56 protein-coding genes, 1 tRNA gene and 1 riboswitch (1 of these 58 running past the window's edge) are annotated in these 57,671 nt (G+C 58.5%); of the genes, 37 read left to right on the top strand and 20 right to left on the bottom strand.

The window, feature by feature from the left end; genetic code table 11:
- Positions 1–853 (top strand): transketolase C-terminal domain-containing protein (locus Q1K07_RS17680; RefSeq protein WP_300314040.1); only part of this gene is annotated, 853 nt, incomplete at its 5' end.
- 147 nt (positions 854–1,000) lie between these two features.
- Positions 1,001–1,185: riboswitch (FMN riboswitch) on the top strand.
- Positions 1,186–1,269: 84 nt separating this feature from the next.
- Positions 1,270–1,749, top strand: coding sequence for a 6,7-dimethyl-8-ribityllumazine synthase (locus tag Q1K07_RS17685; protein WP_300314043.1), 480 nt, complete (start codon positions 1,270–1,272; stop codon positions 1,747–1,749).
- An 82-nt stretch (positions 1,750–1,831) separates the two neighbouring features.
- Here the strand turns inward: Q1K07_RS17685 and Q1K07_RS17690 are convergent, their stop codons facing one another.
- From Q1K07_RS17690 to Q1K07_RS17700, 3 genes are all read right to left on the bottom strand, one after another.
- Positions 1,832–3,391: a glycerol-3-phosphate dehydrogenase gene (locus Q1K07_RS17690; RefSeq protein WP_300314045.1), complete on the bottom strand. Its 1,560-nt coding sequence runs from the start codon at positions 3,389–3,391 to the stop codon at positions 1,832–1,834.
- Between the two features lie 32 nt (positions 3,392–3,423).
- The gene (locus tag Q1K07_RS17695; protein ID WP_300314048.1) at positions 3,424–5,010 is read right to left on the bottom strand and encodes an FGGY-family carbohydrate kinase; all 1,587 of its coding nucleotides are present in this window, start codon (positions 5,008–5,010) and stop codon (positions 3,424–3,426) included.
- 192 nt (positions 5,011–5,202) lie between these two features.
- Positions 5,203–6,189 carry a sugar-binding transcriptional regulator gene (locus Q1K07_RS17700; RefSeq protein WP_300314050.1) on the bottom strand — a complete coding sequence of 329 codons (987 nt, stop codon included), beginning with the start codon at positions 6,187–6,189 and terminating at the stop codon, positions 5,203–5,205.
- Positions 6,190–6,319: 130 nt separating this feature from the next.
- On the opposite strand from Q1K07_RS17700, the gene Q1K07_RS17705 reads away from it, so the two are divergent.
- The 6 genes from Q1K07_RS17705 (at position 6,320) to Q1K07_RS17730 (ending at position 12,529) form a co-directional block, all read left to right on the top strand.
- The gene (locus Q1K07_RS17705; RefSeq protein WP_300314053.1) at positions 6,320–7,117 is read left to right on the top strand and encodes a TIM barrel protein; all 798 of its coding nucleotides are present in this window, start codon (positions 6,320–6,322) and stop codon (positions 7,115–7,117) included.
- 16 nt (positions 7,118–7,133) lie between these two features.
- Complete coding sequence (locus tag Q1K07_RS17710) at positions 7,134–7,943, top strand: triose-phosphate isomerase (RefSeq protein WP_300314055.1); 810 nt, start codon at positions 7,134–7,136, stop codon at positions 7,941–7,943.
- Between the two features lie 114 nt (positions 7,944–8,057).
- A complete protein-coding gene (locus Q1K07_RS17715; RefSeq protein ID WP_300314058.1) occupies positions 8,058–8,708 on the top strand; it encodes a DUF2291 family protein in 651 nt (216 codons plus the stop codon).
- An 11-nt stretch (positions 8,709–8,719) separates the two neighbouring features.
- Positions 8,720–10,306, top strand: a complete 1,587-nt coding sequence (locus Q1K07_RS17720; protein WP_300314061.1) for a sugar ABC transporter ATP-binding protein — start codon at positions 8,720–8,722, stop codon at positions 10,304–10,306.
- A gap of 25 nt (positions 10,307–10,331) precedes the next feature.
- The gene (locus tag Q1K07_RS17725) at positions 10,332–11,501 is read left to right on the top strand and encodes an ABC transporter permease (RefSeq protein ID WP_300314063.1); all 1,170 of its coding nucleotides are present in this window, start codon (positions 10,332–10,334) and stop codon (positions 11,499–11,501) included.
- Positions 11,502–11,572: 71 nt separating this feature from the next.
- Positions 11,573–12,529, top strand: coding sequence for a D-ribose ABC transporter substrate-binding protein (locus Q1K07_RS17730; RefSeq protein ID WP_300314066.1), 957 nt, complete (start codon positions 11,573–11,575; stop codon positions 12,527–12,529).
- A gap of 102 nt (positions 12,530–12,631) precedes the next feature.
- Here Q1K07_RS17730 and hutH read toward each other — a convergent pair whose 3' ends face one another.
- The 5 genes from hutH to fabV form a co-directional block, all read right to left on the bottom strand.
- A complete protein-coding gene (gene hutH, locus Q1K07_RS17735; RefSeq protein ID WP_300314068.1) occupies positions 12,632–14,230 on the bottom strand; it encodes a histidine ammonia-lyase in 1,599 nt (532 codons plus the stop codon).
- The gene (locus tag Q1K07_RS17740; RefSeq protein WP_300314071.1) at positions 14,223–15,839 is read right to left on the bottom strand and encodes a BCCT family transporter; all 1,617 of its coding nucleotides are present in this window, start codon (positions 15,837–15,839) and stop codon (positions 14,223–14,225) included. The genes hutH and Q1K07_RS17740 overlap by 8 nt, the downstream gene beginning before the upstream one ends.
- A 365-nt stretch (positions 15,840–16,204) precedes the next feature.
- The gene (locus tag Q1K07_RS17745) at positions 16,205–16,666 is read right to left on the bottom strand and encodes an acetyltransferase (protein WP_300314073.1); all 462 of its coding nucleotides are present in this window, start codon (positions 16,664–16,666) and stop codon (positions 16,205–16,207) included.
- Between the two features lie 74 nt (positions 16,667–16,740).
- On the bottom strand, positions 16,741–17,718 hold the full coding sequence (locus Q1K07_RS17750) for a GlxA family transcriptional regulator (RefSeq protein WP_300314076.1): 978 nt from the start codon (positions 17,716–17,718) through the stop codon (positions 16,741–16,743).
- 188 nt (positions 17,719–17,906) lie between these two features.
- Entirely contained in the window at positions 17,907–19,106 is a 1,200-nt protein-coding gene (gene fabV, locus Q1K07_RS17755) for an enoyl-ACP reductase FabV (protein ID WP_300314079.1), read from the bottom strand.
- 208 nt (positions 19,107–19,314) lie between these two features.
- On the opposite strand from fabV, the gene Q1K07_RS17760 reads away from it, so the two are divergent.
- Positions 19,315–19,701, top strand: a complete 387-nt coding sequence (locus Q1K07_RS17760) for a hypothetical protein (RefSeq protein ID WP_300314081.1) — start codon at positions 19,315–19,317, stop codon at positions 19,699–19,701.
- On the opposite strand, the gene Q1K07_RS17765 is transcribed toward Q1K07_RS17760, so the two are convergent.
- Together Q1K07_RS17765 and Q1K07_RS17770 are read right to left on the bottom strand one after the other, a co-directional pair.
- Entirely contained in the window at positions 19,698–20,189 is a 492-nt protein-coding gene (locus Q1K07_RS17765; RefSeq protein WP_300314084.1) for a glutathione peroxidase, read from the bottom strand. The two genes, Q1K07_RS17760 and Q1K07_RS17765, sit on opposite strands and share 4 nt — an antisense overlap.
- A gap of 5 nt (positions 20,190–20,194) precedes the next feature.
- A complete protein-coding gene (locus Q1K07_RS17770; protein ID WP_300314086.1) occupies positions 20,195–20,743 on the bottom strand; it encodes an NUDIX domain-containing protein in 549 nt (182 codons plus the stop codon).
- A 251-nt stretch (positions 20,744–20,994) separates the two neighbouring features.
- Here Q1K07_RS17770 and Q1K07_RS17775 point away from each other — a divergent pair, with 251 nt between their 5' ends.
- On the top strand, positions 20,995–22,698 hold the full coding sequence (locus Q1K07_RS17775; RefSeq protein WP_300314089.1) for an acyl-CoA dehydrogenase family protein: 1,704 nt from the start codon (positions 20,995–20,997) through the stop codon (positions 22,696–22,698).
- A gap of 5 nt (positions 22,699–22,703) precedes the next feature.
- Here Q1K07_RS17775 and Q1K07_RS17780 read toward each other — a convergent pair whose 3' ends face one another.
- Both Q1K07_RS17780 and Q1K07_RS17785 read right to left on the bottom strand, forming a co-directional pair.
- A complete protein-coding gene (locus Q1K07_RS17780; protein ID WP_300314092.1) occupies positions 22,704–23,312 on the bottom strand; it encodes a LysE family translocator in 609 nt (202 codons plus the stop codon).
- 103 nt (positions 23,313–23,415) lie between these two features.
- Positions 23,416–24,120 carry a GntR family transcriptional regulator gene (locus tag Q1K07_RS17785; RefSeq protein ID WP_300314095.1) on the bottom strand — a complete coding sequence of 235 codons (705 nt, stop codon included), beginning with the start codon at positions 24,118–24,120 and terminating at the stop codon, positions 23,416–23,418.
- Positions 24,121–24,399: 279 nt separating this feature from the next.
- On the opposite strand from Q1K07_RS17785, the gene Q1K07_RS17790 reads away from it, so the two are divergent.
- From Q1K07_RS17790 to Q1K07_RS17805, 4 genes are all read left to right on the top strand, one after another.
- Positions 24,400–25,803: a flagellar biosynthesis protein FlgA gene (locus Q1K07_RS17790; protein ID WP_300314098.1), complete on the top strand. Its 1,404-nt coding sequence runs from the start codon at positions 24,400–24,402 to the stop codon at positions 25,801–25,803.
- Between the two features lie 76 nt (positions 25,804–25,879).
- The gene (locus Q1K07_RS17795) at positions 25,880–26,839 is read left to right on the top strand and encodes a tripartite tricarboxylate transporter substrate binding protein (RefSeq protein WP_300314101.1); all 960 of its coding nucleotides are present in this window, start codon (positions 25,880–25,882) and stop codon (positions 26,837–26,839) included.
- 105 nt (positions 26,840–26,944) lie between these two features.
- The gene (locus tag Q1K07_RS17800) at positions 26,945–27,412 is read left to right on the top strand and encodes a tripartite tricarboxylate transporter TctB family protein (RefSeq protein ID WP_300314103.1); all 468 of its coding nucleotides are present in this window, start codon (positions 26,945–26,947) and stop codon (positions 27,410–27,412) included.
- A gap of 69 nt (positions 27,413–27,481) precedes the next feature.
- Complete coding sequence (locus Q1K07_RS17805; RefSeq protein WP_300314106.1) at positions 27,482–28,978, top strand: tripartite tricarboxylate transporter permease; 1,497 nt, start codon at positions 27,482–27,484, stop codon at positions 28,976–28,978.
- Positions 28,979–29,099: 121 nt separating this feature from the next.
- On the opposite strand, the gene rnk is transcribed toward Q1K07_RS17805, so the two are convergent.
- From rnk to Q1K07_RS17835, 6 genes are all read right to left on the bottom strand, one after another.
- Entirely contained in the window at positions 29,100–29,507 is a 408-nt protein-coding gene (rnk, locus tag Q1K07_RS17810; RefSeq protein ID WP_300314108.1) for a nucleoside diphosphate kinase regulator, read from the bottom strand.
- A 208-nt stretch (positions 29,508–29,715) separates the two neighbouring features.
- Positions 29,716–30,786, bottom strand: a complete 1,071-nt coding sequence (arsB, locus tag Q1K07_RS17815; protein ID WP_300314111.1) for an ACR3 family arsenite efflux transporter — start codon at positions 30,784–30,786, stop codon at positions 29,716–29,718.
- A 9-nt stretch (positions 30,787–30,795) separates the two neighbouring features.
- Positions 30,796–31,542 (bottom strand): arsenical resistance protein ArsH, encoded by a 747-nt coding sequence (arsH, locus tag Q1K07_RS17820; protein WP_300314113.1) that lies wholly within the window; start codon positions 31,540–31,542, stop codon positions 30,796–30,798.
- On the bottom strand, positions 31,539–31,952 hold the full coding sequence (arsC, locus tag Q1K07_RS17825; protein WP_300314116.1) for an arsenate reductase (glutaredoxin): 414 nt from the start codon (positions 31,950–31,952) through the stop codon (positions 31,539–31,541). Before arsC ends, arsH begins: the two co-directional genes overlap by 4 nt.
- A 7-nt stretch (positions 31,953–31,959) precedes the next feature.
- The gene (locus Q1K07_RS17830; RefSeq protein ID WP_300314119.1) at positions 31,960–32,310 is read right to left on the bottom strand and encodes a metalloregulator ArsR/SmtB family transcription factor; all 351 of its coding nucleotides are present in this window, start codon (positions 32,308–32,310) and stop codon (positions 31,960–31,962) included.
- A 191-nt stretch (positions 32,311–32,501) separates the two neighbouring features.
- Positions 32,502–32,588 (bottom strand) — tRNA-Leu (locus Q1K07_RS17835).
- A gap of 193 nt (positions 32,589–32,781) precedes the next feature.
- Here Q1K07_RS17835 and Q1K07_RS21280 point away from each other — a divergent pair.
- The 8 genes from Q1K07_RS21280 to Q1K07_RS17870 all read left to right on the top strand — a co-directional run bounded on the left by Q1K07_RS21280 (position 32,782) and on the right by Q1K07_RS17870 (position 41,249).
- The gene (locus Q1K07_RS21280; protein ID WP_366945090.1) at positions 32,782–32,913 is read left to right on the top strand and encodes a hypothetical protein; all 132 of its coding nucleotides are present in this window, start codon (positions 32,782–32,784) and stop codon (positions 32,911–32,913) included.
- 12 nt (positions 32,914–32,925) lie between these two features.
- Positions 32,926–34,245, top strand: a complete 1,320-nt coding sequence (locus tag Q1K07_RS17840) for a DASS family sodium-coupled anion symporter (RefSeq protein ID WP_366945091.1) — start codon at positions 32,926–32,928, stop codon at positions 34,243–34,245.
- A 163-nt stretch (positions 34,246–34,408) separates the two neighbouring features.
- Entirely contained in the window at positions 34,409–35,446 is a 1,038-nt protein-coding gene (gene queA, locus Q1K07_RS17845) for a tRNA preQ1(34) S-adenosylmethionine ribosyltransferase-isomerase QueA (protein ID WP_300314122.1), read from the top strand.
- A 71-nt stretch (positions 35,447–35,517) separates the two neighbouring features.
- Positions 35,518–36,654 carry a tRNA guanosine(34) transglycosylase Tgt gene (gene tgt / locus Q1K07_RS17850; protein ID WP_300314125.1) on the top strand — a complete coding sequence of 379 codons (1,137 nt, stop codon included), beginning with the start codon at positions 35,518–35,520 and terminating at the stop codon, positions 36,652–36,654.
- Positions 36,655–36,720: 66 nt separating this feature from the next.
- Positions 36,721–37,056, top strand: a complete 336-nt coding sequence (yajC, locus tag Q1K07_RS17855; protein WP_149286305.1) for a preprotein translocase subunit YajC — start codon at positions 36,721–36,723, stop codon at positions 37,054–37,056.
- 115 nt (positions 37,057–37,171) lie between these two features.
- A complete protein-coding gene (secD, locus tag Q1K07_RS17860) occupies positions 37,172–39,022 on the top strand; it encodes a protein translocase subunit SecD (protein WP_300314129.1) in 1,851 nt (616 codons plus the stop codon).
- Positions 39,023–39,057: 35 nt separating this feature from the next.
- Complete coding sequence (gene secF / locus Q1K07_RS17865; protein ID WP_300314132.1) at positions 39,058–39,981, top strand: protein translocase subunit SecF; 924 nt, start codon at positions 39,058–39,060, stop codon at positions 39,979–39,981.
- A 227-nt stretch (positions 39,982–40,208) separates the two neighbouring features.
- Complete coding sequence (locus Q1K07_RS17870; protein ID WP_300314134.1) at positions 40,209–41,249, top strand: CNNM domain-containing protein; 1,041 nt, start codon at positions 40,209–40,211, stop codon at positions 41,247–41,249.
- A gap of 117 nt (positions 41,250–41,366) precedes the next feature.
- On the opposite strand, the gene Q1K07_RS17875 is transcribed toward Q1K07_RS17870, so the two are convergent.
- Positions 41,367–42,191, bottom strand: a complete 825-nt coding sequence (locus Q1K07_RS17875; protein ID WP_300314137.1) for an inositol monophosphatase family protein — start codon at positions 42,189–42,191, stop codon at positions 41,367–41,369.
- Positions 42,192–42,395: 204 nt separating this feature from the next.
- On the opposite strand from Q1K07_RS17875, the gene trmJ reads away from it, so the two are divergent.
- From trmJ to Q1K07_RS17950, 15 genes are all read left to right on the top strand, one after another.
- A complete protein-coding gene (trmJ, locus tag Q1K07_RS17880; RefSeq protein WP_300314161.1) occupies positions 42,396–43,202 on the top strand; it encodes a tRNA (cytosine(32)/uridine(32)-2'-O)-methyltransferase TrmJ in 807 nt (268 codons plus the stop codon).
- Between the two features lie 96 nt (positions 43,203–43,298).
- Complete coding sequence (cysE, locus tag Q1K07_RS17885) at positions 43,299–44,309, top strand: serine O-acetyltransferase (RefSeq protein ID WP_300314163.1); 1,011 nt, start codon at positions 43,299–43,301, stop codon at positions 44,307–44,309.
- A gap of 82 nt (positions 44,310–44,391) precedes the next feature.
- A complete protein-coding gene (locus tag Q1K07_RS17890) occupies positions 44,392–44,862 on the top strand; it encodes an Rrf2 family transcriptional regulator (RefSeq protein ID WP_300314166.1) in 471 nt (156 codons plus the stop codon).
- Positions 44,863–44,913: 51 nt separating this feature from the next.
- Positions 44,914–46,074: an aminotransferase class V-fold PLP-dependent enzyme gene (locus tag Q1K07_RS17895; RefSeq protein WP_300314169.1), complete on the top strand. Its 1,161-nt coding sequence runs from the start codon at positions 44,914–44,916 to the stop codon at positions 46,072–46,074.
- A 7-nt stretch (positions 46,075–46,081) separates the two neighbouring features.
- Positions 46,082–46,408 (top strand): iron-sulfur cluster assembly accessory protein, encoded by a 327-nt coding sequence (locus Q1K07_RS17900; protein ID WP_149286314.1) that lies wholly within the window; start codon positions 46,082–46,084, stop codon positions 46,406–46,408.
- Between the two features lie 305 nt (positions 46,409–46,713).
- Entirely contained in the window at positions 46,714–47,139 is a 426-nt protein-coding gene (gene ndk, locus Q1K07_RS17905; protein WP_149286315.1) for a nucleoside-diphosphate kinase, read from the top strand.
- A gap of 78 nt (positions 47,140–47,217) precedes the next feature.
- Complete coding sequence (rlmN, locus tag Q1K07_RS17910) at positions 47,218–48,342, top strand: 23S rRNA (adenine(2503)-C(2))-methyltransferase RlmN (RefSeq protein ID WP_300314173.1); 1,125 nt, start codon at positions 47,218–47,220, stop codon at positions 48,340–48,342.
- Between the two features lie 135 nt (positions 48,343–48,477).
- Complete coding sequence (gene pilW / locus Q1K07_RS17915; protein ID WP_300314176.1) at positions 48,478–49,179, top strand: type IV pilus biogenesis/stability protein PilW; 702 nt, start codon at positions 48,478–48,480, stop codon at positions 49,177–49,179.
- A 59-nt stretch (positions 49,180–49,238) separates the two neighbouring features.
- A complete protein-coding gene (locus tag Q1K07_RS17920; RefSeq protein WP_300314178.1) occupies positions 49,239–50,213 on the top strand; it encodes a RodZ domain-containing protein in 975 nt (324 codons plus the stop codon).
- A gap of 10 nt (positions 50,214–50,223) precedes the next feature.
- Positions 50,224–51,339: a flavodoxin-dependent (E)-4-hydroxy-3-methylbut-2-enyl-diphosphate synthase gene (gene ispG, locus Q1K07_RS17925; protein WP_149286319.1), complete on the top strand. Its 1,116-nt coding sequence runs from the start codon at positions 50,224–50,226 to the stop codon at positions 51,337–51,339.
- Between the two features lie 122 nt (positions 51,340–51,461).
- On the top strand, positions 51,462–52,754 hold the full coding sequence (gene hisS / locus Q1K07_RS17930) for a histidine--tRNA ligase (RefSeq protein ID WP_300314181.1): 1,293 nt from the start codon (positions 51,462–51,464) through the stop codon (positions 52,752–52,754).
- Between the two features lie 24 nt (positions 52,755–52,778).
- Positions 52,779–53,438, top strand: coding sequence for a tetratricopeptide repeat protein (locus tag Q1K07_RS17935; protein WP_300314183.1), 660 nt, complete (start codon positions 52,779–52,781; stop codon positions 53,436–53,438).
- Positions 53,435–54,586 (top strand): outer membrane protein assembly factor BamB, encoded by a 1,152-nt coding sequence (bamB, locus tag Q1K07_RS17940; protein WP_300314186.1) that lies wholly within the window; start codon positions 53,435–53,437, stop codon positions 54,584–54,586. The genes Q1K07_RS17935 and bamB overlap by 4 nt, the downstream gene beginning before the upstream one ends.
- The gene (der, locus tag Q1K07_RS17945; protein ID WP_149286323.1) at positions 54,583–55,986 is read left to right on the top strand and encodes a ribosome biogenesis GTPase Der; all 1,404 of its coding nucleotides are present in this window, start codon (positions 54,583–54,585) and stop codon (positions 55,984–55,986) included. The genes bamB and der overlap by 4 nt, the downstream gene beginning before the upstream one ends.
- A 236-nt stretch (positions 55,987–56,222) precedes the next feature.
- Positions 56,223–56,846, top strand: a complete 624-nt coding sequence (locus Q1K07_RS17950) for a hypothetical protein (protein WP_300314190.1) — start codon at positions 56,223–56,225, stop codon at positions 56,844–56,846.
- Positions 56,847–57,117: 271 nt separating this feature from the next.
- Here the strand turns inward: Q1K07_RS17950 and Q1K07_RS17955 are convergent, their stop codons facing one another.
- Positions 57,118–57,671, bottom strand: partial view of an ATP-binding protein gene (locus Q1K07_RS17955; RefSeq protein WP_300314193.1) — the 3' portion only. It continues 322 nt past the right edge of the window; 554 of the gene's 876 nt are visible here — the last part of the coding sequence; the start codon falls outside the window, past its right edge; it ends in the stop codon at positions 57,118–57,120.

Raw genomic sequence — 57,671 nt, forward strand, 5'->3', positions numbered from 1 at the left:
CCTGACGTTCTGGAACGGCGCCAAGGCCATCACCGGCGACGATGCCAACGGCAACTACCTGCACTATGGGGTGCGCGAGTTCGGCATGGGCGCGATCATGAACGGCATCGCCCTGCATGGTGGCTTCATCCCTTATGGCGCGACCTTCCTGATCTTCATGGAATACATGCGCAATGCCGTGCGTATGGCCGCGTTGATGGGTAAGCAGGCCATCTATGTGTTCACCCATGACTCCATCGGTCTTGGCGAAGACGGCCCGACCCACCAGCCTATCGAGCAGTTGACCAGCCTGCGCTCTACTCCGAACCTGCTGACCTGGCGTCCCTGCGATGCCACCGAGACCGCAGCAGCCTGGGGTGCCGCCATCAAGCGTCAATCCGGCCCCACCGCCCTGATCCTGTCGCGCCAGAACCTGCCGCATCAGCCGCGCACCAAGCAGCAGCTGGCGGATATCCAGCGCGGTGGCTATGTGCTCAAGCACGAGGCCGATACACACCAGGGCCAGCCGGAGCTGATCCTGATCGCCACCGGCTCCGAAGTGGCGCTGGCCATGGAGGCGGCGGCCGAACTGGAAAAGCAAGGTCGTGCAGTGCGTGTGGTGTCGATGCCTTGCTGCGATGTCTTTGACCAACAGGATGCCGACTACCGTGAATCTGTGCTGCCTAACGCGGTACGTGCGCGCCTGGCCGTAGAGGCCAGCCACCGCGATTACTGGAGCAAATACGTCGGCCTCGATGGCGATGTCGTGGGCATGACCACCTTCGGTGAATCCGCCCCTGCGGGCGAGCTGTTCAAGCACTTCGGCTTCAGCGTCGAGAATGTGGTGAAAAAGGCGCTAGCCCTAGTGAACTGAGCCTCCTTGCCGCAGACTGACGGCAAGGGACTCGACGCGAACTGGCACACTCTTTAGAATGTGGTGCGTCGCAATATCTGCGGCGAATGCGTCGATAAGCTCGTTGGCGTGACTCGTAAATAGAGTTTATGCATGCAGCTTGGCGACATAAGTTCTCAGGGCGGGGTGAAAGTCCCCACCGGCGGTGATCTCTCGAACGGCACCACGTCAAGCATGCCAGAGAGTCAGCCCGCGAGCGCCCTTCCGCTACCATGGTGAACTGGCGGAAGGGGTCAGCAGATTCGGTGAGAATCCGAAGCCGACGGTGATAGTCCGGATGGAAGAGAACGGTAGCAAACGCTTGGCATTGCCTGGACGGGCAGTGTCGGTGTTGGCGTCCGCTTGCCCTGATTCTGGTGATTGTTAGAGGAAAAACCATGAATCAGCCTAATGCTAGTCAAACTCCCCGCATCGCCTTCATCCAGGCCAGTTGGCATGACGACATCGTCGGCCGTGCACGGGAATCCTTCATTGCCACTCTGGCCGAAAAGCATGCCATCGATGCTTCCCAGGTCGATGTGTTCAGCGTTGCGGGTGCTTACGAGATTCCACTTCAGGCCAAGCTGCTGGCCAAGAGCGGCCGCTACTCTGCCATCGTTGGCGCCGGCTTCGTCGTGGATGGTGGTATCTATCGCCATGATTTCGTCGCCCAGGCAGTCATCGACGGCATGATGAAGGTTCAGCTCGACACCGAGGTCCCGGTGCTCTCCGTGGTGCTGACTCCGCACCATTTCCATGAGCATGCCGTGCACACCGAGTTCTTCCACGAGCACTTTGTGGTCAAGGGCCGCGAAGCCGCCGACGCCTGTGCCCTGACGCTGGAAAACCAGCGCAAGCTCCAGCAGTTGTTCGTTTGATGCAAGCTCGGGTTACTTTTCGGTACACCTGAAAGAACGGCGCCGCAGGGTCACCCCTGCGGCGCAAAAGAAGGCGTAAAGGTTATTCACTGACCACACGCCCTTTCTCCTCCATCGCTACCCTATCAACCTCACTTTTCTGCGCTTTCACCCAAGCCCTGACCCGGGCGACCTCTTCATTGCTCATTACCAGGTAAAGCTTGGTGCGCCGCTCGAGAATATCTTCTGCCGTACAGGCCCACTCCTGCTCCATCAGATAGCGTGCTTCGGCGGCGTAGAGGTCTGCCCCAAGGTGCTCCCCAAGATCCTCATAGCCCTTGGCTTCTCCCAGAATCTGCCGGGTGATGGTGCCGTACAGACGTGCATAGCGCTTGAGCGTGGCATGTTCCAGCCAAGGGTAGTCGTGTTCCAGACCAGCAAGAAAGGCGTCGAAATCCGCCCCGGGCATGTCGCCACCGGGCAGAGGAGCAGCGTCATTCCAGGCCTTGCCCATCTGCGGGAAATAAGAGCGCAGCTTTTCCAGGCCATGCTCCGCCAACTTGCGATAAGTGGTGATCTTGCCGCCGAACACTGACAACAGTGGCGCTTTACCGTCTTCATCGGTGATATCGAAGACATAATCCCGAGTCACCGCCGAGGGATTCTCCCGCGAATCATCGAACAAGGGGCGAATCCCGGAGAAGCTGTCGAGGATATCCTCGCGGCGGTATGGCTCGGCAAAGTAACGGTTGACTACCCCCAGCAGATAGTCGATTTCATTGTCGTCGATCGCCACCTGATCCGGATCACCTTCATAGACGATATCCGTGGTGCCCACCAGAAGCTTGTCGCCCTCGTAGGGGTTGACGAAAATCACCCTCTTGTCATCGTTCTGCAGCAGGTAGGAGTTCGCCGTGGCATAGCGCTTGGGCAGAATGATGTGGCTGCCCTTGACCAGCTTGACGCGGTCCTTGCCCTGTTCACCGAAGGCGCCTTTGAGCACCTTGTCGACCCAAGGGCCAGCAGCATTGATCAGTGCTCGTGCCCTGAGCGTGGTAATTTCACCGCTGTCGGTATCGGTCATTTCGACCTGCCAGTGATCCTGGTGACGAACCGCACGAGTACAAGCATGACGAGTATGAATGACCGCGCCCAGGCGCTGGGCATCCAGGGCGTTGAGTATCACCAGGCGAGCATCATCGACCCAGCAGTCCGCATATTCAAACCCCTTGGGAAAGTCATCCTTGATCGCCTGTCCCTCAGGACAGCTCAGCATGTTCAGACGGCGACTACCGGGCAACAGGTCATCCTTGCCTCCCAGGTGATCGTAGAGGAACAGGCCTGCACGAATCAGCCAGGCGGGGCGCTGTTCGGGGCTATGGGGTAACACGAAACGCATCGGCCAGATGATGTGTGGCGCTTTCTTCAACAACACACTGCGCTCTCGCAAGGCTTCCCGCACCAGTCGAAACTCGTAGTATTCCAGGTAACGCAGTCCACCATGCACCAGCTTCCCGCTACGCGACGAGGTGCCCTGGGCCAGATCATCCTTTTCACACAACACCACGGAGAGTCCTCGTCCTGCCGCATCCTGGGCAAAGCCCGCGCCGTTGATGCCTCCGCCGATCACCAGCAGGTCATAGAGAGGATCTTGTTCGCTCATCCACATGTCTCCTTCCGGACGCACATCCGGTTCTAAAACTCGGCGGTAACGCGCTCGAAATGGCGCCAGAAACCATCGGCATTGGCATAGGAACGGCGATAGACGCCGAACATGCGCTCATAAAGATTCTGTAGATCGGGATCAGGCATGACCCTTTCTTCTGCCAGGAACGGTGTTACCCAGGTCTGACAGGCATCCGCCAGAGTGCGGTGATGGCCCAGGCTCAGGCTGGCCACCATGGCGGCTCCCGCCGCTCCCGTTTCGTCCCGGGTCAATGTCCGCACCGGTACCCCCATGACGGCAGCAAGAATGCTGCATAGCGTCCGGGAACGTGCCGCGCCTCCCGTCAGGCGCAGTTCCTCTGGGTGTGCTTCCAGTGCGTGATAGCAATCACGGGCAGCAAAGGCGACGCCTTCATAGATGGCACGCACCATATGCAGCTGATGCGTGCCACTGTCGAGCCCCAGGAATTGGGCCCGGGCGCGAGGGTTGAAGAACGGTCCCCGCTCGCCATTGGTACTGATGAAGGGGTGGTAGATGACACGTCCCGGCTCCGTGCGGGCCAGCGCATCATCCAGACGCGGCAGCAGGCCCTCCGCATTGAGTGGCGTTTCCCCCAGAGCTTGCAGCATCTCGTTCAAGCCCTTGAGGAACCATTCAAGATTGAGCGTTGCCGCCATGTTCGAACACAGCTGAACCCAGGTTTGCGGCGCCACACAGGGCATGGTGTAGCAGGATTGGTTACTGAGCACGACATCACGCACGTCCTCGCGCACGGTGAGATGCGCCCCGGTGCTGCCGATGATGCTGCAGGCCACGCGCTTGCCAGGTTCATAGACACCAGCCCCCAATGCCGTGGCCAGCATGTCCACCGGCGCCAGCACCACAGGAAGCCCAGCACGCACGCCTATGGCTCGGGCCACGTCACCCTTCAACGCAGCATGCTCCTGGCTGCCATCGACAATGGGGGGCAACAGCTCGCGGTAGCGTGACAGGCCGAAGCCTTCCAGCACCTCTTCGCTATAGTCGCCACTACGGTAATCGCCATAAGTCCACAGCGCTTCGGCCGGATCGGTGGCACGCTCTCCCGTGAGGCAGAAGTACAACCAGTCCTTGCAGTGAAAGACCGTGGCGGCCTTGGCCAGTTGCTCAGGATGATGTGTCTCTAGCCACGCCAGTTGGCCGCTCTGCAGTGACTGGTTGAGCCCTGTGCCCGTGCGCCGATAAGCCTCGGGCCCCGTGCGTGTGGCGCGCCAGTGGGCAACGATGTCGCTGGAGCGCTTGTCGAGCCACAGCAAGGCATTTCCCACAGGATGACCTTCGGCGTCGATCATCCAGGTACCATCGCCCTGGCCGGTTACTGCAATGGCCGCCAGGCGAGGCACCAGTTGTGGATGTTCTCCGAGCAATGTAGTGAGCGTGGTCAAGGCGGCATCCCAGGTGCCGGAAAGGCTCTGCTCCACCCCTCCCGAGGCGGAATGATGAAGCTGGTTACTGCACTGGGACTTGGCCAATTCCTGGCCCCGGCCATCGAAAGCCACGGCCTTGATCACCGAGGTACCGGCATCCAGGCCAATGATGACATCGGTTTCCAGCGAAGCTGGTACTGAGCTTGGCATGCGTGTGTCTCCCGCTTGTTTTTATCGCTGTCATTCTTTGCCGTCGTTCTAGTCGTCCGTCGTTCTTGTCTTTATCGTTTTCGTTTAACGGCTATCGTTCTGCTGACTGTCACGCTGATGACGATTGTTGCCTGCCTGACATGGTGACCTGCTGACATGGTTGCCGCACTCTCCCGGCCTTCCTCCCGGCCTTCATGGGAAGCCTGATGAGGCATCTGTCGATGCGAGAATCCGGCGAGCAACGGCTTCGTCGGTGATCAACCCTTTGAGCAGACCGCTGGCCAGCACTGCGCGGATCGCCTCGACTTTCTCTTCTCCTCCGGCTACCGCAACGATGTGGTGACGACGGAGCTGCTCCATGGATAGCCCCAGGGCGCGCTCATTGATATCGCACTCGACACGCTGTCCATGCGCATCCAGGAACTGGCCCAGGATCTCGGCCGCGGCCCCCGCTTCGCGCAGACTCTCCGCCGCGGCCTCGTCGATTTCCCCAAGTTCCATCAACAACGAATGCCCCATGTCCGGTACGGCACCGAGCCCGACCATGGTCAGATCAGCCTGCACCGCCACCCCCATCACATCCTGGACACTGCGCTGAGCCATCAGTACTTCGCGATGATGGGCGGTATCGGCGAACAGTGGCACGGGCAGCAGATAGCCTTCACCACCGGTCTTGTCGACCAGCCGGTGGATGACGTCATAAGGGTTGAGGGACATCTTGCGCACTACGCTGCCAAGTACCGGCACCATGCGTACAGCGGAGCAGTCCATTACCGGCAGGCAATTGACCATCTCTGCCAGACTGCGCCCCCAACCCAGTCCCAGCACCTCCACATCCCCGGACTCCAAGCGAGACTTCAGGTAATGCGCGGCAGCACGTCCCAGGTTGGCCTGGGCATTTTCCGCCTCGGCAGGCAATTCCGGCACCACGATGCAGGTGTCGAGATCCATTCTCTCCTTGAGCTGATCCTCAAGCAGGATCAAGGCTTCCGGCGACCCTTCGATAAAGACCTGCACGGCGCCCATGTCATGGGCCATGGCCACCAGGCGATGGACCTTCATCCGCGATACCCCAAGTCGATCCGCAATATCGGCCTGGGTATAGCCCCCCACATAGGACAGCCACGCAGCACGCAGTGCCAGGTCGGCTTCGCTATGGCTTTCAGGTCTCGGTTTCACGTTCTTTAGTCTCGTTTTTTTCTGCTGCTTTGAAATTTTGTTCATTGGCTGTTAAAAATCACGTTAGTGAATCTTTGATAGCGAGTCAACGCCATCCATACCTGCACGGGGACCCTAGACGGAGACCACCATGCTCAAGTTCGCCACCAATCTCACCTTCATGTTCACCGAGGTGCCCTTCCTGGAACGCTTCGCCATGGCGCGCGAAGCCGGTTTCCGCTATGTGGAGTTCCATAACCCTTATCCATTCTGTACAGACACCGACACCATCCGTTTGGCGGCAGAACATGCGGGCGTCCAGATTGTCCACTTCAACCTGCCCGGGGGGGACTGGGAAGCAGGAGAACGTGGCATCGCCGTCCTGCCCCAGCGCAGCGAGGAGTTTCGCCAGGGCGTTTCCAGCACCATCGCGATAGCTCAGCGCCTGGGGTGCTTCCAGCTCAACTGTCCGCTGGGCTATCCCGATGAGCAGACATCCGCACAGGAACAGCGGCACACCTTGATCAACAACCTGCGTCACGCCGCTCAAGCCACACAGGACGCCGGTATCACACTGCTGATCGAGCCACTCAACCCGATTACCCATCCAGGCTATCCCCTGGTCAATACGCCTCAGGCCATTGCCCTGCTCGAAGAAGTCGATCACCCCAACCTGATGATCCAGCACGACTTCTATCAGATGCAGCGATCCGAGGGGGAGCTGACTGCCACTCTGAACCATCACCTCGATCGCATCGGCTTCATTCAACTGGCCGACAACCCGGGGCGCCATGAACCCGGCAGTGGAGAAATCAATTACCGCCACCTGTTTGCTGAGCTTGAGCGGCTCAAGTTCGACAGGTTGATTTCTCTGGAATACAGCCCGCGCACCAGCACTCTCGAGTCCCTGGGCTGGATCAAGGAATACGGCCTGTCACTCGCCCACTGATTACTGGAGATTGCCCATGACAACACCAAATACAGCATTCTGGATCGGCACCAGTTGGAAGATGAACAAGAACCTGGGCGAAGCCGCCCACTATGCCTCACAGATAGCCCAGGCTGGGATTTTCCAGGACCCACGCCTGCAAGGATTCGTGATCCCTCCTTTCACCGCACTGGCCCAGGTGTGCCGAGACCTTGCCGATAGCCCGGTCAAGGTTGGCGCCCAGAACATGCACTGGGCAGAGAGCGGCGCCTTCACCGGTGAAATCTCACCGGGCATGGTCGCTGACTGCGGCGCTACGATCGTCGAGCTGGGTCACAGTGAACGACGCGAATACTTCGCGGAAAACGATATCGACCTGAACCGCAAGGTCCACGCCGCGTTGAACAAGGGGCTGACCCCCTTGCTGTGCGTCGGTGAAACCAGCGAAGAAAAGGCCCTGGGCGCCGCCGTCGAAACGGTGGTACGCCAATGCCGCATGGCGCTGGCCGGTGTTGACCGCCATGGCCTGGACCGGGTGCTGATTGCCTATGAACCCGTATGGGCCATCGGCGAGAACGGTGTCCCGGCCAGTGCCGAATATGCTGCCCGGATGCATCGCCAGATTCGCCAGGCGCTGCCGACCAACTCGCGAGGCGAGCTATTGACCGTGCTCTACGGAGGCAGTGTCAACGCCGACAACTGCGAGGATCTGGCCGCACTGGAAGACATCGGTGGCTTGTTCATCGGCCGCAGCGCCTGGCAGGCAAAAGGCCTGATGGATATCGCCACCCGGGCCCTGGGTGCACGTTTCGGAGCCCACAATGTGGTCGCGACCAACACAGCGTAATTCCGAGCCTGGAATCCAGTGCAACCCCAGCCCCTGGATACATTGGCGAACCGGACAGCCCAATCCATCACTCATTGCATGACTCATTCCATAACAAACAACAGAGGTCGCAACATGAGCACGTACGCCAGTCTCAGTCCGCTGCCCACGAAGAAGCGTCGGCGAGTTGTCGGAATCGCCATCGTTGCCGTGCTCCTTGGCGCCATGGCACTGGACACCAAGATCGTGAAAATCGGCTCCGAAGCAGATAACCGCCAGGCAGGCTTTTCTGCCGAACGCTTTGGTGCCGAGCAGTTTCCCTTGATTCGTGATGATGTCAGTTCCCGCGCGGTCGATGCCGTCACCCTGGCCAAGGCCATCAGCACAGACCAGCAGGCTGCCAGCGAGCAATACGGCGTCGCCACCGATATCGGTCCTGTCATGCCGGTGTCATTCAGCGGCGTCGTTGGAGAAGGCAAGTCCGGTATCTACAACATCGAGGTCGAAGGCCTGCCGGATTCCCTGGGCATTCGTCTGCAGACCGGTCCTGCCATCAACGGCACGGACCTGCGCGATGCGACCGGCACCATCAAGTTTGGCCAGTTCACCAACCAGATCGAGTACCAGAACGCCGGTTCCGCCATCAACAACGAGATGAAAAAGCAATTGCTGGCGGACATTGATACCTCGAGCCTGAGCGGCAAGAGCATCAGCGTCGTTGGGGTATTCAAGTTGATCAACCCTGATAACTGGCTCGTTACCCCGGTCAGTCTCGAACTCCAGTGAGGCCTTCGATCATGACCCGTACCTCCTTGACTGACCTACAGCAACACAATTCGGCCCTGCCCTCTTTCCTCGAGGAAGGCAAGATCGGCGAGCCCATTCTCTCGGCGCGAAACATCGCAAAATCCTTCGGTAATGTGCATGCCCTGAAGACGGTGAACTTTGATATCCATCGTGGTCAGGTCACCACACTGTTTGGCGAGAACGGTGCCGGCAAGTCCACCTTGATGAAGATTCTGTCCGGTGTCATCCAACCCACTGCCGGCGACATTCTTCTCGAAGGCCAGCCGGTACACTTCGCGTCCACGACCGAAGCTCAGCATCATGGCGTGTCGATCATCCACCAGGAACTGAGCCTGGCGCCCAACCTGAATGTACGCGACAACATCTTCATGGGGCGTGAGCTGGTCGGCCCCATGGGGGTGGACTTTGCTGAAGAAGAGCGCCAGACCCGCCTGCTGATGGAAGAGCTGGACGAACCGATCGATCCTCTGACACCAGTCGAGGAGCTGCGCCTGGGGCAACAGCAGATTGTCGAAATCGCCCGAGCCCTGTCGACCAAGTCACGCATCCTGATCATGGACGAACCCACCTCGGCGCTGTCTGCCTCGGAGGTTGAAGTGCTGTTCCGGGTCATCGCCGACCTCAAGCGGCGTGGCGTGTCCATCGTCTATATCTCCCACCACCTGGAAGAGGCACTACAGATCACCGATCACGCCGTCGTGTTGCGCGATGGCAGCATGACAGCCTACGCCCCGCGCCAGGACATCGACCTGGAATGGATCGTGCGCAACATGGTGGGCGAAGGGTTTGATCTTGGGTCTCCACCCAGTGGCTACGATATGGGCGACGTCGCCCTTTCCCTGCAGGACATCAGCGTGACCGACCCGGCAAACCCAGAGCGGGCTCTGGTCAATCGCTTGTCTCTGGACCTGCGCGCCGGAGAAATCGTCTGTATCTACGGCCTGATGGGCGCAGGACGCACCGAGCTGCTCGAAAGTGTCGCCGGACGCATGCCCATCAGCAGCGGCAGCGTTCTGCTTGGCCAGCACGATGTCTCCCAGTTGACCATCGCGCAGCGTATCGAGCAGGGCCTGGTACTGGTACCGGAAGATCGCCAGCGCGATGGTCTGGTGCAGACCATGCCGGTGGGCCAGAACCTGTCACTGGCCAGCATTGGCGCTTTCACTCGCGGACTTTTCACTTCCGTGGCACGGGAAATGGAAGTGATCGAAGACTCCATTCGCAACGTGCATATCAAGACCGACGGCGGCAGTGCCGAGATCGGCAGTCTCTCAGGAGGCAACCAGCAGAAGGTGGTGATCGGCAAGATGCTGGCCACGCATCCACGCGTGGTGATGCTCGATGAGCCCAGCCGCGGCATCGACATAGGTGCCAAGGCAGAAGTGTTCAAGCTGCTGGCCGAAGGCGCCAGGCAGAAAGGCTTGGCCGTGCTCTATTCCACCTCGGAAGTCGGCGAGTGTCTGAGCATCGCCCACCGCATCCTGGTGATGAGCCGCGGAAGTATCGTCGCCGAGTTCTCGGCCGACGTCACCAAGGAACAGATCATGGCGGCCTCCGGCGAGTCCGTGGCCGCCTGAACCCTTATCAGCGGAGTGCAAGACAATGTCCAACAACAGCCCAGCCGCCACCCAAGCGAATTCGTCCACGCCACAGGCACGACCTCAGAAAGGCTTCGACCTGGCCCGCCTGCTTCTCGATGGACGTGCTTTCTTCGCCCTGATTGCCATCATCATCATTTTTTCCACGCTATCGCCGGTTTACTTTTCCGCCAGCAACTTCCTGACCATGTCGTCCCATGTGGCGATATTCGGCCTGCTGTCCATCGGCATGCTGCTGGTCATCCTTACCGGTGGCATTGACCTCTCGGTAGGCTCGACCCTGGGACTGGCCGGTGTCTTCGCTGGTTTCCTGATGCAGGGTGTGTCCTTCGAGGCTTTCGGCGTGATGGTCTATCCGCCGGTCTGGGTCGTGGTCATCCTGACCTGCGCCCTTGGCGCGTTCATCGGCGCCATCAATGGTGTGTTGATTGCCTATTTCAAGGTACCTGCCTTCGTCGCCACCCTGGGGCTCCTGTATGTCGCCCGTGGTGCTGCCCTGCTGATGACCGACGGCCTCACCTACAACAATCTGAGCGGGGACCCGGCCTTGGGCAATACAGGCTTCGACTGGCTCGGCTTCAACCGCCTGCTGGGTGTGCCGGTAGGGGTATGGGTGCTGGCTGCCGTTGCCATCTTGTGCATGCTGGCACTGAATCGCACCCCTTTCGGGCGCTGGATCTACTCCACCGGCGGCAATGCCCGTGCCGCAGAGCTATCCGGTGTACCGGTCAAGAAGGTCAAGGTCACGGTCTACGTGCTGTCCGGCATCTGTGCGGCCCTGGCTGGCCTGGTGCTGTCCTCTCAATTGACCTCTGCCGGCCCGACTGCCGGCACCACCTATGAACTGACGGCGATCGCAGGTGTGGTCATCGGTGGTGCCGCCCTGACAGGTGGGCGCGGCAATATCCGCGGCACTCTGCTGGGTGCCTTCGTCATCGGCTTCCTTTCCGATGGGCTGGTGATCATCGGTGTGTCGGCCTACTGGCAAACCGTGTTCACCGGTACCGTCATTGTGCTTGCCGTCATGCTCAACAGCGTCCAGTACAGTGGCCGCAAGGCCAAGAACTCGGCCAAGGACACCCCGCAGAAGACACCACAGGACGAGGAACCTGGAACGACACACGCTCGCCACGACAGTCGCCAGACAGAAGCACGGACTGCCAAGGCAACGTGACCCCCGATCACAGCCATCACTTGCATCATGTGTACGACCACTGACAACCACAAACCAGAAGGTGTATCGCTATGCTCATGAAAGGAAAACGTCTACTGATCGCAGCCCTCGCCATTGCCACCCCATTGATGGTGGGTACCGCCAGTGCCCAGGACAAAGGGCTGATCTCGATCATCGTCAATGATTCCTCCAACCCCTACTGGTTCACCGAGGGCGAAGTGGCCAAGAAGACCGCCGAGGAACTCGGCTATCAGGCTCATGTCAGCTCCCATGTCGGCGATACCAACAAGGAAAGCAACCAGATCGACACCGCCATTACCAATCAGGCCAAGGCCATCATTCTCGACCCGGCCAATGCCGACGGTTCCATCGGCGCGGTACGCAAGGCAGTGAATGCCGGTATTCCCGTGTTCATCGTCAATGCAGAAATCAACCAGCAGGGACTGGCCAAGGCACAGTTCGTTTCCAACAATGCCCAGGGCGCTGCCATCGGTGCCCAGCAATGGGTCGAAAGCGTCGGCGATGAAGCCAACTATGTGGAACTGAAAGGGGCACCATCCGACAACAATGCGGCGACCCGTTCCAATGGCTTTGAAACCGTACTCAGCCAGTACCCCGGCCTGACCAGAGTCGCCGGAGACGTAGCCAACTGGGACCGCACCCAGGGCTACAACAAGATGCAGAGCATGCTGCAGGCCAACCCGGATATTCAGGGGGTGATCAGCGGCAACGATGAAATGGCCCTGGGTGCCATCGCTGCACTCAAGGAGGCTGGCCGCCTGGATGGTGTCGTGGTCGGTGGTTTTGATGGTTCTCCGGATGCCATCGAGGCCGTCAAGTCCGGTGAGCTTGCCTACACCGTGCTGCAGCCCGTCGCCATCTTCGCCGAGGAAGCCGTGCGCCTGGCCGATACCTTCATCACCACCGGAGAAACAGGCCTGGAGAATGAGAAGAAGCTGTTCAACTGCATCCTGGTCACCCAGGAGAACGTGGACAAGTACAGCTCACCTTTCGTACTGGATCAGTAACCCTGCCATTCGACCCTGACGGATATACGACTCGAACGCCCCCAGCCGGGGGCGTTCTTTATTTGGGTTTATCTGAAGCACAGGCTTATCTGAAGCATGGGCTTATCTAAAATAATGGGCGAACGGGCTCAAGTTCTGCGCTTGCCGTAGCCAGTCCGACAGATGCTCGATATCACGGTTCAAGGGGTGCTCTTCCGTGTAATAGGCCACCTGTTCACGAACCAGCCCCCGCGCCAGCTCGGTTCCCGAAGCAAAGCCAGGCGCTTCGGTCAGGTCAAGCGCCTGGGCGGCAAGCAGCATTTCGATAGCGAGGATCCGATAGGTGTTATCCAGCGCCTGATCCAGCTTCAGCGCAGCGCTCTCGCCAAAACTGAGATGGTCTTCCTGCAAACCTGATGTCAGAAAGTTGTCGACCACCGCAGGCTGCGCCAAGCGCTTGTTGTCCGCCGCCAGAGATGCCGCCGTGTACTGGGCAATCATCATGCCCGACTTGATACCACCTTCCCGAGTCAGGAAGGCAGGCAGATCATTGGCCTGGGGAGTCACCAGGCGATAGCTGCGACGCTCGGACATCGAGCCCCATTCAGCCACTGCCATGGCCAGCACATCGCAGGCCATGGCTACGGAAGCACCATGAGGGTTGGCCTGGGAAACAATTCGGTGGTGGCCATCTTCTGCGATGACCAGAGGATTGTCAGTCGCTGACTGCAGCTCGAAATCGATCTGGCGCGTGGCATGCTCCCATTGATCTCGGCAGGCGCCATGTACCTGGGGCATGGAACGCAGGCTGAGCGCATCCTGCAGATGGTCCCCCCGGCACTGCTCCAACCATGGACTATCCGCCAGCATACGGCGCAGTATCCCTGCGGAATGCTGGACTCCAGGGTGACGCTTGAGCCCGGTCACCGCTGGGTCCAGCGCATCACGCTGGCCGCGCAGTGCCTCGAAGCTCATTGCCCCAGCAACCTCGGCCCAATCTGCGACACGTGCCGCATCATCCAGCACCAGGCAGGCCAGCCCTGTCATGGCTGGCGTTCCATTGACCAGACTCAGGCCGTCTTTCGGCCCCAGTTCCAGTGGTGTGATAGCGTGTTGACCCAGCACCTCGTACGCCGCCATCCGCCGGCCTTCAAACAGCACCTCTCCCTCGCCGATCAGCACCAGGCCGATATGGGCCATATGCGTGAGATAACCGACAGAGCCCCGGGATGGCACCCACGGCACGATGTTGGCATTGAGCAGTTGGACAAGCCTTTCGACCACTGCCGGACTGATACCAGAATGGCCATGAGAATAGTTGATGACGGCACAGCACATGATGGCGCGCACCTGGTCCTCACGCAGGGGGTCACCGACACCGCAGGCGTGGCTCATCAACGTATGCCTCGACAGGCTCGATAGCGCTTCACGTTCCAGCACCACATGGCATAGAGCACCAAGCCCGGTGTTGATGCCATAGTGAGGCACCGTACTGGCCGCAACCTGCTCAACGACGTCTCGGGCCTGCTGCACTCTTTCCTGACAGGCACGAGACAACGCCAGGGGCGCCGCATGACGGGCAACATTCACCACATCCCGCCAGGACAAGGGAACATCGCCAATCACAACCTGCTGCTTCATTCGTTCCTGCTGCTCCACCCGCTCATACTGGTCCATCTTCTTCTGCTTGCCCGGCATCATTTGCATGGATACATCACTCATTGCGAGCCCCCTCTGTCGCGACACTGCCTTCTGGCTCAGCATCCGTCTCGGGGACGCCCTTGATGTGCCCGTGGAGCACCTTGGCTGCCGATATCAATATCAGTGCAAACAAGAACACCACGCTGAAGCCGCCCGCTGCCGCCAGATACTTGATGCCATCGACACCTTGAGCACCACCCCCAAAGGCCACCATCAGATAGGCAATGGCACTGATTGACAGCCCCCAGATGATCTTCTGGCTTTTGGGCGACTCCTCATCCGCCGTGATGTTACGCGTGCAGATGGTCGCAATGGTGGCCGACATGGAGTCCGCCGCCGTGGCAAAGGAAAGGATCAACGTGAATATCGCCATCGGCACCAGCAAGCCTGCCAACGGGATGTTCTGCAGGAAGCCCCATAGCCCCGACACCGCGCCATGCTCCTGCACCACGGAGATCAGGTCGAGCGTGCCATCGAGCTGCCACTTCAATGCCGAACCGCCCCAGATGGCGAACCAGACAATGCCAAACGCAGATGGCAGCACCCAGTTGATGATCAGGAATTCACGCAGGGTCCGGCCGTAGGAAATACGTGCCAGAAACAAGCCCATCAATGGAGCGTAGGCGACCCAGATGGCCCAGTCATACATCGTCCACCAGGTCACCAGCGCTTCACCTCCGGATTCCTTGGTGTCGAATGACCAGCTCAGCAGATGATTGAGCCAATAGCCGAGACTGGTCGTGGATAGGCTGAGAATGTAGGTCAGTGGCCCCACGACGACCAGGATGGCGAGGAAGACGTAGAACACATAGGCATTGATCGATGACAGCCAGCGAATGCCTCGTTTGAGCCCTGATACCGCAGAAATCACGAAGATACTGGTGATCACCAGCGTCAGGATCAGCCAGGTGACAGGGTTGGAAGCGATGCCATATTGCGCCTGGATACCGGAGCCGATAAGCGCCAGGCCAGCGCCCATGGAAGATGCCAGCCCCAGGGTAATGGCCAGCACGGAAATCACATCGATGAGACCACGCACCCAGGGTGCGTCGCCGTGGCGGCCAAGCACAGGAGCGACCGTGGAGGATATCGAGAAACGCATGCCACGGTTGTAGTGCATGTAGCCAATCATCAGGCCAACGATCGAGTAAATGGCGTAGGGGATGAAACTCCAGTTGTGGAAGCTCCTGGCCATGGCAAAGACGGCTGCCTCATTACTGCCAGCGGCAAAGCTCTGCTGGCTTAGCTCGCCATAGATATTGCCCAGGTAGATGACCGGTTCATTGACCGCATAGGTCACGACACCAGTGGCAATCCCTCCTGTCAGCGCCATGGCGAAGGTCGCCGGCATGGAGAACCGGGGCCTGGCGTGTTCGCCCCCCAGGCGGATGCGCCCTGCCCGGGAAAAGAAGAACACGCAGGTGATCACCAGGGCCGATACCGCGATCAACTGATACAGCCAACCGAAGTCGGATAACGATACGTAGAAAATCTGCCGGGTGATTTCCACCAGCAGCTCGTTATTCGTCATGCCGATGATCACGGCCAGGATGACGATGGAAAAGACCGGAAAAAACACCTTCTTGTTGAGCGACTTCTTGTCGAGCAGCTTGTTGTCATTGTTCGGCATGCGAAGGATTCCTTGCAGCACGGCCGAGAGGCGTCGTCGAATCACCCCTCGGTATGGGTCAGTGGGCCTGTCGATGCTACATATGCAGCCACACATACAACACCATATGTATATACATTAAGTACAAGAAAGCCGCCATCATTTTCTTCCCAGCCGCATACAACAAGGAAATCTCCTGGTTCGCTGAATTCCGGCATCTGACACTTTCGTATATGTATATACATATACGAGAATAAAAAAGGCCCGGAACACATTTCCGAACCTGTAGAAGGGAACATCACGAAAGACGACGAAACCGACTTGCCTCAGTCACTATTACGGCAAGCGTCACTGGCTCAGTCATGGGGGATTCAACCGTCAGTGGTTCACCCGTTACTGCCGCACTCACGACTGACATAGCGCAAGTGAATCAGTGGATAAGGACGCCCCTGGTCGTCGGTGGGGGAACGTCCCGCACGCTGAAACCCCATGCGTTCATAGAAGCCGACCGCCTGGGCATTCTGCTCGTTGACGTCCGTGGTCAGCGCAGGGCACAGGCTCAGGCCATGCTCGACCAGTGCACGCCCCACGCCCGTACTGCGGCAATCAGGGTCCACAAACAGGGCATCCATGTGGCTGCCCGTGAGCAGCATGAAGCCAAGCGCTCTATCCTGGCAGTCGACGGCCAGCCATAGAGGGGCATTCGGCAGGAACCCTTCCAGCTCCTGCTCTATATCATGTCGGTCCTGCTCGGAAAGGAAATCGTGAGTGGCGTCCACGGCTCTCTTCCAGATTCGCATGGCGCACTGTCCATCCGCAGCGGTCGAACGACGAAACTTGATCGCCATGGTCTTCATTCCTTGAAGCTTCCTCAGTGTCAATGGGTGGTCATCCCGGTTGGCGACAATCAGCGCAGCATGGGTCAACCCAGTCGCTCTTCCCTTGGCGTCATGCCAAAGTGGTTGCGATAAGCGGTGGAGAAATGAGCGGCAGAGGAAAAACCTGTCTGCAGGGCAATTTCCCCCGCCGGCCGATCACTTTCGCGCAGCATGCGCCGGGCTTTCTGCAAGCGCAGGTCAAGGTAGTAGCGACTCGGCACTGACTTCAGGTATTTCTTGAACAAGCGCTCCAACTGACGGCGAGAGATTCCGAGATGTTCGGACAGTTCATGGGTGGTCAACGGCTCCTCAATATTGGCCTCCATCAACTGAACCGCCTCAATCAAGCTCTCCGGCGCATGGGCCAGGCGTGAACGCAAAGGCACCTGCTGAGGCTCATCGCCCATGCGGATGCGTTCCATGACGAAGTATTCCGAAATCCGCGTCGCCAGCGCCGGACCATGCTGACTCTCCACCAGGGTAATCATCATGTCCATGGCCGCAGTACCTCCACCACAGGTAATGCGATCGCGATCAATCTCGAACAGTTGCTGGGAAAGGCGCACTCGGGGATGAGCCTGTGCGAAGGCTTCAAAACGCTGCCAGGGCAATGTGGCATGATAGCCATCCAGTAGCCCTAGCCGCGCCAGCGCTTCCGTACCCCCACCTATTCCCCCCAGCACGACGCCAGCCGCCGCCAGGCGCTTCAGCCAGACCGCCAGTTCGTCGGGTATGCCTGCTGGCAGCTTGGCCGGCCCGCAGACCAGCACCATGTCAGGCTGTACCGGAGATTCGTCAATGGAGGCTTTAGGCAGCAAGGTCTGCTGTGAAGCACTGGTCACCGCCTCGCCTGCGCAGGAATAACTGGTCAGGCGATAGAGTGTCTTGCCATACAACAGGTTGGCCACATGCAGAGGTTCCGTGGCACAGGCTTGGGCCAGCAGGGAGAACCCCGGCATCACCACAATTCCCACCTGGCGCATTAAAGCCGGTGAACGCGTGGTGATCGAAGGGTTGGGCATGGGGAAATCTCAAAATGATGCTGGCGATAAACCCATTCTACGTTAGCCGAGCGCATACATCAGCGCTGTTTCACTTTGTGCATAATGCACACCGCCGGAAGCATATCCGGCGGTGTATAAGAAGCGTGGCTCAATCGATACCGGTCACAAGCAGGTTGCGTCATCAGGTGCTTGCCATGGGGCTGGCCTTACAGCTGAACGACGTCGAAATTCACCTCTGGATTGACATCTGCATCGTAGTCGACGTCCTTGCGCTCGAAGCCGAACAGCTTGAGGAACTCATGCTTGTAGCCGGCATAGTCGGTAATGGTGGACAGGTTCTCGGTAGTGACCTTGGCCCACAAGTCCTTGCACGCCTGCTGGACATCGTCACGCAGCTCCCAGTCGTCCAGACGCAGACGGCCATGGTCATCGGTCGCCAGGCCCAGACCACCGTAGAGACGCTCACCGAACAGGCGATTGAGCTGCTCGATGGTACCTTCGTGGATATCCTGCTCCTTCATGATCTTGTAGACCATGGCGATATACAGCGGCATCACCGGAATGGCGGCACTGGCCTGGGTCACTACCGACTTCAGCACGGCCACGTTGGCACCGCCACCGCTGGCCTTGAGGGACTCATCAATGGCAGCCGCAGCACGGTCCAGGTCTTCCTTGGCCTTGCCCAATGCTCCATGCCAGTAGATCGGCCAGGTGATTTCAGTACCGATATAGCTGAAGGCCACACTGCGGGCGCCTTCAGCCAGCACACCGGCTTCGGCCAGAGCCTTGATCCACAGTTCCCAATCCTGGCCACCCATCACCGCGATGGTATCTTCGATTTCCTGCTCGGTAGCCGGCTCCACCGATGCCTCGATGATGGTGTCCTTGTTGGTGTCGATGGCCGTTGCCGTGTAGGTCTCGCCAATGGGCTTGAGGCTGGAACGCTTGAGCTCTCCTGTGTCCGGCAGTTTGCGTACCGGAGATGCCAGGGAATAGACCACCAGGTCGACCTGTCCCATATCCTGCTTGATCAGTTCAATGGCCTTGTCACGAGCTTCATTGGAGAAGGCATCGCCATTGATGGACTTGCTGTACAGCCCTTCGGCCTTGGCAAACTTGTCAAAAGCGGCAGCGTTGTACCAACCTGCAGTACCCGGCCTGCTTTCGGTGCCTGGCTTTTCGAAGAACACCCCGAGAGTGTCAGCTCCATAGCCAAAGGCGGCGGTGATACGCGCAGACAGGCCATAGCCACTGGATGCTCCGATCACCAGCACCTTCTTCGGCCCCTTGGACGTATCGAGACCACGGGCACGTGTCGCCTCGATCTGCTCGAGAACATTCTTCTCGCAGCCGACAGGATGGGTTGTGGTGCAGATAAAACCGCGGACCTTGGGCTTGATGATCACGACATACCTCTTCGTTCTACGCGGTTCCCTGCGAGAACCGCTTTACTCAAATAGGAAGTGGAAACCGCTTCCCTCTGTATTGATGCAATAACGTATTGATGCAATAACGCGTTAATGCGTCATTCTAGCGAGCCACGCCCGCGCTGTCCGCACTTGTGGTAACAAAGCCTCTGGTGCACCATCCCCTCCACCGCTCGAGGAGAAGTCTATGGACGCACAAACCCTGGTCGATGAACGCGGCGAATTGTGGCTGGCCCTGGCCCCGCTGTGGCTGGAGCGAGAGCCCCGTGAGGCCGATTATGCCCGCATGGTAGAAGTCATCACCCGTCACGACATCAGCCTGACGGAACTGGAGTGGATCTTCCGCCTGGAGCTGGCACCTGTGCTATCGCGCTCGCAGATGTCAGTAGCTGGCGAATGGAGAAAGTTTGACGACCTGCAACTGATGAGACGTCTGGTCGCCCATAACCTGCGGCTCAAGGGCTGGCGACGCAAGACCTGGGCACTGTTTTCGGGGCTGACCACCATGATGACACGTCACCGCTTCAACGAGCTGATAGAGCGTGTCGCTGTTGCGCGCGGCGAGACCGACTAGGCGATAGGCTCATCCAATGCTTCCTCCAATACCACCAGCATGGCATCAGCCCCATCCCTCGGAGCAAAGCGCCGGATCACCCGGCCGTCTCGTGCCACCAGAAACTTGGTGAAATTCCACTTGATCGCCCGGGTCCCCATCACGCCTGGGGCGGCCTCCTTGAGTTCACGAAACAGAGGATGCGTCAGGGAACCATTGACAGCCACCTTTTCCATCAAAGGAAACGTCACGCCGTACTGGCGTTCACCAAAAGCACAGAACATTTCAGCAGACTCTGGCGACTGACGACCAAACTGATTGCAGGGAAACCCCAGTACGGTGAAGCCACGTTCGCGGTGCTCACGGTATAGCGCTTCCAGTTCAGCCAATTGCGGAGTGAAACCACATTTGCTGGCCACATTGACGATCAACAGCACTTGCCCCCTCAAGGCCCGCAAGTTGAAGGGCTCGCCGCTATGGGTGCGGCATTCATGATCATGTACGCTCATCTGAATCACCACCTTTCCCGCTCGCGCAACAGGCGCACAGCAAGCAGAGTATCCGGCGTCACCTCAGGCAGGGCCATGGCTTCATCAGGCTCGACCCAGAATGCCTGGGCCACTTCTTCTTCTTGCAGCTCCAGCGGGCCATCATGGATCACCCCATAGACACTACCGAAGATATGATGGCCATCCTGGCGGTAAACAAACGCCAACTCTTTGCCCAGTTTCACTTTTCTAATGCCTAGCTCTTCAGCCAGTTCCCGCTCTGCAGAATGGCGCACTGCCTCTCCGGCACATACCACCCCCCCTGCTGCCAGGTCGATACCGCCGGGAAACACTTCCTTCTGCAGCGTCCGGCGCTGAGCACATAGCTGTCCTGAAGAGTTACGCACCACGATATAGGTTGCACGGTGCCAATAGCTCATGCGTCGCATTTGCGCACGCCATGCACTGCCGCACGGTCGGTTGCGGGCGTCGACCAACTGGATCCGCTCCCTGGCGGTCACCTGGCTGACAGATGCCTCAGCGACGTTGGCGGCAACAATGCTATCCATGGACATGGTAAGGCTCCGTGCAAAAGCCATCAGACTACCCGCGCTGCGCAAATGCGTCACCTGCTTGTATGCAGGATCACTTTGACCTCTCGTAACTCGCGACCCATGCTCAAGAAAGCACAGTCAAGAAAGCATACCTATATCTAGACAGCATACTTGAATCCAGAACGCATCTTTGAATCTAGGAGCATACTTATGAAAGCACGTCCTCATGAAAATGCTCTTTCATAACAGCATAGTTCCAGGAGGGCTCCTCCATGTCCAAGGATGCCGACCGAGCCGATAGTCGCGAAACGCATGAGTCGGGCGACCATGCTCCTCGCGAATACCTTGCCACACACGAGGTGGCCAATCAGCCCTGTATTGGCGGAGACTTCAATGCGTTCAGTGATGATATGCCCCTGCGCCACCTGGCGGCCAGGGAAGCTCCGGAATGGGTCATCCAACACCTCACCACTCTGGGGCAGCAGGTCGGCAGCAATGACGTTCAGGCTCTGGGAGAAACCGCCAACCGTCACCCTCCAGAACTTCACCTTTTCGACCGTTATGGCCGACGCCTGGACGAAGTGTACTACCACCCTGCCTATCACGCGCTGATGCGGCTTGCCATCGGCCATGGCATTCATTCCATCGCTTGGCGGGAAGAAGGTCGCGGTGGGCATCAGGCCCATATCGCAGGCCTTTACCTGATGACCCAGGCAGAAGCCGGTGTATGTTGCCCTGTCACCATGACCCACGCGGCATTACCCGTATTGCGCCAGGACACCCGACTCCCGGCGCTCTGGACACAGGGTCTGATGTCAATCGACTACGACCCTCGACCACTACCCGCCACGGCCAAGAAGGGACTGACCTTCGGCATGGCAATGACCGAGAAGCAAGGGGGGAGTGATGTTCGCACCAACACCACCCGGGCCGAGGCCTGCGAGGATGGCTGGAGACTCGTCGGGCACAAGTGGTTCTGCAGCGCTCCCATGTCCGATGCCTTCCTGACCCTGGCCCAGCATGATGAAGGCCTGAGCTGCTTCATGGTGCCACGCTTTTCCTCAGACGGTGAGCGCAACCCCATGGAGATCCAGAGGCTCAAGGACAAGTGCGGCAATCGCTCCAATGCCTCCGCTGAAATTGAATACCTCTACGCCTGGGCACAACCCATTGGCGAACCCGGGCGTGGCATTGCCACCATTCTGGAAATGGTACAGCAGACCCGCCTGGATGCGGCCACCGCCCCCATAGGCATGATGCGTCAGGCATGGCGCGAAGTCTGGCATCATCTCAACCAGCGCACAGCCTTTGGCGCGACGCTGACACGGCAACCCCTGATGCGCATTCTGCTTGCCGATATGGCGCTGGAAATTGAAGCCGGCCTTGCCTTGTGCCTGCGCACTGCACGCGCCTTTGATCGCGCCAGCCAGGGAGACCGTCACGAAGCGGCCCTGGCCCGACTGCTGCCCAGCCTGGCAAAGTATTGGCACAACAAGCGCGGCCCAGGGTTCATGGCAGAAGCCATGGAGTGCCTGGGCGGTATCGGTTATGTCGAGGAAGCACCACTGGCACGGCTATATCGCGAGGCCCCGGTCAACTCCATCTGGGAAGGCTCGGGTAATGTCATCTGCCTGGATGTGCTACGTGTGCTGGCACGCCATCCCGAGTCTATCGATGCATTACGCCAGGAGTTCGCCCCGATCCACCACCAAAGCTCGGTCCTGGACCGTGCCCTCGGTGCACTTGAATGCGAACTTCCGGCCCCGGTGGAAGACCTGCTGCCACGGGCACGCTGGATCACTCAGCGCCTGGCCCAATGCTTTCAGGCTAGGTTGTTGCTCGAGCATTCGCCGTCATACATTGCTGAAGCATATTGTCGTTCGCGCCTCGGCAACGAGGCCAGTCCCGCCTATGGCGTGTTACCTAGAGGCACCTCGGTTGACGAGATCCTGCAACGCGCCATCCCTGCCGCTTGAGAGGTTCATCCCAGCACGACCCGAATGGCAATACCGAGCAACAAGACGCCTGTAATACGGTTGATCCAGTGAGCCCGGGCCTGCAGCCATGGCAGGACACGAGAATGAGACAGGCCCAGCGCCACCAGGATATACCAGCCGCCATCAATGACCATGGCCGTCAGCACGATGATCGCGCGCTGTCCAGCGTCCATGTCAGGCGTCACAAACTGGCTGAGCAGTGCCACGAAGAACAGGATCAGCTTGGGGTTGGCCAGCGCTACCATCAGCCCATCCCTGGCCGCCCCCCCCATGCTGGTCTGTGCAGCCTGAGCATGTAGCGCTCCCCCACGCCCTGCCCGCAGAGCCTTGATGCCCAGCCAGGCGAGATAGATGGCACCGCCCCAGGTGATCACCTGAAAGAAGGCAGGATGTCGCTCGATCACCGCCCCCAACCCCCAGACCGTCAGCAACGCGTAGAGGCCGACGCCAAAGGCATGAGCCACGCCAGCGATGACTCCTGGAGTTCGACCGCCCCCCAAGGTGTGACGTAATACCATGGCCAGGCTGGGGCCTGGCGACATCGCTCCCATGGCGCAGATGGCGGCCAAGGACATCCACAGTGATAGCGGCATGAACGTTCGTTCCTCGTTGATTCCCTATAACGAAAACGTAAGCGTAACACCACTTCACGGACAGGTAGATCATCACAAGGTCATGAGCGAGCGCACGGCAGCATCAGCAGGCCTCGGCCTCTCCGTCATTGCGCTCGTGGACAGCATCATCCTTGCTGCCCCCATTGGCATACTTCATCCAGGTCTTGCCCAGGTGATGGCGCAGCTCTCGGCCAACCCGATCAGCATCGCGTTCGGCAAACGCGGCCATGATGGCCTCGTGTTCCCCCATCGCAACCTGCCACTTGTCGCTCTTCTCATTGGACAGGTAGCGCACCCGGTACAGCTGGCGGCTGAGATTAGCATGCATCTCGATCAGGGAGGCATTTCCCGACAGCGCCACGATACGGTTATGGATGTCCTGGTTGAGCCGAAAATAATTCTGCCGGTCACGACGTAGAAAAGCGGCCTTCATCTCATAGTGCATGGCCTGCAGCTCGGCAATGTCATCATCACTGGCATTGCAGCACGCCAGTTCCGCGGCTGCCTGCTCAAGCACACTCAATACATATGCCTTTTCCTGCATATCACGTGGGCTTACATCAGCGACCACGGCACCACGATGCGGCAACAACACCACCAGCCCTTCCGTGGCCAAGATCTTCAGCGCCTCGCGCATGGGTGTCCTCGACACCTGTAGCTCCTTGGCCAGTGTTCGCTCAGGCAAACGCTGTCCCGGCTGAAAATGATCCATCACGATATGTTCGCGAAGATAATTGGCAACCTTCTCCACCAGGCCTGAATGCCCGATCTGCTGTTCCTCTTCCATCCAGGTCGTCACCTCGCTTCGAGAATATTCAAATAATGGCATACCACTTCTAACACTGGCAATTTAACCCACCTTCTATTCTTGATTTATTTTCCTTTGTTTTCACGGCGGTAAGTAAGAAAAGCCGGAATACTAAACCAAAGTCGGTAGCTCGCTTCATTGACCACCAAAATGGCATACCATTACATTTCCCATAGGAACATTGCCCGATACAGATCATCAAAAAGCCTCGCAGAACATCCTGCCTCTTGGCGAACAAGGTTGGAGAACCACTAAATAATGAATTACTTACATCACTTTGATTCATCCCGAATAGTGGAAGCCTGTGTCGCTGGAGTTGGTGATTTCGGGCGCGGCCTGCTACGACAGGCACAGCAGATGCCTAGCCTGTCAGTACGTATTGCCATCGATATCAATGCCGAATCTGCCGCCAAGGCACTGAGTTCATGCGGAATCCCTCAAGATAAAATAATGGTATGCCATAATTCGAAAGAGGCGTTCAGCGCATGGCAAGATGGTCTCTTCATAGCTTCCGGGTCATTGAACGATGTCCTCGACCTGCCTTTCGATATTCTGATTGAATCCACTGGCATACCAGAAGCCGGAGCACGTCATGCCGAGGCTGCCCTGCTGGCGGGCAAGCACGTGGGTATTGCCACCAAGGAGACGGAGTCGGTGATCGGCCCTTGGCTGACTCGGCTGGCCCAGCAACACGGACGCATCTTCACCCCGTTAGATGGTGACCAGCCGGCGTTGCTTATTGGTCTGATCAGTTGGGCACAAACACTGGGATTCGAGATCATCGCCGCAGGCAAGAGCAGCGAATACGACTTCGTCTGGCAGCCGGAACGACAGAATGTTCTATGCAACGGTACGCTATACCCTGCTACGCAAATGCATAGCCTGTGGGATCTGGCCGAAGGCAATGAAGTGGATATCGCCCATGACCGGGGACAGCATTTGGCCGCCATTCCGCAGATATCTGCCCCGGACCTGTGCGAGATGACCAATGTGGCCAATGCCACTGGCCTTGTTCCCGACCGGCCCGACTTTCATGCCTTGGTCCTGCGTAACCACGAGGTACCTACTCTGCTCGATACTCAGGCACGAGGCGGTGTATTGCAGGGACACGGACGGCTCGAGGTCTTCAATTGCCTGCGCCAGGAAAATGAGCTGAGCTTTGCCGGTGGCGTGTTTGTCATCGTGCGCTGCTGCTCTCCAGACGACTGGGCATTACTGCAAGGCAAAGGGCACGTCCTCAGCCGCTCCGGGCAAAGTGCCATGATTTATCTACCGCGCCACTTGCTGGGACTCGAGGCTCCCATTTCTCTGCTGGATGCCGTACTCAAGCAACTGCCCTCCGGCGGAGGCCGGCATACACGTCCCCATGTAGACCTGGTCGCCCGAACCACCGTCGATCTTGAACCGCAGCAACATCTCGAGATGCGCGGCCACCACCGCCATATCCAGGGTCTGCGCCCCGAAATCCACCCTGCAGCCGCGCTCATGGATGGCGCTGCTGTGCCGTTCTACCTATTGCCTGGCGCCAAGATTGTCAGGCCCATCAAGGCAGGACAACTGATCACATTGGCCGATGTGGCACTGCCTGATTCGCGCCTCAAGCACCTGCGCCACTCGCAGGACCAACTGTTCCATGGCACAGCTTCGGTTGCCAGCGCCTGAAGCGGTGTCTCCAGCAGCATGAACTCGCTGGTCAGACTCCACGCAACAGCATAATAACCATTCCTAGGAGCACGACATGTCCATCAAATCCTGCTTGATCGCCGGCGCAACTGGTCTGACCCTGATCTGGGGGAGCAGTGCCATGGCAGAAGACACTTCCGACTTTCCGGCTGGACCACTGCAGTTCCTGGTCGCTGCTGGGGCCGGCGGCGGCACCGATAACTTTGCTCGCACCGTCAAGCCAATGCTCGAGAAGACACTGGATACTCGTATCACTGTGATCAACCTGCCCTCGGCTTCTGGTGCCCTGGCTCATCAGCGGACAGCCAACAGCAAAGCGGACGGTCACACGCTGGATTTCGCGTCCTCGACGCTGGTGACCTCTCTCGCCGCCGGCCAGAACCCGACGGGCCTGGATCAACTGACGCCAGTAGCCCGCATGCAGTCGGATGTCATGACCCTGATCGTCGACCCGGACAAGTATCCCGACTTTGCCGCCTTCAAGGCCCACGCCGAAGCCAATCCTGGAAAAGTGATTATCGGCGGTACCCATGCCGCCAGTCCGGATCGCATGGCTTTCCTGTCCTTTGCTGATGCCAGCGGCCTCGACATGACGTTCATCCCCTATGACGAGGAAGGCAGCGTTGCCGCCAATGTCATGGGCGGCAACATTGACGGCATGTTCGGCGAAATCAGCTCAGTGCTCAGCTATATGGAATCCGGTGAGATGATGCCGATCCTGGTATTTGCCGAAGAACGTCTATCCAATTTTCCCGACATTCCCACCACAGTGGAAAATGGCTGGGACCTGACCGATGGCAACGAACGCGGCATCTTCGTCAATGCCGAAACGCCTGACACCATCGTCGATGCCCTGGAAAACGCACTCAAGACAGTCTACGACTCCGAGGAATACCAGCAGTACGAAGAGCGCGTGAACCTTCATTACCGCGAAGGCTGGCTGGGTAGTACCGACTATCGCCAGAAACTCGAAGAAAACTACGAGCTCTACAAGCGCCTGCTGGAAAACACTTGAGTTCGGCAGTCCTCCAGGCAGGCGGCTGAGGCTTCCGGCCTGATGCTGCCTGCCTACAGGAGTGCGCCCGGTCATCCGATTCACGCCAATCGTTCGGTTTATCCCATGCACACCAGACTCACGCTATTTTCCATCGTGGTCATCGTGGCAGCCCTGGCCGCCTTGGTCCCCACCCTTCAGCTTCCCGGCTCGGCAGACGTCTCGACGTTCATCGGGCCACAGCTATGGCCGTTGATACTGTTGATTGCCTTGCTGGCTTTTTCATCCTGGCTATTGCTGGACAGCCGCAAACGGACCCACCAGACCTGCGCCACCACTGATGAAGCACCATCTGCGGCCAGCCATAGCCTGTCACTTGCGGCCAACCGGCACTGGCTGATGATGGCCATGACCATCGCTTATACGGTGCTGATGCAAATGATCGGCTTTCTGTTGGCGACGGTAATCTTCGCAGTGGCAATAAGCTGGCTACTCGGTGCTCGCCACTGGGGCCTAATTATCGCCACCGCTGTCATTGCCGTGGTGCTGATCCAGGGCGTCTTCGTGTTTCTGCTGGGTATTCCCCTGCCTTGAGGCAGCCCAAACCATCGTCGAGGAACTGACCATGCCGGGAGTAACTCACTATGCTGGGAGTAACTGACTATGCTGGATAGCTTTCTTGCTGGACTGAGCGTCGTTCTCCAGCCCATGAACCTTCTGATTCTGACCTCGGCAGTCTTCATCGGCTTCATCGGTGGTGCCTTACCCGGGATCAGTGGTGTCATCCTGGTCGTCATCCTGCTACCCGTCACCTATGGCATGGAACCCACCCAGGCCTTCATGCTGCTGACAGCGATTTATGGCTCCACGGTATTCTCAGGGCTGATCACCGCCATTCTGTACCGCGCCCCTGGCACACCCGAAGCGGTGATGACATCTTTCGACGGTTATCCCATGACCCAGCAAGGCGAAGCAGGCAAGGCGCTGGGCATCGGCATCCTCAGCTCCGCCGTAGGCGGCCTGGTAGGCACCATTGCCTTGATCGTCTGCACGCCATTACTGGCCTCGGTGGCCTTGAAGTTCTCGTCGCCCGAATACTTCGCCCTCGCCATTCTCGGCCTGACCGTCGTTGCTTCGCTGGGTGGCCGCCTGATTCTGGGCCTGATAGGAGCCGCCATGGGGCTGTTCATCGCCACCATTGGCATCGACCCTCTCACTGGCGTGAGCCGTTATACCTTCGGCAATCTCAACCTTTCCGAAGGCGTTGGCCTGATCCCCGTCATCGTAGGGCTATTCGCGGTATCCGAAGTGATGAAGCGTTCGCTGGACGGAGAGGTTCACCAGCCCCCAACCCGAGTCAAGGTGAAGATCTTTGACATGCCGATCCTGCGCAAGATTGGCGTCACGCTTTCTCGCTCGTCACTCCTCGGTGTGATCATTGGCATTCTGCCTGGGATTGGCGCCAGCACCGCCGCCATGGTCAGTTACAGCGAAACCGTGCGCTGGTCGAAGCATCCCGAGCAGTTCGGCAAAGGAGCCGCAGAAGGCATTGCCGCACCGGAGTCGGCCAATAATGCCGCCGCCATGGGCGCTCTGGTACCACTGTTCGCTCTCGGTATTCCTGGCAGCGGGACCACCGCCATCATTCTTGGCGCCTTCATCATGCATGGCCTGCAACCCGGCCCATTGTTCATGATGACCAGCGCCGACCTTATCTATGCGGTCTTCGCTGGCCTGTTCATTGTCAACTTCATGATTCTGGCCTTCTCCAAGCCCTTCATCGCCCTGTTCACCCGGCTGCTCAACGTGCCTTATTCCGTGCTCGGCCCGATCATCATCATGTGCTGCATCGTCGGTACCTACTCCGTCAGCAACTCGATGTTCGATGTATGGTTGATGCTGGGCTTCGGAGTGCTCGGTTATCTGCTGGAGAAAATCGACTTCCCGACAGTGTCGATCATTCTCGGCCTGGTGCTCGGCCCCATCGCCGAAAGCGAATTGCGGCGTACCTTGTCGATGTCTCAGGGTGACTTGTCGATCCTGCTGAGCCGGCCGATCAGCGCCACCCTTCTGATCATCTCCGTAGTATTGCTGGTTGCCGCTATCGCCGTTCCGCTACGCAAGCGTGCCCGTATCAGAGCTACCGCCAGCCGGAGCTGATCCAGACTCTCCTGTACATGGGCTCGAATGGCAGCCCATGTACAGGCAGCGGCCCGCAGCGACCTTTCCACTAGTTAGCGCAGCCATTTATGCCGTGCTTTCTTAACTTATGAAGTGCTTTTTAACGGTGGTACTCATGCTCTCGCTCGGGCTGCCACAGGATCTCTTCCAGGCGCCAGCGACGCACACCAGAAGCTGTTCTAGGACCCTCCCATTGCTCTCCAAGGCGCCGTCCCAGCAATGATGCTCCCAACGGTGCCATCACCGAAATCGCATCCGGCGTCGATGCCAGGGCATGTGGATAGACCAATGTGCGTGCCAGCGCCTCTCCGCTACTGATATCCGTGATGCGCACCTGGCTGTTCATGCTGACGACATCTGTCGGCATGTCTTCTGGATCCATCACTTCCGCCATCAGCAGGAATTCTTCCAACGCCTCGGCGACCGCTTCATCCTGCTGCTCGACAGTATCGATCAGCCGTTGCAAACGCTCGACATCCAGGCGGTTGATGACTCTTGGTGAATGCATACGACCTCCCACCCCGGACCTGCAATGGACCGGGACAACAAGAAAAAAAGCCCTCCTCCATTAAGGAGAAGGACTCGTTCACTTGATGAGCATACTGCAGCTCGCAAGATTAAGGAATAAGATTAACTTCGACCCCACTCGTCAGTGGAGCGACGCGTTGAGAGGACGCCATTTTGCCTGACTGATGACGTTCATCTCTCTCGATTCTCTACAGCGGAAATCGATCCCGGGTGTTGTTGGCAATTCGCACCAAAACCAGCATCAAAGGCACCTCCACCAACACCCCGACCACCGTGGCCAATGCCGCTCCGGACTGCAGACCGAACAAGGCAATGGCGGCGGCCACGGCCAGCTCGAAGAAATTGCTTGCTCCGATCATGGCGCCCGGCGCGGCGATGCAATGGCGCACCTTCCAGAGTCTTGCCCAACCGTAGGCGATGAAGAACACCAGAAAGGTCTGGACGACAAGTGGCACCGCAATCAAGGCAATATGCAGGGGGTTGGCCAGGATGACCTCGCCCTGGAAAGCAAACAGGAGCACCAGGGTGACAATCAGAGCCGCAGGAGTGATCGGCGCCAGACGCTTGAGAAAGGCCGATTCATACCACTGCTGGCCATGGCGACTGATCAGCGTACGCCGCACCAGATAGCCTGCACTCAGGGGAATGACGATATACAGCACCACCGACAGAATGACGGTATTCCAGGGCACTTGAATATCCGAAATCCCCAACAGCAGCACAACGATGGGAGCGAAGGCAAACAGCATGATCAGGTCATTCAGGGAGACTTGCACCAGCGTGTAGGCAGCATCCCCTCGGGTCAGATAGCTCCACACGAATACCATGGCCGTGCACGGCGCAGCCCCCAGCAGGATAGCTCCCGCCAGATACTCCCTGGCAAGTGACGGCGCTATCCAGGGCTTGAACAGCACCATCAGGAAAAACCAGGCAATGGCAAACATGGTGAATGGCTTGATCAGCCAATTCACTACCGTCGTGATCGCCAATCCCTTGGGTTCCTTGCGCACCCCTGCCACAGCATTGAAGTCGATCTGAGCCATCATCGGGAAAATCATCGCCCAGATCAGCACGGCGACAGGAAGGGAGACCTGGGCATATTCGAAGCGTGCCAGAGCATTGGGCACCGATGGTGCAAACTGCCCAAGCGCGACCCCCGCGATAATGGCCAGCGCTACCCACAGAGACAAGTAACGTTCGAACAGGCCCATACCACCAGACGTTTCCTCTGCTTGCGTGGCCATATTCTGCTCACTCATGATGTCGCCCTACACAGATCCCTGGTTGACGCGCTGAGACACTTGTTCAGCACTTTCTACCCGCTCGGAATAACGGTCGGTCAGGTACTCACTGCGCCCCCGGGTCAGCAAGGTAAACTTCACCAGCTCTTCGCATACATCCACGATACGCAGATAGAGAGGCGAGGACTTCATGCGACCGTCGTCATCGAACTCGGTGAAGGCCTTGGGTACCGAAGACTGGTTGGGGATCGTCAGCATGCGCATCCATCGCCCCAGAATGCGCATTTGATTGACCGCATTGAAACTCTGGCTTCCGCCGCATACCTGCATCAATGCCAAGGTCTTGCCCTGGGTCGGGCGTATGCCACCTAGAGACAAAGGAATCCAATCTATCTGTGCTTTCATGATGGCCGTCATCGCCCCATGCCGCTCTGGGCTGACCCACACCATGCCCTCTGACCATTCGGCAAGATCGCGCAGCTCTTGAACTTTAGGGTGATCGGAGCCAGTCGCATCAGGCAAGGGAAGGTCCCTTGGATCGAAAGTCCGTACCTCGCAGCCAAACCAGCGCAGCAAACGCCCCGCTTCCTCCGCGACCAGCCGGGAGTATGAACGTTCGCGCAAAGAGCCATACAACACCAGGATGCGCGGTGCATGACGGGGACCATCAAGACCCGTCAACACGTCTACATCGATAGGATGTAACTGCTCCGGGTCTATATTGGGAAGGTCATGATGGAGAAGGTCATGTGGCGTTACCGTCGTCAGTGTCATTGCCCGGCTCCAGCACGCTGCACCACTTCCCCGTCTTCCTTCACGAAGTACTCAACAGGGTTTTCCAGCAGATCCAGCACCGCCTCTGAGGGACGACATAGCTTGGCCCCTTTCGCTGTCACGACAATCGGACGGTTGATCAGGATCGGGTGCTGCATCATGGCGTCAATCAGCTGCTCATCGCTCAACGATGGGTCATCCAGCTTCAATTCGTCATATGGCGTACCCTTGCGACGCAGCAAATCTCGCGGAGCGATTTCCATCAGCGACAATAGCTCCACGAGACGCGCTCGGCTCGGAGGCGTCTGAAGATACTCGATCACCTCCGGGACTTCACCGGAAGCCTTGAGCATCGCCAAGGTATTGCGCGATGTGCCGCAGTTCGGGTTGTGATAGATCTGGGGATTCATGATTGCCTCATCTCGTCTCTTGGTCCGGGATACAATCGCTCAATGACATGCCTAGAGGACCGCACACTTCCGGGTGGCCCCCGCAGCAATCACGTACCAGAAAGCGGATCGCCTCCTGCATATGCTTCAGGTTGGCTCTGTAGATGATCGACCGACCCTGGCGCTGTGACGCTGCCAACCCTGCCCGTGACAGCACCGCCAGGTGCGCTGACATGGTGGCGTGGGGCACAGACAATTGCCGTGCTATCTCCCCGGCCGGAAGACCTTCAGGTTCGTGCCGCACCAGCAGACGGAATGCCTCCAGTCGCGTTTCCTGGGCCAGGGCGGAGAAGCTTTCGATGACGTTTGAAGTTTCCATATTTCCAAAAATATGGAAATATTGGACACTCGTCAAGCCTCTTAAAATACTTGCATCATTGCCTGCCCGAGGAGCGTCCATGAAGGAATTCCCGTGAACAGTGCAAAGACGAGATACCCCTGAACAGACCGATTGAACACTGCAAAAGGGATATAAAAAAACAGCCGCTCGTAAGCGACTGTTTATCAAGATGGTACCGGTGGTCAGACTCGAACTGACAAGGGCTTGCACCCGGCGGATTTTGAATCCGCTGCGTCTACCAATTCCGCCACACCGGCAATGGGCGATGATTATACTCAGGACTCATTCCAGGTCAATGGATTTACTGAGGTTTTATGACACTCGCCGATGACTTGTTAAGCCTGCTAAGATGCCGCGCAAGCTGGAACAACCCCATAACCGGGAAAATTCCCATAACAAGTCGCTACCAGCTCGATCTACCTATCGATGCCCCCTGCCCAGGAGACCGCCATGGCAGCTTCTCGTAATCACGCTGTACCCAGCTCATCCGTGGCCAGCCGTATCGGCTTGGTGCTTGGTCCGCTGTTTCTGCTGATCACTCTGCTACTTCCAGCGCCCACGGGCATGGCCCCCGCAGCCTAGCACTGCGTCGGCATGGCATTGTTGATGGCCTGCTGGTGGTCCACCGAAGCAATTCCGATTCCCGCCACTTCCCTGCTGCCTATCGTGCTGGCGCCTGCACTCGGTATTTCCGATATCAAGACAGCCTCAGCGGCTTTTGCCAACCCGATCATCTATCTGTTCCTCGGTGGCTTCCTGCTCGGCATTGCCATGCAGACCTGGCACTTGCATCGGCGTATTGCCCTGCACGTACTGCAGGCTGTCGGCAGCCAGCCACGCCGCCAGGTGGCAGGTTTCATGATCGCCACTGGCTTCCTGAGCATGTGGGTGTCCAATACAGCCACCGCCATCATGATGCTGCCCATCGGCATCTCTGTGCTGAGCCTGATGGAGCGCTCTGATCCCGCTGAGCTCCGCCGCTTTGCCACCGCCTTGCTGCTGGGTATCGCCTACTCGGCCAGCATCGGTGGCGTGGCCACATTGATCGGTACTCCGCCCAACGCGCTACTGGCCGGCTATCTGGCCCAGGAACAGGGCATCGACCTTGGCTTCGCCCAGTGGATGCTGGTGGGCCTGCCAATTTCCGTGGTGATGATGGTGACGGCCTGGTGGTGGCTGACCCGCCGCGACTTTCAACTGGTGATCGGAGATGACAAGGATGGAGACATGAATGACATGATCTCCAGACAGCTCCACGACATGGGGCCGATGAGCAGTGCCGAACGTCGTGTGGCCGCGCTGTTCCTTATCGCAGCCGCCGCCTGGATCGTACGCCCGTTGCTCAACAGCGCAGGCTTGTCCTGGCTATCGGATACTTCCATTGCCATCGCAGCGGGCATCGCCCTGTTCCTGATTCCCAGCGGCCGCAACAAGGGGGAGAAGCTGATGGTGTGGGAAGAAGCCGTCAAACTGCCCTGGGGCATTCTGCTGCTGTTTGGTGGTGGCCTGGCACTGGCAAGCGCCATCAGCAGCTCAGGACTGGCAGAGTGGATCGCCAATCAGCTGGCCATGTTGAGTGTCCTGCCTTTGCTGGCCATCATCACTGGTGTGGTACTGGTGATCATCTTCCTTACCGAGGTAACGTCCAATACCGCGACAGCGGCTGCTTTCCTGCCGCTGCTCGGGGCCCTGGCCCTGTCACTGGACATCCCGATCATGTTGATCACGGTGCCTGCCGCCATCGCGGCCAGCTGTGCCTTCATGATGCCTGTGGCTACGCCACCCAACGCCATCGTATTTGCGACTGGCCATATGAAGATTCAGTCCATGATCCGTGCCGGCTTCGCCCTTAACCTGCTGAGCACAGTGATCGTCACCTTGATGGCCTATGCATTGATCACCCTGTTGTGGTGAACGCCCACGGGTGAACACACCCTGTATTTTGCCTGTTGTGACGCCATCCCGCGTATTTCGGGGCCTTCAGGGCCCCGAAATTCCTGACGCGACGGTCAGGAAAGGGTATCCTTGTGCGCCGCGACCTTTTCTACCCCATCGTTAAAACGACTTGCGAACCTCCATGCAGCGCTCCGACTTCCACTTCGAGCTTCCTGAAGAGCTCATCGCCCGCTATCCGTCTGATGAGCGCAGCGACTGTCGTCTGCTATGCGTCGACGGCGCCAGCGGCCGCCTCGACCATCGCCGCTTCCCTGACCTCGTGGACCTTCTCGAAGAAGGCGATCTGCTGGTGTTCAATGACACTCGCGTGATCCCCGCCCGCCTGCATGGCCACAAGGCCAGTGGAGGCAAGATCGAGATGTTGCTGGAACGCCCGCTGGATGCTCACCGAGGGCTCGTGCACCTGCGCTCCAGCAAGTCGCCCAAACCCGGCACGGAACTTCATTTCGAAGGCGGCATCCAAGCCGTGGTCGAAGGGCGCCAGGATGCGCTGTTTGAACTGCGTTTCCTGGGTGATACGCCGATGATCACCCTGCTTGAGCGTTACGGCCACATGCCGCTGCCGCCTTATATCACTCGCCCGGATGAAGGCAGTGATCGCGAACGTTACCAGACCGTCTATGCCCGCCGAGATGGTGCCGTAGCGGCTCCTACTGCCGGCCTGCATTTCGATGAAGCCCTGCTGGAACGCCTTGCAGCCAAGGGGGTCGAATCTGCCTTTGTCACCTTGCATGTGGGCGCGGGCACCTTCCAGCCAGTGCGCGTCGATGATATTCGCGAGCACCAGATGCATAGCGAATGGCTTGAGGTCAGTGACGAAGCCTGTACCAAAGTGCGCAAAGCCAGGGCGGCTGGCAAAAAGGTGGTCGCTGTAGGCACGACCAGCGTGCGCTGCCTGGAAACCGCCAGTGCCGACGGAGATATCGTCCCCTATAGTGGCGACACTGACATCTTCATCTATCCGGGCTATCAGTGGCGCTGCGTGGATGCGCTGATCACCAACTTCCACCTGCCGGAGTCGACCCTGCTGATGCTGGTATCGTCCTTCGCCGGCTACGATACCGTGATGACGGCCTACAAGGAGGCAGTGGAACAACGCTATGCCTTCTTCAGTTATGGTGATGCGATGTTCCTGACGCCCGCTTCGCCACGTTTTTGACTCCCGTTTCTGGATGCCAGACCAGCCGTTCTTGAGCCCCCGCAGACCCGGGCATGGAGTAATTTCAGATCATGCGTAAAGAATGTTTCATGAGCTTCGAACACCTGGCCAGTGATGGCCGGGCACGCAGGGGCCGCATCACTTTTCCTCGGGGCACTATCGAAACCCCGACCTTCATGCCTGTCGGTACCTACGGCACCGTCAAGGGCATGACACCAGACTCCGTCAAGGAAATTGGCGCCGAGATCATCCTTGGCAACACCTTTCACCTATGGCTACGCCCGGGTACAGAAGTGATCGAGGCACATGGCGATCTGCATGATTTTGCCCAATGGGACAAACCCATCCTCACGGATTCCGGTGGCTTTCAGGTGTTCTCCCTGGGTGAAATGCGCAAGATCACCGAGGAAGGTGTGCATTTCCGCTCCCCTGTCGACGGCGCCAAGGTCTTCATGGGGCCCGAAGAGTCCATGGCCGTGCAGCGCTCTCTGGGATCGGACATCGTCATGATCTTTGACGAATGTACGCCTTACCCGGCGACCCACGACGAAGCCCGCAAGTCCATGGAGATGTCCCTGCGCTGGGCCAAGCGTTCGCGCACCGCCCACGCCGATTCACCTTCAGCACTGTTCGGCATCATTCAGGGCGGCATGTATGCAGACCTGCGCGAGCAGTCCCTCAAGGGACTCGAGGACATCGGCTTCGACGGCTATGCCATCGGTGGATTGTCAGTAGGCGAGCCCAAGGACGAGATGATCAAGGTCCTCGACTATCTGCCAGAGTGGATGCCTGCGGACAAGCCTCGTTACCTCATGGGAGTCGGCAAGCCAGAAGACCTGGTGGAAGGTGTACGCCGTGGCGTGGACATGTTCGACTGCGTGATGCCGACTCGCAATGCGCGTAACGGCCACCTGTTCACCTTCGCGGGAACCATCAAGATCCGCAACGCCAAGTACCGCCATGACACGCGTCCTCTCGAAGAGGACTGTGACTGCCATACTTGTCAGCATTTCTCCCGCGCTTACCTGCACCATCTGGACCGTTGCGGCGAGATGCTCGGGGCAATGTTGAACACTATCCACAACCTGCGTCATTACCAGCGCGTGATGGCCGGTTTGCGCGGTGCTATCGAAGCGGGTACATTGGCGGACTTCGTGGAAGGGTTCTACGCGCAGCGCGGGCTGCCGGTACCCCCTGCTCCGAATTGATCCACGGTCGGCATATGCCGACCGTATCCATACTTACCCACGAATCCTTTCAGGAGAGTTTCATACATGCTGGATTTCTTTATCTCCCCGGCCATGGCAGAAGGTGGCGCAGCTGCTGGTGGTGGCATTGCTCAGATCGTGATGCTGGTCGGCTTCGTACTGATTTTTTATTTCCTGCTGTGGCGCCCTCAGGCCAAGCGTGCCAAGCAGCACAAACAGCTGATCGCCAGCCTGTCCAAGGGTGACGAGATCGTCATCGGTGGTGGCCTCATGGGTCGCATCACCAAGGTCAGCGAAGATGGTGATTATCTGACCATGGAAATTTCCGAAGGTACTGAAGTTTCCGTTCAGAAGAGCGCCGTAGCCGCCGTTCTGCCCAAGGGCACCATCAAGTCCATTTAATCGGCTACCTGACCCCACACATTGTGTGGGGTCTGCCCATGTTGATGCGAGCCAGCCCGGCTGCCTCGTGTCGGCCTAGCCGTCTTTTCGTCAGCAAATTGAGGGCAAAGCCCCGATGCTCAATCGTTACCCCCTATGGAAGTACCTGCTGATCCTGGTAGTGCTTCTCGTCGGCCTGGTCTATTCCCTTCCCAATCTGTTTCCTGCCGACCCTGCCGTTCAGATCAGCAGTGATCGAGGCGAACTGACCCTCGACGAGTCCCAGCGAATGGGCCTCGAAGACGCCCTTTCTGCTGCCAACATTGAGGTCAAGTCCGTCGAGGAAGAGCCCAATAGCCTCCTCATTCGCCTCAGGAAGGCCGACCAGCAGATCAATGCCCGCGACCTGATCAGCCAGAACCTTGGTGAAGGCTATGTCGTGGCACTCAACCAGGCCGAGTCCACCCCGGCTTGGTTAGCCTCATTTTCCGCCTCGCCCATGTCCCTGGGCCTCGACCTGCGTGGTGGGGTGCACTTCCTGCTTGAAGTCGACATGGAGGCTGCCGTCAAGCAGCGCCTCGAAGTCAATGCCAGTGCCATGCGTGAGAGCCTGCGCAAGGAGCGTATTCGCTACCGCAACAGCGAAGTCAATGGCAACACCATCTCCATGGACTTCGTCGATGCCGAGGATCGTGATACCGCTCGCCAGCTGATCAGCCAAGAATTTCCTGACTTCCAGTACCAGAACGTCGAACGTGAGCGTGGCGCAGGTCTATCCATGACCATTAGCGATGCCGCTGTTCAGGAAATCCAGGATTATGCGATCAACCAGAACCTGACCACACTGCGCAATCGTGTCAACGAGCTGGGAGTCGCTGAGCCGCTGGTCCAGCGCCAAGGCCCTGACCGCATCGTCGTCGAGTTGCCTGGCGTGCAGGATACCGCTGCGGCCAAGCGTATCGTGGGTGCGACTGCCAACCTGGAGTTCCGCCTCGAGGCACGTTCCGACACCCCGGACAACGAGACCGAGTCTCTATCCTTCCGCAACGAGCCCAACCGCAGTGCGGACCTGATGCGTGATGTCATCATCTCCGGCGACAGTGTTTCCAGTGCCAACCGTGGTTTCGATGAAAATGGCCGTCCTCAGGTCAACATCAACCTGGACGGTACCGGCGGCACTCTGATGAATCGCGCCACCCGCACCAATATCGGGCGCAACATGGCCGTGGTGTTCATCGAGCACAAGACACATGACCGCACAGTGATGAAGGATGGCAAGCAGGTCGTGGAGCGCGAGCCATATACGGAGCGCGGCATCATCAGCCTGGCCACGATCCAGAGCGCTCTGGGCAACAGCTTCCGCATCACCGGTCTTGAATCGCCGACCGAAGCGGGCGAGCTGTCGCTGTTGCTGCGCTCCGGTTCGCTGGCGGCCCCGATCTACTTCGTTCAGGAACGCACCATCGGCCCAAGCCTGGGTGCTGACAACATCGAACGCGGCCTGCTCTCGGTTCAGGTCGGCCTGTTGCTGGTCGTACTGTTCATGTTCATCCGCTACAAGGCCTTCGGCTTGATTGCCAACGTTGCACTGGCTTTCAACCTGACGCTGCTGGTCGCCACCATGTCCCTGCTCGGGGCCACCCTGACCTTGCCTGGCATTGCCGGCATCGTTCTTACCCTGGGCATGGCAGTAGATGCCAACGTATTGATATATGAGCGAATCCGCGAAGAAATACGCAATGGCATGTCGATCCAGCAAGCCATTCATGCTGGCTATGAAAGGGCCTTTACCTCGATCGTCGACGCCAACCTGACCACGCTGCTGGTTGCCGTGATCCTGTTCTCTATCGGCACTGGGCCAGTCAAGGGCTTCGCCGTCACCCTGTCGCTGGGCATTCTGACGTCCATGTTCACTGCCCTGATGGTGACTCGTGCGATCGTCAACCTGGTCTATGGCGGCCGCGCACTGAAGAAGATCTGGATCTAGCCCATGGCCCAATGCAATCACTACAGGAAGAGGACATGAAAAACCTCACCAACCTGAATATCGACTTCATGGGCCGCCGCCGCCTGGCTTACGCCTTCTCGGCGTTAACCCTGCTGGTCTCGATCATCTCGCTGGCCATTAATGGCCTGGCACTGGGCCTGGACTTCACCGGCGGAACGCTGGTGGAAGTACATTACGCCACGGCCCCCACTCTGGACAGCGTGCGCCAGGCACTGCAGGGCGGTGGCTTCCAGGATGTTTCCGTGCAGACTTTTGGTACCGCCAACGAAGTCCTGATCCGCCTGCAACAAGCCTTTGACACCAACGTCGGCCAGCAGGTCACTGGCCTGCTGGCCCAGGATGGCTCCCAGGTAGAGCTGGTGCGCGCCGAGTTCGTTGGCGCCCAGGTTGGCGATCAGTTGCGTGACCAGAGTGGCCTTGGCATGTTGCTGGCCATGGGGGGTGTCATTCTCTATGTCGCTTTCCGCTTCCAGTACAAGTTCGCTCTCGGCGCACTGCTGTCACTGGGTCACGACGTCATTGTCGTGCTGGGTGCCTTCTCGCTATTCCAGCTCGAGTTCGACCTGACTGTGCTGGCGGCGGTACTGGCGGTGATCGGCTATTCACTCAACGACACCATCGTGGTCTACGATCGTATCCGCGAAAATATCCGCAAGTCACGCATCGATGACATGCCACAGATTTTCAATGACTCGATCAACCAGACGCTGGCACGGACCCTTGCCACCTCCGGTACTACCATGCTGGTACTGGTGGCACTGTTTCTGCTCGGTGGTGACCTGATCCACAACTTCTCCATTGCCCTGCTGGTCGGTATCGGCCTGGGCACATTCTCTTCCATCTACGTCGCCGCAGCGCTGCTGATCCAGCTCAAGCTGCAGCGCAAGGATCTGATTACGGAGAAGAAGGAAGACCCCGAGGCTGAAGAGCTGCCATAAGCCAGTCGCTCAGCAATGAAGAGTGACCAGTTCTGAAAAACCGTCAGTCCTGGAAAACGATCAGGACTGGAAAATAAAGAGCCCCGCTACCTACTGGTAGCGGGGCTCTTCCGTATTCGATGCTGCACACTGGTCGTTCAATATTCCTTGCCTTGAAGCACACGGCTGTCACATGATAGCGGCGATGTCGCAAGCGGCATCATCCCTTGGTCACTCATAGAGGCTACATGTTACTCCTGGCTGCGTTTGCCATCATCTCCATCGGCGTATCCTTCCTGTGCTCCGTTCTCGAAGCCGCACTGCTGTCATTGACTCCCAGCTACATTGCCCAGCTCAAGGACAGCAACGAGCGCTTGCATCGGCGTCTTTCTGCCCTCAAGCAGGACATCGATAAACCACTCTCTGCCATTCTTACGCTCAACACCGTTGCTCACACTGGCGGTGCCACCGGGGTCGGTGCCCAGGTGGCGGTCGTGTTCGGTGAAGCCTGGCTGGGTATCGCATCAGCCGTGATGACACTGCTGATCCTGGTATTGTCGGAGATCCTGCCCAAGACCATCGGTGCCGCTTACTGGCGCCAGCTATCGCACTGGCTGCCATCCTTCCTGGTGCCCATGGTCTGGATATTGCGGCCTTTCATCTGGCTGTCCGAACTGATTACCCGGCGCATCACGCACGGTGCCCATGACACAGACATGCGCGGAGAAATCAAGGCCTTGGCAAGCATCGGCCTTGATGAACAGGCGCTGGATCGCGATGAAGCCCGCACCATCATCAATATCCTGAACCTGCATGAAATCAAGGTGAGCAGCGTGATGACGCCGCGCACGGTGTGTGTCACGGTTCGCCCCGCCATGACCGTTGCCGAGTTCGACCAGGAACTGTCGCGCTCGCCGTTCACCCGCTTTCCGGTCATGGATGGTGGTGAACAGTCGCTGGGCTACGTGCACAAGGCAGACACCTACCATGCCGACGACCAGGCAACCATGAAGGATGTCATGCACTCAGCGCCGTCCATCAGTGCCAACGACAGTGTCGAAGGCATCTTCATCATGATGCAGCGCGAACGGCAACACCTGGCGGTGGTCTACGACGACCTGGGCACCTGGGTCGGCATCGTCACCATGGAAGATGTCCTCGAAACCATCCTGGGCCAGGATATCGTCGATGAGACGGACAACATCACCAACATGCGCAAGTATGCCAAGCAGCGTTGGACGCAGCGCAAGCAAATGACCCAGCCTGCACAACAACCGCCTGCCGATTGATCGAACAACCAGGGAAAGATATCGCCCGAAAATAAAAAAACCGCCCCGCAGCCAAGCTGCGGGGCGGTTTTCATATCATCGGTTTTACATCATCAAAGGCTTATCATCTGTTTATCGTCACTCCTGCTCATCTCGCCCAGGAATGTGTGCGACATGAGGGGCCAAGGTCTTGATAAGGGCCTTGAACAGACGCGGATTGGCCGCCATCAACGGCCCATCGGCGCTTACACTCGGGCGGCCATCCGGCGTACCAATCAAGGCGCCAGCTTCCTTGAGGATCAGGGTACCGATATCCAGATCCTGCTCATCAATGCCGAGCACGAAAACGGCATCTGCCCGACCAGCGGCAACATGTGCGATATCAAGCAGACCGCAGGCACTGGACTGAAGCTGATCCGCAACCGGACCCAACTGCTGGACCAACGTCATGTAGGTCGGCAGATAACGGGAGCGCAGATGACTTTCGGGCAGGCTCATGGACAGACGCGTGCCACCGGTGGTGTGCGTCTTGGTAACCCGCAGGCGCTTGCCGTTGAGCTGAGCACCACGACCGCGACTGGCCAGGTACTCGTCGTCGCTGAAGGGGCAGATCACCACCGCATGCTCCGGTCGGCCCTTGACCAGGCACACCACGGAAATCGCAAACTCAGGAGAAGCCACGCTGAGGTTGGAGTAGCCATGGAAAGGTTCAATACGCCACAGAATGTCGCGCCCCTCGCCTTCACCGGAACGATGAGGCGTGTAACGACCACTGATGCCGTGCTGGGGATAACCACGGGATAGCTGACGAACGATCAGTGCTTCTGCATTACGGGCACTGTCCTCGAGAAGACGATCGAGATTGTGTTCTTCATGGGCATTCTCGATTCGCTCACGAATGCGCAGAAACTGCTCGCCGGCACTACGCGCAGCGCGTAGGGCGTACTGGACCATTGGATGCATGATCAGGCCTTTGGAGTCGGTGGTGTTAAAGAACGGAGTCGCTATCGGGAACGTCGCTGTATCAAGAACGTTGCCGTGTCATGAACAAGAGGTAAAAAGGACTCGGCGCGAATCCTAGCAGAAGCTTGCCACTAACGCCACGCAAAGTGGCGCCTCATGGTAGACTTTTGGCCTTATCGTTTCCCCAGCATCACAGAGCCCAGCATGCTTGATCGAATCCGTATCGTTCTCATCGGTACCAGCCACCCCGGCAACATCGGCGGAACCGCCCGCGCTATGCATAACATGGGGCTCTCCGACCTCGCCCTGGTTTCCCCTCGCTGTGAAGTCGTCACCGCGGATAGTGTATCTCGTGCTTCCGGCGCCGATGCGCTGGTGCACCAGGCTCGCGTGGTCGATAGTCTGGAGGACGCCGTCAGCGACTGCTCTCTGGTCGTCGGCGCCAGTGCCCGTTCCCGCACCCTGCCATGGCCAATGATCACTCCACGCGAATTGGGCGCTCGACTGCCCAAGGAGCTCGCCCAGCCACAGGCTCGTATTGCCCTGGTCTTCGGTCGAGAGGACAGCGGTCTGTCCAATGCTGAACTGCAGCGTTGTCATGCTCACGTGCACATCCCGACCAACCCGGATTTCAGTTCCTTGAACCTGGCCGCGGCGGTACAGGTGCTTGCCTATGAATGCCGCCTGAGCTGGATAGAGCAGCCGGATGCAGCGCCAGAGCAGAGCGATGAAGAATCCTCTCACCCCCTGGCCACCCACGAAGAACTCGAACACTACTTCGCTCACCTGGAGCGCACCCTGGTCAGTATTGGCTTTCATGACCCGGCCACTCCACGCCAGTTGATGGCCCGCCTGCGACGCATGACCCTGCGCTCGCGCCCCGAGCGCATGGAACTCAATATCCTGCGCGGCATTCTCAGTGCCACCGAAAAGGCAGCCGGCCAGAAAGCCCTGGGCGGCAGAACGGGTAATTCCTCTTGCGACGTGGAAGATGATGCGCCTCACAAGTAAATGAAAACTTGAATAGGGTCGCCACAAGCCTCATATAGAAAGGCTAATCTTATAAATACCCTCATATAAAAACCCGCGACCCAAGGACCGCCACACATGTTTCAACGCCTACGCGAGGACATTAACAGCGTATTCGCCAGGGATCCGGCGGCACGCAATTTCCTCGAGGTTCTGACCAACTATCCGGGGCTGCATGCGCTGATGCTGCATCGCCTGTCCCATTCGCTGTGGAAGCACAACCTCAAATGGCTGGCGCGCACCCTGTCGACGATCGGGCGCTGGCTGACCGGTATAGAGATTCACCCGGGGGCCTCCATTGGCCGACGCTTCTTCATTGACCACGGCATGGGGGTGGTCATTGGCGAGACAACGGTTGTCGGCAACGATGTGACCCTGTACCAAGGCGTTACTCTGGGCGGCACCAGCTGGAACAAGGGCAAGCGCCACCCGACCCTGGAAGACGGCGTCATCGTCGGCGCCGGGGCCAAGATACTGGGTCCTTTCACTGTAGGTACCGGTGCCAAGATTGGTTCCAATGCCGTGGTGACCAAGGAAGTCCCGGCCGGCGCCACAGTGGTGGGCATCCCAGGCAAGGTCGTCAAACGTGCCGAGCCGGACACCGAGCCGACGCTGGAAGTCGACCCCGAGCGCCGCGCCGCCATGTGCCAGAAGTTCGGCTTCGATGCCTACGGCATCAGTCAGGACATGCCCGACCCGGTTGCCAAGTCGATTCAAGCCATGCTCGACCATATGCATGCCGTCGACGAGCGCATCAACACCATGTGCCAGACACTGCGCAAGGTCGATGCCAACTATCGTTCCAGCCAGATGCCGGAACTGCGCGACGAAGATTTTGCCGACATGCTGGAAGACCTGGACTGCGGAGCTCCACAAGCACCATCCAGCGCTGACGGTGATTCATCGGCAGATGCACCTCACTCGCCGGACAAAGCTCCAGAAAGACAGAAGACGCCCGAACAACAGAAGTCATCTGAAAAGCAGGAGTCATTTGAAAAAAAGGCAGGCGACAAACCATCGGCAGCAGACAAAGGCAAGCAGACCGCTGATACCTTGAGTGACGGCGATGAACCTCGGGAGAATGGTTGACCGTAACACTCGGTCTTTCTCATAATAGCCTTTCCGATCATCCAAGCTGTCCGCGTTGTGCCGACAGCCAAGGTGTTGCCTCATGCGCCTGACCACCAAGGGACGCTACGCCGTCACCGCCATGCTCGACATGACTGTCAATGATGACGGCGACCCCATCTGTCTTGCCGACATCGCTTGTCGCCAGCAGATATCGCTGTCCTATCTGGAGCAGCTGTTTGCCCGGCTGAGGCGTGCCGGCCTGGTGGAAAGCGTGCGTGGCCCTGGCGGTGGTTATCTGTTGACCGAGCCTCCTGACGCCATCTCCGTCGCCCGGGTCATCGAGGCCGTCAACGAGTCTGTCGATAGCACACGCTGCGGCGGCCAGAGCGACTGCCAACAAGGCGATACCTGCCTGACCCATCATTTATGGTTCGAGCTGTCCGAACGCATCCAGGACTTTCTCGATAACGTTACGCTCGGTGAGTTGGCCAAGCGCCAGGATGTGACTGACATTGCCGTTCGCCAGCGCCGCCGACAAGTGGATAACGGCATTCTGGCTTCTGCTCCTTGACCTTTATGCCACCTTGACCTTTATGCCACATAGCCTGATTGCTGCGAGCCCATGAAAGCACCTGCCTATCTCGATTATGCCGCCACCACTCCCGTCGACCCACGTGTTGCGGAAGTGATGAGCCGCCACCTGACGATGGACGGCATCTTTGCCAATCCGGCGTCGCGCAGCCATATGCCCGGTTGGACAGCCGAGCAAGCCGTGGAGAACGCCCGTCGTCAGGTGGCGGACCTGATTCAGGCCGACCCTCGAGAGATCGTCTGGACCAGCGGCGCAACCGAGTCTGACAACCTGGCCATCCTCGGTTACCTGCGAGCCAACCGTGAGCGCGGTCGGCACATGGTCACTTCGCTGATTGAGCACAAAGCTGTCATCGATTCGGCCAAGGCAGCAGAAAAGGAAGGCTTCGATGTCACATGGCTGACACCGCAACAGGATGGCCGCGTCTCTCCGGAGCAACTGGCCTCTGCCATGCGTCCGGATACCGTCCTGGTGTCATTGATGGCAGTCAACAACGAGCTTGGCGCGATCAATGATATTGCCGCACTGGCCAAGGTGGCTCATGAACATGGCTCCGTACTGCATGTGGACGCCGCTCAGGCCTCTGGCCGCATTGCCTTGAACGTGCGCGAGCTGGGTGTCGACCTGATGTCCCTGTCCGGACACAAGGTCTATGGCCCCAAAGGCATTGGCGCACTCTTCGTCAAGCGCGATCCTGACATGCGTATTGAAGCGCTGATTCATGGCGGTGGCCACGAGCGCGGCATGCGCTCAGGCACGCTGGCGACACACCAGATCGTCGGCATGGGGGAGGCATTTTCCATTGCCGCCCAGGAAGGCCCGACAGATCAGGCACATATCACTGCGCTACGTGACCGGCTGCTGGATGCCCTGGAGGGACTTGATGGGATCCATCACAATACAGACACTCAGGCTTCCGTCCCCAATATCATCAATCTGGGATTCGATGGTGTGGATGGTGAATCGCTGCTGATGGCGCTTCGCGATATCGCCATTTCCACAGGATCGGCATGCAACTCCGCCAGCGTGGAACCATCCTACGTTCTCCGTGGCATCGGCGTTCCACGACGCCTAGCCCTATCTTCCCTGCGCTTGAGCTTTGGACGTTTCACCACCGAAGACGATATCGACCGCGCAGCCCAGGCACTTCGCCAAGCCCTGATCGGCCTGCGTGAACGCGCTATACAGTGAGGTTTTCATGGCACAACTGACTATCACACCTTCTGCAGCAGACCAGATCCGCCGTGTCCTCGATGAAAGGGGCCATGGCCTGGGCCTGCGCGTATCAGTGAAGCCCAGCGGCTGTTCAGGCTACAGTTACGTTCTCGATTTTGCCGACGAAGCCGACGCCAATGACGTGGCTTTCGAAGATCATGGTGCTTGCGTCTTTGTCGCGCCGGATGCACTCGAAATGCTGGATGGCAGCGAAGTCGACTATGTCAATGAAGGACTCAACCGCTTCTTCCGCTTCAACAACCCCAACGTCAAGGATCAGTGCGGTTGCGGAGAAAGCTTCAGCGTCTGAACCGGCCGCCAGGGATGGCGAGTGGTCATCATTGGTGACCCCAAGATTCCCGAGATATTAAGGGGCTTTAGTTTAGATAGAGAGGCTTGAGACAAAGGGCCCAAGATAGTAAGTCTCGCAAGATAGTAAGTCTCGATAGTGTTCAATGCCTCCGACTAAGGCTATAATGCGCCCGCCTTCGGCGAAACGGGGCGTCCCCCACGCCGCATCCCAAAATTGCAGTGTCGCGCCGCTCCCGCATAGCGAGAGCGGCGCGCCGTTATCTCTCTGAACACCTCTGTTCAACATAAAACTGGAGCTTTTCCATGGCCCTCGAGCGCACTCTGTCCATCATCAAGCCCGACGCTGTTGCCAAGAACGTTATCGGCGAGATTCTCACTCGCTTCGAAAAGGCTGATCTGAAGATCGTCGCTGCCAAGATGATTCAACTGTCCCAGGAACAAGCCGAAGGCTTCTACGCTGAGCACAAGGAACGCCCCTTCTTTGGCGACCTGGTGTCCTTCATGACGTCAGGTCCGGTCGTCGTTCAGGTTCTCGAAGGCGACAACGCCATCGCCAAGAACCGTGAACTGATGGGCGCCACCAACCCGCAGGAAGCCGCTGCCGGCACCATCCGCGCCGACTTTGCATCCTCTATCGATGCCAATGCTGTTCATGGTTCCGATTCTCCGGCTTCTGCCGAGCGTGAAGTCGCCTACTTCTTCGCTGCTGACGAGATCACTTCTCGTTAAGGCTTATTGCTCAGAAAGCCCTTCGCGGGAAGGTGCCTCACCTTCCCGCCTCTTCTGCCCCCGACCCACCGACTGCCTATGACCACCACCGCCCCCCTACGTACCAATCTTCTCGGTATGACCCGCGAGGAGTTGGAAGCCTTCTTCGTCTCCATTGGCGAGAAGAAATTCCGTGCGACCCAGGTGATGAAGTGGATTCACCATGAAGGTTGTGATGACTTCTCGGCCATGACCAACTTGTCCAAGGCGCTGCGCGCACGCCTGGCCGAGACGGCTGAAATCCGTGGTCCCAAGGTGATCTATGAAGGAACGTCCAACGACGGTACGCGCAAATGGGTCGTCGAAGTCGAGGATGGTAGTTACGTAGAAACGGTGCTGATTCCTGCCGACAATGGCAAGCGTCGTACCCTGTGCGTCTCTTCCCAGGTGGGGTGTTCACTGGATTGCAGTTTCTGCTCCACGGGCAAACAAGGTTTCCAGCGCAACCTGACCGCCGCCGAGATCATCGGGCAGGTCTGGGTTGCCTCGCGCAGCGCGGGCCCCTGCCGTGATACATCCCAGCGTCCCGTCACCAATGTGGTAATGATGGGCATGGGAGAGCCGCTGCTCAACTACGATAGTGTCATACCCGCCATGAAGCTGATGCTGGACGACTGTGGCTATGGCCTGTCCAAGCGTCGCGTGACACTTTCCACCTCAGGTGTCGTTCCGATGATCGACCGCCTGGGCGACGAACTCGACGTCAGCCTAGCCATTTCTCTGCATGCAGCCAACGATGAGCTGCGCAACGAGCTCGTGCCGCTCAACCGCAAGTACGACATTCGCACTCTACTTGACGCCTGTCAGCGCTACCTGAAAAAGTGCGATGACACCCGCCTGATCACCATCGAGTACACCGTGATCAAGGGGGTCAACGATCAACAGGAGCATGCCCAGCAGCTTGCTGAACTGCTGCGTGAGCTACCCTGCAAGATCAACCTGATTCCGTTCAATCCTTTTCCTCATTCCGGCTACGAAAAGCCTTCGCGCAATCAGGTGATGCGTTTTCAACAGTGGTTGTATGAGCTGGGTTACACAGCACCGATCCGCTCTACACGCGGCGACGACATCGATGCTGCCTGTGGCCAGTTGGTGGGACGAGTCAAGGACCGTACACGACGCCACGAACGTTATATCCAATCGATTCAAATCGATGCTGACTGAACTTCTGTCTGCTTGACTTCGTGAGGGTGTAGCGCTTTGATGGTCGGGCTTTTTCTCCGCCTCTGGAGAAACACCTGCCTTGTGCTGGCAATGGGACCAGCACGGATGACATAAGCCCGACATGAAGAGGATGCCATGACGCACCGACCGAGCACACCCAGGACACTTGCCTGTGGCCTTCTCGCGGCATTGGCATTGTTCGGTGTATCGGGTTGTGCCAGCACTTCGTCCACCCGTGCAGACAACAGCCCTGTCATGGCCTACCGGCAGTTGGGCGAGGCATATCTGCAGGATGACAACCTGGTTCGCGCTGCAGCTGCACTAAACCGAGCCCTTGCTCTCGATCCCAACGATTCCAGGGCACTTCAGGCGATGGCGCTTGTCTATCAACGGCAAGGCGAGAATGAGCTGGCCGATGAGTACTTCCAGCATGCTCTGGACGAAGACCCTAACTTCACCCGAGCACGCAACAATTACGCTGCCTTCCTGTATGATCAGGGGCAAACGGAATCTGCCTGCCATGAATTGGAGCAGGCTGCCATGGATATACACTACGACCATCGCGCCCAGCTGTTTGCGAACCTGGGACGATGTCAGTGGGAACTTGGCCGGTTGGTACCTGCCCGTACGGCCCTTGTACGGGCACAGGAGATTGATCCGCGCCAGCCACTGAGCTATCTCACCATGGCAGAGCTGGAATACGCACAGGGCAACTTCGAACATGCCCGGACACAATTGAATCGCTATGTTCACCTCGTCGGGGTGACACCAGACTCCCAGCATCTGGCGACTGCCATTAATCAGGCTAAGGCTGTGGAGCAGGGCAAGAATTCTTGAATGATGTTCGCCACTAAACACTTGTTGATAACTGTTTTCAAAATGAAGGATGCTCAGCCATGAGCGACACCCCACACAGCGAACCCGATGTCATCCCGCCTCAGGCTCCCGCATCCCCCGGTGCCATTCTGCGTCACGCACGCGAAAGCCAGGGGCTTTCATGTAGCGAGGTAGGGACAGCGCTCAATCTGCGTGCTGCTGTGATCGAAGGCCTGGAAATGGACACCTGCGACGAGGTGCCGGTGGCGGCCTATCGTCGCGGCTATCTGCGCAGCTACGCACAACTGCTGGGTGTCGACGTCAAGCAGGTGATGGACCTGTACCAGGCACGCATGGGCAATGAAGAAATAGAGCGCAAGGTCACACCGGTATATATTTCCAAGCCACCCTCGCGCATAGGCGCTTGGCTATTCCGCCTGATGACCCTGGTCGTCATCGCTGGTGTTGTCGGCCTGACCCTGATGTGGTGGCAAAGCCGCGGTGGCAGCGAGCCCCCCACGGTCGGGGACAATGGCCCTGTATCGGTAGACAGCATTGATGGCAGCCGCACAGAGACCAGCCCTGAGCCAGACGAGCCACAGCCACAGCCAACGCCTGAGACTGACAGCGCCGCTGCAGTGGCCGAAGAAGCCACCGAGACTGATGCTGCAGAACCGCAGACCTCGGCCATCGTCGCGGCAACCGAAGCAGCCGCGCAGCAGGAAGCTGAGGCAGAAGCAGTAGCACCTGATGCCAATGCCGAGGAAGAAGACAATGCCACTTCAGCGCAGGAAGCTAGCAGCAACGCTAGTGCGAATGCCCTGCAGCTGACGTTCAATGAGCAGTCCTGGACCGAAATTTACGATGGTACCAACACCAGAGTTCTGAGCGGCCTGCAAGGTGCCGGCACCAAGGCCACGGTAGAAGGCGAACCACCCTTCCGCCTGGTCATCGGCAACGCTTCCGGCGTTGAGCTGAACTACCGTGGTGAAACCGTTGACCTGCGCCAGCGCGCCGGTGCCAGCAATGTCGCCCGCTTTACTCTGGGGGAGTGATTTCACCGCCATGCATTCACACTCACCGATCCAAAGACGCCAATCTCGCCAGATTCATGTCGGCACTGTTCCGGTAGGAGGTGGAGCCCCCATCTCTGTGCAGAGCATGACCAACACCGATACTCTGGATGTGGAAGCGACTCTCGCCCAGATTCGCGCCCTGGAGCAGGCCGGAGCGGACATTGTCCGAGTATCGGTGCCCACCATGGAGGCAGCCGAAGCCTTCGGTAGAATCAAGCGTGGCACTCAGGTTCCTTTGGTAGCCGATATCCATTTTGATTACCGCATCGCCCTGCGTGTGGCCGAACTCGGTGTCGACTGCCTGCGCATCAATCCAGGCAATATCGGTCGTGAAGACCGGGTCAAGGCAGTGGTTTCAGCTGCCCGGGACAACGGCATTCCGATTCGTATCGGCGTCAATGCAGGCTCCTTGGAAAAGGACCTGCAGAAGAAATACGGCGAACCAACACCACAGGCCCTGGTCGAATCCGCCATGCGCCATATCGATCACCTGGAGCGCCTCGATTTCCCAGACTTCAAGGTCAGCGTCAAGGCATCCGACGTGTTCATGGCCGTCGCTGCTTATCGCGACCTGGCACAACGCATCGAACAACCCCTGCACCTGGGTATTACAGAGGCAGGCGGGCTGCGCTCAGGTACAGTGAAGTCCTCCATCGGGCTGGGCATGCTGTTGATGGATGGTATTGGCGATACCATTCGCGTGTCCCTGGCCGCCGACCCGGTCGAAGAGATCAAGGTCGGCTTCGATATGCTCAAGAGTCTGCGCCTGCGCGCCAAGGGCATCAACTTCATCGCCTGCCCCAGTTGCTCGCGTCAGAATTTCGATGTCATCAGCACGATGAACGCTCTGGAAGAGCGCCTGGAAGATGTACGGACGCCATTGGATGTGGCCGTCATCGGCTGCGTCGTCAATGGCCCAGGGGAAGCCAAGGAAGCCGACCTCGGCCTTACTGGCGGCAGCCCCAACAATCTCGTGTACATCGATGGAAAACCGGCCAGCAAACTGCGCAACGATCATCTCGTCGATGACCTGGAAGCACTGATCCGCGAGAAGGTTCGTGAAAAGGAAGCTGCCGAACAGGATGTCATCGTCCGCCAGGGCTAGCCAGTTCGCCAATAGCGGTCGCCGACAACGTGGCGAAGCACGCCATTGCGAATCGCATGAGAAGGCCACCAGAGTGTTCAGGAAGTGCCCACTGACAGGGCATTTCCTTTAAGGAGTCAGCATTGAGCAAGAAGATCCAGGCCATCCGTGGCATGAATGACCTGTTACCGGATCAGTCTCCGGTATGGCAGTACTTCGAAAGTCAGGTTCAGGCGTTGATGAAGCGCTACGGCTATGACGAGATCCGCACGCCCATCGTCGAGCAGACGGCTCTTTTCTCGCGCTCCATCGGCGAAGTCACCGATATCGTCGAAAAAGAGATGTACACCTTCGAGGACCGCAATGGCGACAGCCTGACACTGCGCCCTGAAGGTACTGCCAGTACGGTGCGGGCTGCTATGGAGCATGGCCTGTTGCACAATCAGACCCAACGCCTGTGGTATCAAGGCCCAATGTTCCGGCATGAACGCCCGCAGAAAGGCCGTTATCGCCAGTTCCACCAAGTCGGTGTCGAGACTTATGGCCTGGATGGTCCGGATATCGATGCCGAGGTCATACTGCTGTCAGCACGGCTGTGGAAGCAGCTTGGGCTGTTCGAACATGTCACCCTGGAGCTCAACTCTCTGGGTTCCAACGAAGCGCGGGCTGCCTATCGAGATCTACTGGTTTCCTACTTCGAGCAGCATCATGAGCTGCTCGACGAAGATTCCCGGCGCCGCCTGACCAGCAACCCTCTGCGCATTCTGGACTCGAAGAATCCGGACATGGCAGAGATGCTGGCCGGTGCCCCAAGGTTGATGGACCATCTTGACGCAGAGTCCCGCGAGCACTTCGAAGCCCTCACTGCCCGCCTCGATACGGCGGGTATCGACTACGTCATCAATCCGCGCCTGGTACGCGGGCTCGACTATTACTGCCGCACCGTATTCGAGTGGACCACCAATGCGCTCGGCAGCCAGGGTACCGTCTGCGCCGGTGGTCGTTATGACGGGCTGGTCGAACAGCTGGGCGGAAAACCGACCCCCGCGGTAGGCTTTGCCATGGGAATCGAGCGCTTGATACTCCTGCTCGAGACGCTGGACATCGTACCGGCAGAAGCGCGAGCCCCTATGGATATCTATGTACTGGGCATGGACGAGTCCGCAGATGGTGCAGCCATGGCGCTGGCCGAACACCTGCGTGATGATTCGCCGGAATTGAATGTACAGCTGCACTGCGGTGGCGGCAGCTTCAAGAGCCGTATCAAGAAAGCCGACCGCAGCGGAGCCCGTATCGCCTTGCTGCTGGGAGAAAGCGAGCTGGCAAGCGGCCAGGTAGCGGTCAAGTTCCTGCGTGACGACCGTGAACAGTGCCTTGTTGCCCAGAGCGCATTGGCTACAACCCTGGATTCCCTGCTGTCCACAGCGACCGCATGACGACAGATCAAAAGGAGACCGCCCGTGGCGGACCTGAGAAGCGAAGAAGAACAGCTTGATGCCATCAAGCGCTGGTGGAAGGAAAACGGTACGGCCCTGATCGTTGGTGCAGCCCTGGCTGCAGCAGGCGTGTTCGGCTGGAAGTACTGGCAGGATTATCAGCACGACCAGGCCGTTGCTGCCTCAGTGACATATCAGCAGTTACTTGACCTGGCCAGCCGCAATCAGCTTGACGATAGTGCACGAGCCCAGGCCAAGGAACTGAGCGAGCAGCTCGGCAACGAGCACGGCGACAGCCTCTATACCGATCTCGGTCTGCTGCTGAATGCACGGGTCCAAGTCGATGCCGGTGAGTTCGATGCCGCCAAGGCCAGCCTGGAAACACTGATCAACGATGACAACGATGCCTACATTGTAGGCATTGCCCGTCTGCGCCTGGCCCGATTGCAAAGTGCGCAGGGTGATAATGATGCCGCCCTGGCGACATTGGACGGAGACATTCCCGACACTCTCGCTGCCCAGCGCGCCAATATCCGTGGCGACGTCTACAATGCCAACGGCCAGCAAGACCTTGCTGGCGAAGCCTGGAATGAAGCCCAGAACCTGTCAGAGCAAAGCGGCCAGCCGTTGTACGGCATCGCCCTCAAGCTTGATAACCTGGGTGACAAGGAGGTCACGCTATGAAGCCGATGAAAGCTCTGGCAGCCAGCGCCGCTATTACTGCCCTGCTGGCCGGTTGCGCCAGCGACGTGGAGCCCCGTTTCAAGCCTAAGGAGCTGCAACCCATTTCAGCTTCCACCCAGGTGGAAGAACGCTGGAGCGAAAGCGTCGGCAAGGGCCTGGGCAACGCGACCTATCCCATTGAGCCTGCGCTTGATGGCAACACTCTGTTCGCTGCCGATGAAAGAGGGCTGGTCGAGGCCCTCAACACCTCGAATGGTGACACTCGCTGGGAGATCGAGCTTGATAACCCGGTATCCAGCGGCCTGACAGCACGAGAGGGTGTGCTTTATCTGGCCACTCGCAATGGCCAGGTGATTGCTATCGATCAGTCCAACGGCAAGGTCAAGTGGCGCACTCGCGTATCCAGCGAAGTACTGGCAGCCCCTCAACCCACAACCAACCTGTTGATCGTGCAGGCCGTAGATGGCAGTGTCACCGCTCTGGACCGTGTCAGTGGCGATCGTCAGTGGACCTATCGTGCTAACATGCCGGCACTGTCACTACGTAGTGCCGGCACCCCCACTGCCATCGACCAGGTCACGTTTGCCGGCTTTGCCAACGGCCATCTGGCTATCCTGGATAACCGCAGTGGACAGCAGCTTTCCGAGCGCACTATCGCCGTCTCCACCGGGCGCAATGAAGTCGATCGTCTGGTCGATGTCGCTGGCCAGCCCGTGCTGACTCCGGATGGTCGCCTGTTCGTGACCAGCTACAACGGTCGGACAGTGGCGCTCAACGCTCAGAACGGTGAAACCCTGTGGTACAAGGAAATGTCCAGCTACCACACTCCAGTTCTGGTCGGCGAGACACTCTACGTGGTCGATGAAGCCAGTCGTCTGACGGCCTTCGATGCCGGTAGCGGTGGCGAACTGTGGACCATGGATGACCTCTATGGCCGCTCCCTTACAGCTCCCGCCTATGCCGATGGACGCATCGTGGTCGGCGACAACGAAGGTTACGTGCACTTCATCGACGCCGACAGCGGCCGCGTGGTGGGACGTACCCGTATCGATAAATCTGGTATCAGCGTACGCCCTGTTACCGATGGCAAGCGCGTATATGCTCTGGCCAATGACGGAAGCCTGGAGGCTCTGGACATCCGCCCATGACCCCCGTGATCGCCCTGGTCGGCCGCCCCAATGTCGGCAAATCGACCCTGTTTAATCGCCTGACCCGCTCGCGGGATGCCCTGGTTGCTGATTTCCCTGGTCTGACCAGGGATCGCAAGTATGGCAATGGCATGCTTGGCAACAAGGCCTATACCGTCATCGATACTGGCGGTATCAGCGGCGATGAAGAAGGCATTGATGCAGCGATGGCGGAGCAGTCTCTGCAAGCCATCGATGAAGCCGATATCGTATTGTTCCTGGTCGACGCTCGAGCTGGCCTCAATGTAGCTGACGAGGCTATCGCCAACCACTTGCGCATCAACCAGAAAAAGACCTGGCTGGTGGTCAACAAGACAGATGGCCTGGAAGAACATTCCGCCATGGCTGACTTCTGGCAGTTGGGGCTGGGGGATCCTCGCCCCATCGCCGCAGCCCATGGCCGCAATGTGACCACGCTGATCGACGAGGTGCTCGCACCTTTCCCCGAACGCGATATGGACATCCCTGCCGACACCGGTACCAAAGGTATTCGTATCGGGGTAATCGGTCGCCCCAATGTGGGCAAGTCGACGCTGGTCAATCGCCTGCTGGGCGAAGATCGTGTTGTCGTCTTCGACGAGGCTGGCACCACTCGTGATGCCATCGAAATCCCCTTCGAGCGTCACGGCAAGCCTTATGTGCTGGTCGATACTGCCGGTGTCCGTCGCCGCAAGAACGTTCACGAAGTGGCCGAAAAGTTCTCGATCATCAAGACCCTGGATGCGATCAAGGAATGCCATGTTGCCATCATGGTGCTGGATGCCCGCAGTGGGCTGGTCGAACAGGATCTGCACTTGCTCGACTACGTGCTGACGACCGGTCGTGCCCTGGTCCTGGCAGTCAACAAGTGGGACGGCCTGGAACAGGAAGCCAAGGAAAAGATGCGCGCTGAAATCAAGCGCCGTCTGGGCTTCGCCGACTACGCCGAGCTGCATTTCATCTCTGCGCTGCACGGTACGGCGGTGGGTGATCTCTACCCCTCCATCGAGAGGGCCTTCGCTTCAGCCAACAGCCACTGGTCCACCAACCGCCTGACTACACTGCTGCAGGATGCCGTCGAACAGCATCAACCGCCCATGGTCAACGGTCGCCGGATCAAGCTGCGCATGGCCCACCAGGGTGGTTCCAACCCACCGATCATCGTGGTCCACGGCAACCAGACCCATCAGTTGCCCGAAGCATACAAGCGTTACCTGACCAATACCTTCCGTAAGGTATTGAAGGTACGCGGCACCCCCATACGCTTCGAGTTCCGTTCCGGCAAGAACCCTTTCGACAGCATGGCAGATGCTTCAGACCGCGAGAAGGCCAAGAAACGCGAGTTGAACCGCACCAAGGATGCCCGCAAGTCCCGTCGTTAATGGAAGACTGACTAGAGCGGCTTCTTTAGCAGAAAGCGCTATCGGCTTTCTTCATGAAAGAACCTCACCAGGAGAAGTTCTCTGCCAAGAAAACCTCTCCACCCAGGGGAACAGCACTACCCTATAAGTGCTGTTCCTCTGGCTCACGACTCACCTTACGCTAGTACCCGATCACCAACTGTGCCGAATAGGCACCCTGACGCCACGACTCCTCTGACTGGTCGGAGATATCCTTCATGCTGAGCCGTTCTACCCGCCGTGCACGGCGTATCCGTCTGCTTGTCCCGTTCTGCCTGGCTTTCATGTTGGCAGGCTGCTTCACGCTGCCCACGGCAGGCCTGTATGCCTTTCGACTCGCCGTGACTTCTCTGGGGGTAGAAAACGTCAAGATCGGCCCGCTATCCATCGATGCGGGCCTTGATACCAGCGATATCACCTCTCTGGTGTTATCCAGCCTTGGCGCAGGCAGTCTTCCGGTACAGGCCACCATGGCATTGGGGCTAGGTTTGCCTGTGGGCATGCCTGCCGTTGAAATGTCCGGCTTCAAGTGGACACTTGACATGCCTGGTGTGGAACAGGTCAGCGGTGACTATCAGGAAAACGTGACGCTCACTTCAGGCAAGGATGCCAATCTGCGCCTGCCGATCAGTTTTGACATCTTTGGAGATAGGACAGAGCTCAAGCCCATGATCGAAATGGCCGCCCAGTTGGCGCGCCAGGGAGAACTGCCGGCCGGCAGCCAGCTTGCCATTACCCCTGGCGATCTGACGGGTCTAGGCATGACCCTGCCTTCAGGATTGCTTACCCCCACTATTCGCCTGAACGTGGGAGAGAATGGCAGCCTGATCCCTCAGGGCTAAGGAAGCACTGCATAAATGCCTGTGCTACTCAATCACTGGGCTATAGCCGCCATCCATGGCGGCTACCCTTCGGGCCATCCTGAAGGATGTTCTAATTCGCTCCCGGCGAATTAGTGCGCAGTGCTCACCATCCTCACCTATACCCCATAGGCTCCGGTTGTTGTGCTCCGGGCGCCTTGTGATTGAGCATGCTCGTCGATTTATTCAGCGCTTCCCTAAATCCCTCAACTACCTGAACAGCGTTGCTATGAGGAACGGCAATATCTCGCTGTCAGAGGCCCTCATGCAGCCGACGCTTACCCACCCAGTCAGTGGCAAACTGATAGGCACAGCGCCCACTGCGCCCACCACGCAAGGTAGCAAAGCGCACGGCAGACAGTTGTGCCTCTTCGTTCCAGTCACCCGAGCGTCCCAGACGCTCGACCCAATGCTGGCAGGTGTCCAGATAACTCTGTTGATTGAATGGGTGAAAGGCCAGCCATAGACCGAAACGATCGGACAGGGAGATCTTCTCTTCCACCGCATCGCCATGATGCAGCTCTTCTCCATCCGAGGTGAGATGGGATGCGTCGTTATCGCTCATATGTTCAGGCAGCAAGTGACGACGGTTGGATGTGGCGTAGAGCAGGACATTATCTGGCGGGCCGGTCAAAGTGCCATCGAGTACACTCTTGAGCGCTTTATAGGCATCATCCGAACCTTCGAAGGACAGGTCGTCGCAATACACCACAAAACGCGCAGACTCCCGGCGCAACTGCTCCACCAGCACGGGCAGACCAGCCAGGTCATGGCGGTCCACCTGTATCAGGCGCAGTCCTTCATCCG

The sequence above is a fragment of the Halomonas sp. genome, assembly GCF_029263665.1.
Lineage (GTDB): Bacteria > Pseudomonadota > Gammaproteobacteria > Pseudomonadales > Halomonadaceae > Halomonas.

Coding starts and splice junctions, on each gene's coding strand:
- Q1K07_RS17710 (WP_300314055.1), top strand. CDS start 7,134: ATGACAACACCAAATACAGCATTCTGGATCGGCACCAGTTGGAAGATG.
- rlmN (WP_300314173.1), top strand. CDS start 47,218: ATGACCACCACCGCCCCCCTACGTACCAATCTTCTCGGTATGACCCGC.
- Q1K07_RS17780 (WP_300314092.1), bottom strand. CDS start 23,312: ATGCCGCTATCACTGTGGATGTCCTTGGCCGCCATCTGCGCCATGGGA.
- Q1K07_RS17950 (WP_300314190.1), top strand. CDS start 56,223: ATGCTGAGCCGTTCTACCCGCCGTGCACGGCGTATCCGTCTGCTTGTC.
- Q1K07_RS17745 (WP_300314073.1), bottom strand. CDS start 16,666: ATGGCGATCAAGTTTCGTCGTTCGACCGCTGCGGATGGACAGTGCGCC.
- arsB (WP_300314111.1), bottom strand. CDS start 30,786: ATGAGTGAGCAGAATATGGCCACGCAAGCAGAGGAAACGTCTGGTGGT.
- Q1K07_RS21280 (WP_366945090.1), top strand. CDS start 32,782: ATGGCAGCTTCTCGTAATCACGCTGTACCCAGCTCATCCGTGGCCAGC.
- hutH (WP_300314068.1), bottom strand. CDS start 14,230: ATGAGTGATGTATCCATGCAAATGATGCCGGGCAAGCAGAAGAAGATG.
- Q1K07_RS17690 (WP_300314045.1), bottom strand. CDS start 3,391: ATGAGCGAACAAGATCCTCTCTATGACCTGCTGGTGATCGGCGGAGGC.
- Q1K07_RS17795 (WP_300314101.1), top strand. CDS start 25,880: ATGTCCATCAAATCCTGCTTGATCGCCGGCGCAACTGGTCTGACCCTG.
- Q1K07_RS17770 (WP_300314086.1), bottom strand. CDS start 20,743: ATGTCCATGGATAGCATTGTTGCCGCCAACGTCGCTGAGGCATCTGTC.
- arsC (WP_300314116.1), bottom strand. CDS start 31,952: ATGAATCCCCAGATCTATCACAACCCGAACTGCGGCACATCGCGCAAT.
- Q1K07_RS17875 (WP_300314137.1), bottom strand. CDS start 42,191: ATGCATCCAATGGTCCAGTACGCCCTACGCGCTGCGCGTAGTGCCGGC.
- arsH (WP_300314113.1), bottom strand. CDS start 31,542: ATGACACTGACGACGGTAACGCCACATGACCTTCTCCATCATGACCTT.
- Q1K07_RS17725 (WP_300314063.1), top strand. CDS start 10,332: ATGTCCAACAACAGCCCAGCCGCCACCCAAGCGAATTCGTCCACGCCA.
- Q1K07_RS17920 (WP_300314178.1), top strand. CDS start 49,239: ATGAGCGACACCCCACACAGCGAACCCGATGTCATCCCGCCTCAGGCT.
- queA (WP_300314122.1), top strand. CDS start 34,409: ATGCAGCGCTCCGACTTCCACTTCGAGCTTCCTGAAGAGCTCATCGCC.
- Q1K07_RS17785 (WP_300314095.1), bottom strand. CDS start 24,120: ATGGAAGAGGAACAGCAGATCGGGCATTCAGGCCTGGTGGAGAAGGTT.
- Q1K07_RS17900 (WP_149286314.1), top strand. CDS start 46,082: ATGGCACAACTGACTATCACACCTTCTGCAGCAGACCAGATCCGCCGT.
- Q1K07_RS17750 (WP_300314076.1), bottom strand. CDS start 17,718: ATGCCCAACCCTTCGATCACCACGCGTTCACCGGCTTTAATGCGCCAG.
- Q1K07_RS17760 (WP_300314081.1), top strand. CDS start 19,315: ATGGACGCACAAACCCTGGTCGATGAACGCGGCGAATTGTGGCTGGCC.
- Q1K07_RS17895 (WP_300314169.1), top strand. CDS start 44,914: ATGAAAGCACCTGCCTATCTCGATTATGCCGCCACCACTCCCGTCGAC.
- Q1K07_RS17765 (WP_300314084.1), bottom strand. CDS start 20,189: ATGAGCGTACATGATCATGAATGCCGCACCCATAGCGGCGAGCCCTTC.
- Q1K07_RS17870 (WP_300314134.1), top strand. CDS start 40,209: ATGTTACTCCTGGCTGCGTTTGCCATCATCTCCATCGGCGTATCCTTC.
- secF (WP_300314132.1), top strand. CDS start 39,058: ATGAAAAACCTCACCAACCTGAATATCGACTTCATGGGCCGCCGCCGC.
- Q1K07_RS17720 (WP_300314061.1), top strand. CDS start 8,720: ATGACCCGTACCTCCTTGACTGACCTACAGCAACACAATTCGGCCCTG.
- bamB (WP_300314186.1), top strand. CDS start 53,435: ATGAAGCCGATGAAAGCTCTGGCAGCCAGCGCCGCTATTACTGCCCTG.
- Q1K07_RS17740 (WP_300314071.1), bottom strand. CDS start 15,839: ATGCCGAACAATGACAACAAGCTGCTCGACAAGAAGTCGCTCAACAAG.
- ispG (WP_149286319.1), top strand. CDS start 50,224: ATGCATTCACACTCACCGATCCAAAGACGCCAATCTCGCCAGATTCAT.
- Q1K07_RS17890 (WP_300314166.1), top strand. CDS start 44,392: ATGCGCCTGACCACCAAGGGACGCTACGCCGTCACCGCCATGCTCGAC.
- yajC (WP_149286305.1), top strand. CDS start 36,721: ATGCTGGATTTCTTTATCTCCCCGGCCATGGCAGAAGGTGGCGCAGCT.
- Q1K07_RS17840 (WP_366945091.1), top strand. CDS start 32,926: ATGGCATTGTTGATGGCCTGCTGGTGGTCCACCGAAGCAATTCCGATT.
- Q1K07_RS17800 (WP_300314103.1), top strand. CDS start 26,945: ATGCACACCAGACTCACGCTATTTTCCATCGTGGTCATCGTGGCAGCC.
- rnk (WP_300314108.1), bottom strand. CDS start 29,507: ATGCATTCACCAAGAGTCATCAACCGCCTGGATGTCGAGCGTTTGCAA.
- Q1K07_RS17685 (WP_300314043.1), top strand. CDS start 1,270: ATGAATCAGCCTAATGCTAGTCAAACTCCCCGCATCGCCTTCATCCAG.
- Q1K07_RS17790 (WP_300314098.1), top strand. CDS start 24,400: ATGAATTACTTACATCACTTTGATTCATCCCGAATAGTGGAAGCCTGT.
- ndk (WP_149286315.1), top strand. CDS start 46,714: ATGGCCCTCGAGCGCACTCTGTCCATCATCAAGCCCGACGCTGTTGCC.
- Q1K07_RS17715 (WP_300314058.1), top strand. CDS start 8,058: ATGAGCACGTACGCCAGTCTCAGTCCGCTGCCCACGAAGAAGCGTCGG.
- Q1K07_RS17695 (WP_300314048.1), bottom strand. CDS start 5,010: ATGCCAAGCTCAGTACCAGCTTCGCTGGAAACCGATGTCATCATTGGC.
- Q1K07_RS17830 (WP_300314119.1), bottom strand. CDS start 32,310: ATGGAAACTTCAAACGTCATCGAAAGCTTCTCCGCCCTGGCCCAGGAA.
- cysE (WP_300314163.1), top strand. CDS start 43,299: ATGTTTCAACGCCTACGCGAGGACATTAACAGCGTATTCGCCAGGGAT.
- Q1K07_RS17775 (WP_300314089.1), top strand. CDS start 20,995: ATGTCCAAGGATGCCGACCGAGCCGATAGTCGCGAAACGCATGAGTCG.
- der (WP_149286323.1), top strand. CDS start 54,583: ATGACCCCCGTGATCGCCCTGGTCGGCCGCCCCAATGTCGGCAAATCG.
- Q1K07_RS17730 (WP_300314066.1), top strand. CDS start 11,573: ATGCTCATGAAAGGAAAACGTCTACTGATCGCAGCCCTCGCCATTGCC.
- tgt (WP_300314125.1), top strand. CDS start 35,518: ATGCGTAAAGAATGTTTCATGAGCTTCGAACACCTGGCCAGTGATGGC.
- secD (WP_300314129.1), top strand. CDS start 37,172: ATGCTCAATCGTTACCCCCTATGGAAGTACCTGCTGATCCTGGTAGTG.
- Q1K07_RS17805 (WP_300314106.1), top strand. CDS start 27,482: ATGCTGGATAGCTTTCTTGCTGGACTGAGCGTCGTTCTCCAGCCCATG.
- trmJ (WP_300314161.1), top strand. CDS start 42,396: ATGCTTGATCGAATCCGTATCGTTCTCATCGGTACCAGCCACCCCGGC.
- pilW (WP_300314176.1), top strand. CDS start 48,478: ATGACGCACCGACCGAGCACACCCAGGACACTTGCCTGTGGCCTTCTC.
- Q1K07_RS17705 (WP_300314053.1), top strand. CDS start 6,320: ATGCTCAAGTTCGCCACCAATCTCACCTTCATGTTCACCGAGGTGCCC.